Annotated in this window: 52 protein-coding genes and 1 pseudogene (1 of these 53 cut by a window edge); 21 read left to right on the forward strand and 32 right to left on the reverse strand. The window is 73.2% G+C overall.

Annotated elements, in window-relative coordinates:
- Nucleotides 1-138 precede the first annotated feature (138 nt).
- Nucleotides 139-606 carry a VOC family protein gene (locus IF55_RS17425; RefSeq protein WP_030882537.1) on the reverse strand — a complete coding sequence of 156 codons (468 nt, stop codon included), beginning with the start codon at nt 604-606 and terminating at the stop codon, nt 139-141.
- A gap of 113 nt (nt 607-719) precedes the next feature.
- On the opposite strand from IF55_RS17425, the gene IF55_RS17430 reads away from it, so the two are divergent.
- Nucleotides 720-1709 (forward strand): helix-turn-helix transcriptional regulator, encoded by a 990-nt coding sequence (locus tag IF55_RS17430; RefSeq protein WP_030882538.1) that lies wholly within the window; start codon nt 720-722, stop codon nt 1707-1709.
- A 205-nt stretch (nt 1710-1914) separates the two neighbouring features.
- Here IF55_RS17430 and adh read toward each other — a convergent pair whose 3' ends face one another.
- Both adh and IF55_RS17440 read right to left on the reverse strand, forming a co-directional pair.
- The gene (gene adh, locus IF55_RS17435; RefSeq protein ID WP_030882540.1) at nt 1915-3438 is read right to left on the reverse strand and encodes an aldehyde dehydrogenase; all 1524 of its coding nucleotides are present in this window, start codon (nt 3436-3438) and stop codon (nt 1915-1917) included.
- Between the two features lie 373 nt (nt 3439-3811).
- Nucleotides 3812-5074 (reverse strand): GAF domain-containing protein, encoded by a 1263-nt coding sequence (locus tag IF55_RS17440; RefSeq protein ID WP_037964842.1) that lies wholly within the window; start codon nt 5072-5074, stop codon nt 3812-3814.
- 910 nt (nt 5075-5984) lie between these two features.
- Between IF55_RS17440 and IF55_RS17445 the strand changes: the two genes are divergently transcribed.
- On the forward strand, nt 5985-6713 hold the full coding sequence (locus tag IF55_RS17445) for a hypothetical protein (protein WP_030882544.1): 729 nt from the start codon (nt 5985-5987) through the stop codon (nt 6711-6713).
- A gap of 374 nt (nt 6714-7087) precedes the next feature.
- Here the strand turns inward: IF55_RS17445 and IF55_RS17450 are convergent, their stop codons facing one another.
- Nucleotides 7088-7276 (reverse strand): zf-HC2 domain-containing protein, encoded by a 189-nt coding sequence (locus tag IF55_RS17450; RefSeq protein ID WP_030883116.1) that lies wholly within the window; start codon nt 7274-7276, stop codon nt 7088-7090.
- Nucleotides 7277-7328: 52 nt separating this feature from the next.
- On the opposite strand from IF55_RS17450, the gene IF55_RS17455 reads away from it, so the two are divergent.
- Nucleotides 7329-7904 carry a sigma-70 family RNA polymerase sigma factor gene (locus tag IF55_RS17455; protein WP_037964845.1) on the forward strand — a complete coding sequence of 192 codons (576 nt, stop codon included), beginning with the start codon at nt 7329-7331 and terminating at the stop codon, nt 7902-7904.
- 137 nt (nt 7905-8041) lie between these two features.
- Here the strand turns inward: IF55_RS17455 and IF55_RS17460 are convergent, their stop codons facing one another.
- The 3 genes from IF55_RS17460 to IF55_RS17475 form a co-directional block, all read right to left on the reverse strand.
- Nucleotides 8042-8620 carry a copper chaperone PCu(A)C gene (locus IF55_RS17460; RefSeq protein WP_245661238.1) on the reverse strand — a complete coding sequence of 193 codons (579 nt, stop codon included), beginning with the start codon at nt 8618-8620 and terminating at the stop codon, nt 8042-8044.
- The gene (locus IF55_RS40675) at nt 8617-11463 is read right to left on the reverse strand and encodes a heavy metal translocating P-type ATPase (protein ID WP_245661247.1); all 2847 of its coding nucleotides are present in this window, start codon (nt 11461-11463) and stop codon (nt 8617-8619) included. Before IF55_RS40675 ends, IF55_RS17460 begins: the two co-directional genes overlap by 4 nt.
- A 194-nt stretch (nt 11464-11657) precedes the next feature.
- Nucleotides 11658-11882 (reverse strand): hypothetical protein, encoded by a 225-nt coding sequence (locus IF55_RS17475; protein WP_037964852.1) that lies wholly within the window; start codon nt 11880-11882, stop codon nt 11658-11660.
- Nucleotides 11883-12137: 255 nt separating this feature from the next.
- On the opposite strand from IF55_RS17475, the gene IF55_RS17480 reads away from it, so the two are divergent.
- The gene (locus IF55_RS17480; protein ID WP_030882558.1) at nt 12138-13421 is read left to right on the forward strand and encodes a cytochrome P450 family protein; all 1284 of its coding nucleotides are present in this window, start codon (nt 12138-12140) and stop codon (nt 13419-13421) included.
- A gap of 7 nt (nt 13422-13428) precedes the next feature.
- The gene (locus IF55_RS17485) at nt 13429-14382 is read left to right on the forward strand and encodes an L-tyrosine/L-tryptophan isonitrile synthase family protein (protein ID WP_030882561.1); all 954 of its coding nucleotides are present in this window, start codon (nt 13429-13431) and stop codon (nt 14380-14382) included.
- A gap of 184 nt (nt 14383-14566) precedes the next feature.
- On the opposite strand, the gene IF55_RS17490 is transcribed toward IF55_RS17485, so the two are convergent.
- The 3 genes from IF55_RS17490 to IF55_RS17500 all read right to left on the reverse strand — a co-directional run bounded on the left by IF55_RS17490 (nt 14567) and on the right by IF55_RS17500 (nt 17600).
- The gene (locus IF55_RS17490; RefSeq protein WP_030882564.1) at nt 14567-15352 is read right to left on the reverse strand and encodes an ABC transporter ATP-binding protein; all 786 of its coding nucleotides are present in this window, start codon (nt 15350-15352) and stop codon (nt 14567-14569) included.
- A gap of 61 nt (nt 15353-15413) precedes the next feature.
- Entirely contained in the window at nt 15414-16526 is a 1113-nt protein-coding gene (locus IF55_RS17495; protein ID WP_078644590.1) for a FecCD family ABC transporter permease, read from the reverse strand.
- On the reverse strand, nt 16527-17600 hold the full coding sequence (locus tag IF55_RS17500) for an ABC transporter substrate-binding protein (protein ID WP_030882569.1): 1074 nt from the start codon (nt 17598-17600) through the stop codon (nt 16527-16529). It abuts the gene before it with no gap.
- A 165-nt stretch (nt 17601-17765) separates the two neighbouring features.
- Between IF55_RS17500 and IF55_RS17505 the strand changes: the two genes are divergently transcribed.
- Nucleotides 17766-18521, forward strand: coding sequence for a PIG-L deacetylase family protein (locus IF55_RS17505; RefSeq protein WP_048832116.1), 756 nt, complete (start codon nt 17766-17768; stop codon nt 18519-18521).
- A 68-nt stretch (nt 18522-18589) separates the two neighbouring features.
- Here IF55_RS17505 and IF55_RS40680 read toward each other — a convergent pair whose 3' ends face one another.
- The 4 genes and pseudogenes from IF55_RS40680 to IF55_RS17520 all read right to left on the reverse strand — a co-directional run bounded on the left by IF55_RS40680 (nt 18590) and on the right by IF55_RS17520 (nt 21652).
- Entirely contained in the window at nt 18590-18979 is a 390-nt protein-coding gene (locus IF55_RS40680) for a PTS-dependent dihydroxyacetone kinase phosphotransferase subunit DhaM (protein ID WP_398245346.1), read from the reverse strand.
- Nucleotides 18980-19138: 159 nt separating this feature from the next.
- Nucleotides 19139-19771: pseudogene (gene dhaL, locus IF55_RS40685) on the reverse strand (dihydroxyacetone kinase subunit DhaL); the annotation flags it as partial.
- 232 nt (nt 19772-20003) lie between these two features.
- Entirely contained in the window at nt 20004-21047 is a 1044-nt protein-coding gene (locus IF55_RS17515) for a DUF6114 domain-containing protein (protein WP_211270002.1), read from the reverse strand.
- Nucleotides 21038-21652: a DUF6230 family protein gene (locus IF55_RS17520; protein ID WP_030882581.1), complete on the reverse strand. Its 615-nt coding sequence runs from the start codon at nt 21650-21652 to the stop codon at nt 21038-21040. The genes IF55_RS17515 and IF55_RS17520 overlap by 10 nt, the downstream gene beginning before the upstream one ends.
- Nucleotides 21653-21816: 164 nt before the next feature.
- Between IF55_RS17520 and IF55_RS17525 the strand changes: the two genes are divergently transcribed.
- Nucleotides 21817-22470 carry a TetR/AcrR family transcriptional regulator gene (locus tag IF55_RS17525; RefSeq protein ID WP_030882584.1) on the forward strand — a complete coding sequence of 218 codons (654 nt, stop codon included), beginning with the start codon at nt 21817-21819 and terminating at the stop codon, nt 22468-22470.
- A 162-nt stretch (nt 22471-22632) separates the two neighbouring features.
- Here the strand turns inward: IF55_RS17525 and IF55_RS17530 are convergent, their stop codons facing one another.
- Nucleotides 22633-23967, reverse strand: a complete 1335-nt coding sequence (locus tag IF55_RS17530; RefSeq protein ID WP_030882588.1) for a glycoside hydrolase family 18 protein — start codon at nt 23965-23967, stop codon at nt 22633-22635.
- Between the two features lie 317 nt (nt 23968-24284).
- Between IF55_RS17530 and IF55_RS17535 the strand changes: the two genes are divergently transcribed.
- Both IF55_RS17535 and IF55_RS17540 read left to right on the forward strand, forming a co-directional pair.
- Complete coding sequence (locus IF55_RS17535; RefSeq protein WP_030882593.1) at nt 24285-25457, forward strand: acyl-CoA dehydrogenase family protein; 1173 nt, start codon at nt 24285-24287, stop codon at nt 25455-25457.
- A 175-nt stretch (nt 25458-25632) separates the two neighbouring features.
- Nucleotides 25633-26208 carry an AAA family ATPase gene (locus IF55_RS17540; RefSeq protein WP_030882596.1) on the forward strand — a complete coding sequence of 192 codons (576 nt, stop codon included), beginning with the start codon at nt 25633-25635 and terminating at the stop codon, nt 26206-26208.
- A gap of 39 nt (nt 26209-26247) precedes the next feature.
- On the opposite strand, the gene IF55_RS17545 is transcribed toward IF55_RS17540, so the two are convergent.
- Both IF55_RS17545 and IF55_RS17550 read right to left on the reverse strand, forming a co-directional pair.
- Nucleotides 26248-27432, reverse strand: coding sequence for a threonine synthase (locus IF55_RS17545; protein WP_048832117.1), 1185 nt, complete (start codon nt 27430-27432; stop codon nt 26248-26250).
- 184 nt (nt 27433-27616) lie between these two features.
- Nucleotides 27617-28003 (reverse strand): hypothetical protein, encoded by a 387-nt coding sequence (locus IF55_RS17550; RefSeq protein ID WP_030882600.1) that lies wholly within the window; start codon nt 28001-28003, stop codon nt 27617-27619.
- Nucleotides 28004-28200: 197 nt separating this feature from the next.
- On the opposite strand from IF55_RS17550, the gene IF55_RS17555 reads away from it, so the two are divergent.
- From IF55_RS17555 to fxsA, 6 genes are all read left to right on the forward strand, one after another.
- Nucleotides 28201-28641 (forward strand): Lrp/AsnC family transcriptional regulator, encoded by a 441-nt coding sequence (locus IF55_RS17555; RefSeq protein ID WP_030882603.1) that lies wholly within the window; start codon nt 28201-28203, stop codon nt 28639-28641.
- 187 nt (nt 28642-28828) lie between these two features.
- Nucleotides 28829-30469: an amidohydrolase gene (locus tag IF55_RS17560; RefSeq protein ID WP_030882606.1), complete on the forward strand. Its 1641-nt coding sequence runs from the start codon at nt 28829-28831 to the stop codon at nt 30467-30469.
- 592 nt (nt 30470-31061) lie between these two features.
- Nucleotides 31062-32774, forward strand: a complete 1713-nt coding sequence (gene lnt / locus IF55_RS17565; RefSeq protein ID WP_030882609.1) for an apolipoprotein N-acyltransferase — start codon at nt 31062-31064, stop codon at nt 32772-32774.
- Nucleotides 32771-33538: a polyprenol monophosphomannose synthase gene (locus tag IF55_RS17570; protein ID WP_030882611.1), complete on the forward strand. Its 768-nt coding sequence runs from the start codon at nt 32771-32773 to the stop codon at nt 33536-33538. Before lnt ends, IF55_RS17570 begins: the two co-directional genes overlap by 4 nt.
- Nucleotides 33539-33660: 122 nt before the next feature.
- A complete protein-coding gene (locus tag IF55_RS17575; protein WP_030882614.1) occupies nt 33661-34626 on the forward strand; it encodes an LLM class F420-dependent oxidoreductase in 966 nt (321 codons plus the stop codon).
- A gap of 149 nt (nt 34627-34775) precedes the next feature.
- Nucleotides 34776-35345, forward strand: coding sequence for an FxsA family membrane protein (fxsA, locus tag IF55_RS17580; protein WP_030882616.1), 570 nt, complete (start codon nt 34776-34778; stop codon nt 35343-35345).
- Between the two features lie 199 nt (nt 35346-35544).
- Here fxsA and IF55_RS17585 read toward each other — a convergent pair whose 3' ends face one another.
- Together IF55_RS17585 and yczE are read right to left on the reverse strand one after the other, a co-directional pair.
- Nucleotides 35545-35919 carry an RNA polymerase-binding protein RbpA gene (locus IF55_RS17585; protein WP_030882619.1) on the reverse strand — a complete coding sequence of 125 codons (375 nt, stop codon included), beginning with the start codon at nt 35917-35919 and terminating at the stop codon, nt 35545-35547.
- 289 nt (nt 35920-36208) lie between these two features.
- Entirely contained in the window at nt 36209-36907 is a 699-nt protein-coding gene (gene yczE, locus IF55_RS17590; RefSeq protein ID WP_398245272.1) for a membrane protein YczE, read from the reverse strand.
- A gap of 209 nt (nt 36908-37116) precedes the next feature.
- On the opposite strand from yczE, the gene IF55_RS17595 reads away from it, so the two are divergent.
- Nucleotides 37117-38619 carry an SCO1417 family PLP biosynthesis transcription factor gene (locus IF55_RS17595; protein ID WP_030882628.1) on the forward strand — a complete coding sequence of 501 codons (1503 nt, stop codon included), beginning with the start codon at nt 37117-37119 and terminating at the stop codon, nt 38617-38619.
- 38 nt (nt 38620-38657) lie between these two features.
- Here IF55_RS17595 and IF55_RS17600 read toward each other — a convergent pair whose 3' ends face one another.
- Together IF55_RS17600 and IF55_RS17605 are read right to left on the reverse strand one after the other, a co-directional pair.
- Complete coding sequence (locus IF55_RS17600; protein ID WP_048832118.1) at nt 38658-40223, reverse strand: membrane protein; 1566 nt, start codon at nt 40221-40223, stop codon at nt 38658-38660.
- Between the two features lie 73 nt (nt 40224-40296).
- Entirely contained in the window at nt 40297-40491 is a 195-nt protein-coding gene (locus IF55_RS17605; protein ID WP_030882634.1) for a hypothetical protein, read from the reverse strand.
- Between the two features lie 433 nt (nt 40492-40924).
- On the opposite strand from IF55_RS17605, the gene IF55_RS17610 reads away from it, so the two are divergent.
- Nucleotides 40925-41338, forward strand: coding sequence for an ankyrin repeat domain-containing protein (locus IF55_RS17610; protein ID WP_030882636.1), 414 nt, complete (start codon nt 40925-40927; stop codon nt 41336-41338).
- A 46-nt stretch (nt 41339-41384) separates the two neighbouring features.
- On the opposite strand, the gene IF55_RS17615 is transcribed toward IF55_RS17610, so the two are convergent.
- From IF55_RS17615 to IF55_RS17650, 8 genes are read right to left on the reverse strand one after another with little or no spacing between them, the layout of a single operon-like run.
- Nucleotides 41385-42389, reverse strand: a complete 1005-nt coding sequence (locus IF55_RS17615) for an amidohydrolase family protein (protein WP_030882639.1) — start codon at nt 42387-42389, stop codon at nt 41385-41387.
- A 4-nt stretch (nt 42390-42393) separates the two neighbouring features.
- Nucleotides 42394-42918: a 3-hydroxyanthranilate 3,4-dioxygenase gene (locus tag IF55_RS17620; protein ID WP_030882642.1), complete on the reverse strand. Its 525-nt coding sequence runs from the start codon at nt 42916-42918 to the stop codon at nt 42394-42396.
- Nucleotides 42915-43352 carry a RidA family protein gene (locus IF55_RS17625; protein ID WP_030882645.1) on the reverse strand — a complete coding sequence of 146 codons (438 nt, stop codon included), beginning with the start codon at nt 43350-43352 and terminating at the stop codon, nt 42915-42917. Before IF55_RS17625 ends, IF55_RS17620 begins: the two co-directional genes overlap by 4 nt.
- Nucleotides 43345-44166, reverse strand: coding sequence for a 2-keto-4-pentenoate hydratase (locus tag IF55_RS17630; protein WP_037964859.1), 822 nt, complete (start codon nt 44164-44166; stop codon nt 43345-43347). The genes IF55_RS17625 and IF55_RS17630 overlap by 8 nt, the downstream gene beginning before the upstream one ends.
- Nucleotides 44163-45215 (reverse strand): 4-hydroxy-2-oxovalerate aldolase, encoded by a 1053-nt coding sequence (gene dmpG, locus IF55_RS17635; protein WP_030882650.1) that lies wholly within the window; start codon nt 45213-45215, stop codon nt 44163-44165. The genes IF55_RS17630 and dmpG overlap by 4 nt, the downstream gene beginning before the upstream one ends.
- Nucleotides 45212-46147 (reverse strand): acetaldehyde dehydrogenase (acetylating), encoded by a 936-nt coding sequence (locus tag IF55_RS17640; RefSeq protein ID WP_030882652.1) that lies wholly within the window; start codon nt 46145-46147, stop codon nt 45212-45214. Before IF55_RS17640 ends, dmpG begins: the two co-directional genes overlap by 4 nt.
- Nucleotides 46144-47049, reverse strand: a complete 906-nt coding sequence (locus IF55_RS17645; RefSeq protein WP_425428522.1) for a 2-keto-4-pentenoate hydratase — start codon at nt 47047-47049, stop codon at nt 46144-46146. The genes IF55_RS17640 and IF55_RS17645 overlap by 4 nt, the downstream gene beginning before the upstream one ends.
- Nucleotides 47050-47108: 59 nt before the next feature.
- Nucleotides 47109-48596: a 2-hydroxymuconic semialdehyde dehydrogenase gene (locus tag IF55_RS17650; protein ID WP_037964862.1), complete on the reverse strand. Its 1488-nt coding sequence runs from the start codon at nt 48594-48596 to the stop codon at nt 47109-47111.
- Nucleotides 48597-48680: 84 nt separating this feature from the next.
- On the opposite strand from IF55_RS17650, the gene IF55_RS17655 reads away from it, so the two are divergent.
- The gene (locus IF55_RS17655) at nt 48681-49616 is read left to right on the forward strand and encodes a LysR substrate-binding domain-containing protein (protein ID WP_030882661.1); all 936 of its coding nucleotides are present in this window, start codon (nt 48681-48683) and stop codon (nt 49614-49616) included.
- A 160-nt stretch (nt 49617-49776) separates the two neighbouring features.
- Here IF55_RS17655 and IF55_RS17660 read toward each other — a convergent pair whose 3' ends face one another.
- Complete coding sequence (locus tag IF55_RS17660) at nt 49777-50205, reverse strand: PPOX class F420-dependent oxidoreductase (protein ID WP_030882664.1); 429 nt, start codon at nt 50203-50205, stop codon at nt 49777-49779.
- A gap of 174 nt (nt 50206-50379) precedes the next feature.
- Here IF55_RS17660 and IF55_RS17665 point away from each other — a divergent pair, with 174 nt between their 5' ends.
- Both IF55_RS17665 and IF55_RS17670 read left to right on the forward strand, forming a co-directional pair.
- Complete coding sequence (locus tag IF55_RS17665) at nt 50380-50787, forward strand: roadblock/LC7 domain-containing protein (protein ID WP_030882667.1); 408 nt, start codon at nt 50380-50382, stop codon at nt 50785-50787.
- Nucleotides 50788-50995: 208 nt separating this feature from the next.
- Entirely contained in the window at nt 50996-52030 is a 1035-nt protein-coding gene (locus tag IF55_RS17670) for a DUF6397 family protein (protein WP_051776160.1), read from the forward strand.
- A 410-nt stretch (nt 52031-52440) separates the two neighbouring features.
- On the opposite strand, the gene IF55_RS17675 is transcribed toward IF55_RS17670, so the two are convergent.
- Both IF55_RS17675 and IF55_RS17680 read right to left on the reverse strand, forming a co-directional pair.
- Nucleotides 52441-53382 (reverse strand): acyl-CoA thioesterase, encoded by a 942-nt coding sequence (locus IF55_RS17675; RefSeq protein WP_048832119.1) that lies wholly within the window; start codon nt 53380-53382, stop codon nt 52441-52443.
- 52 nt (nt 53383-53434) lie between these two features.
- Entirely contained in the window at nt 53435-55948 is a 2514-nt protein-coding gene (locus IF55_RS17680; protein WP_030882672.1) for a DEAD/DEAH box helicase, read from the reverse strand.
- A 133-nt stretch (nt 55949-56081) separates the two neighbouring features.
- Between IF55_RS17680 and IF55_RS17685 the strand changes: the two genes are divergently transcribed.
- Nucleotides 56082-56614, forward strand: partial view of a metal-dependent hydrolase gene (locus IF55_RS17685; RefSeq protein WP_030882675.1) — the 5' portion only. It continues 259 nt past the right edge of the window; 533 of the gene's 792 nt are visible here — the first part of the coding sequence; its start codon is at nt 56082-56084; its stop codon lies beyond the right edge, outside the window.

Consider the following 56614-nt stretch of genomic DNA (forward strand, 5'->3'; position numbering starts at 1 on the left):
GGTGACACCACCCCCCAGGTCATCCCTTCGACAGGGGGCAACAGTCATGCCGGACCCGGAGGCCAGCGGCCCCATTGCGGAGCCGCGGAAAACATAACGAGGGGTGCGGCCGGTGCGGCCGCACCCCTCGCGGAACGGTCAGGACTGGGTGTACTCGGCCGCGACGTCGACGATCCAGGTGACGCCGAAGCGGTCGGCCAGCATCCCGAACGCAGGGGCCCACTGGGCGGGGCCGAACGCCTCGATCACGGTCGCGCCCTTGGCGAGGCCCTCCCACACGGGGGTGACCTCGTCGACGCTGTCGCCGCGGACGGACAGGAAGAACGGCTCCTGGGTGATCGTGGTGCCGTTCTCCCGACGGGTGGTGGGCGCGCCAGGGGTGGCAGGCGCGTGGTCGCCGGGCACGTCGTAGGCCATGACCCGGAAGCCGCTGTCGGCGACGACCTGGCCGAAAACGACGTTCGTCGCGCCGGGCAGTTCGGCGGGCATCCCGAAGTCGGCGTAGGTGGCGACGGTGAGCCGGCCGCCGAAGACCGACTGGTAGAACTCCAGGGCTTCGCGGGCCTGGCCGTGGAAGTTCAGGTGCGCGACAGCGTTGAGCGACATGGTGTTCCGGTCCTTCACGAGTGTTTTCAGGTGCCGGAGGTTTCCGGCGACAGGACCGACGTTGTCAGCAGTACAGGTCAGAGAACGTCCGCTTCTCTTGGCAGGGTGAAAACATGCCGATCGCCTCCTCGACGACGACCTCCAGCCGGCTGCTGGCGCTGTTGTCCATGCTGCAGGCCCGCCGCGACTGGTCCGGCGGCCTGCTCGCCGAGCGGCTGAGCGTCAGCGAGCGAACCGTGCGCCGCGACATCGACCGGCTGCGCGAGCTGGGCTACCGCGTGCAGGAGATCAAGGGCCCCGACGGCGGCTACCGACTCGAAGCGGGCAGCCAGATGCCGCCACTGCTGTTCGACGAGGAGCAGGCGGTCGCGCTGGCCGTGGCGCTGCGGATCGCCGTCGGGACGGGCGCGGGCATCGAGGAGGCGGCCGCGCGGGCGCTCGCCACCGTGCGGCAGGTGCTGCCGTCGCGGTTGCGGCAGCGGGTCGACACCCTCAAGATCAGCGCGGCCGGGCACGGCGCCGAGGCGCAGGTCGATACCGAGATCCTGCTGACGCTGAGCGCCGCGGCCCGCGCGGGGGAGGAGCTGCGGTTCGACTACCGCCCACCGGGGCGCACCGAGGACGCCGAGCCGCGCCCGACTCGCCGGGTGCAGCCGCATCACCTGGTGGTACGTGCCGGGCGCTGGTACGTCGCCGGCTGGGACCCCGACCGCGGCGACTGGCGGACCTTCCGTGTCGACGGGATGACACCGCGGGTCCCGACCGGGCCGCAGGTCGCTCCCCGTGAAGTGCCGGGTGGCGACGTGACCGCCTTCCTCTCGGCCCGGTTCAAGGGCTCCGAGGGCGCGGACGCCTGGCCCTGCCGCGGCGAGGTGATCCTCGGCCTGCCGGTGGCGGAGGTGGCCCCGTTCGCCGACGAAGACGGCGTCGAGGCACTCGGCACCGACCGGACCAGGCTGACGACGGGCTCCTGGTCCTGGGCCGCCCTCGCGGCGGCGTTGGCCCGCTTCGACACCGAGATCGAGGTGATCGCGCCACCGGAACTGCGTACGGCGTTCGCGGAGCTCTCCCGCCGCGCCGGCCGCGCCGCGGGAACCGGGTAGGGCGCAGGCCCCATGCCGGCGGACGCCATGGCCGTGGGAGCCTGCGGGCGGGCCCGCGCCCGCCCCGCTTCCCTCTATGCGTTCAAGGAACCCCGGGAGGGGAGCGGTGGCGGCGCACCTCCGGCCTGGACAAGCGCCCGTACGACCTTCGGCAGTGGGAGAAAGTGGAAGCGGGAGTTACCGCGCTGGGCCTTTGGCTGTGCCTCTAGAAGAAGCCCAGCTTCTTCGGCGAGTACGACACGAGAAGGTTCTTGGTCTGCTGGTAGTGGTCCAGCATCATCTTGTGGTTCTCGCGGCCGATGCCTGACTGCTTGTAGCCGCCGAAGGCGGCGTGGGCCGGGTAGGCGTGGTAGCAGTTGGTCCAGACGCGGCCGGCCTGGATGGCGCGGCCGGCGCGGTAGGCGAGGTTGCCGTCGCGGGTCCAGACGCCGGCGCCGAGGCCGTAGAGGGTGTCGTTGGCGATCTTGATGGCGTCGTCGAAGTCGGAGAAGGGGGCGACGGCGACCACGGGGCCGAAGATCTCCTCCTGGAAGACGCGCATGCGGTTGTCGCCCTCGAAGACGGTGGGCTGGACGTAGTAGCCGCCCGCCAGTTCGCCGCCGAGGTCGGCGCGGGCGCCGCCGGTGAGGATGCGGGCGCCCTCCTGCTTTCCGATGTCGAGGTAGGAGAGGATCTTCTCCAGTTGGTCGTTGGACGCCTGGGCGCCGATCATCGTGTCCGTGTCCAGCGGGTGCCCCGGCACGATCGCCTCGGTACGGGCGATCGCCGCATCCATGAAGGCGCGGTAGTGGCCCTGCTGGATCAGCGCCCGGGAGGGGCACGTACAGACCTCGCCCTGGTTCAGGGCGAACATCGTGAAGCCTTCCAGCGCCTTGTCCAGGAAGTCGTCGTCGGCGGACGACACGTCGTCGAAGAAGATGTTCGGGCTCTTGCCGCCGAGCTCCAGCGTGACGGGTTTGAGGTTCTCCGACGCGTACTGCATGATCAGGCGGCCCGTCGTGGTCTCCCCGGTGAAGGCGACCTTCGCGATCCGCGGGCTGGACGCGAGCGGCTTGCCCGCCTCGACGCCGAAGCCGTTCACGATGTTGACGACGCCCGGCGGCAGCAGATCCGCCACCAGGCTCATCCAGTAGTGCAGCGAGGCCGGCGTCTGCTCGGCCGGCTTGAGCACCACCGCGTTGCCCGCGGCCAGCGCCGGCGCGAGCTTCCACGCCGCCATCAGGATCGGGAAGTTCCACGGGATGATCTGCGCCACCACCCCCAGCGGCTCGTGGAAGTGGTACGCGACCGTGTCCTCGTCGAGCTCCGACAGGCTGCCCTCCTGGGCCCGGATCGCCCCCGCGAAGTACCGGAAGTGGTCGATCGCCAGCGGGATGTCCGCCGCCAGCGCCTCCCGTACGGGCTTGCCGTTCTCCCAGCTCTCCGCGACCGCGAGCGCTTCGAGGTTCGCCTCCATCCGGTCCGCGATCCGGTTCAGCACCGTCGCCCGCTCGGCCGGCGGGGTACGGCCCCAGGCCGGGGCGGCGGCGTGGGCCGCGTCCAGCGCGTGCTCGACGTCCTCCGCCGTGCCCCGCGCGATCTCGGTGAACGCCTGGCCGTTGACGGGCGTCGGGTTCTCGAAGTACCGGCCCTGCTTGGGCGGCACGTACTCGCCGCCGATCCAGTGGTCGTACCGCGAGCTGTAGGAGACGATCGCGTCGGCGGAACCAGGGCTGGCATAACGAGTCATCTAGGGCGGCCTTCCGTCCGTCTGCCGCCCGCTCCGTCGCGAACGGCGGTGTGGGCAGGAGGCTAGGGCGCGGGACGTTGCACGGACGTTGCGCTCTGCGCCGCAGGGCGTTGTGCGGGTGGCGCGCCTTGTGTCGCGGGTCGTAGTGCGGTGGCGCGCCCTGGGCCGTGGGCCGTCGTGCGGCGTTGCGCCTTGTGCCCGCGGGGCGTTGTGCGGGCGTTGCGCTCTGCGTCGCAGGTCGTCGCGCTGAGGTTGCCCCTGCGCCGCGGGTCGTCGCGCGGACGTTGCCCCTACGCCGCGCCAGTGGCCTCGGCCGGGCGGCGGGGCGGGCGTTCGGCGCGCGCCTTCGCCCAGGGTTACCCTTCGCCCAGGGCTACCCGCCGCCCCTCGCCACGCCGTACGCCTCCCGCAGTCTCCCCGTTCGCGACGCCACCGCCTCCCGGCCCGGCGCCCGCGCCGCCAGTACGCCCAACAGCGCCTCGCTCACCTCCAGATCGTCCTCGCCCCACGACGACTGCGCCCACCACCGCAGCAGATACGGGTCGCGCGCCGCCAGCAGCGCCCGGCGCACCCCGTCCTCCAGTACGTACCGCGCCCGGCGCACGCCCGGCGCCTCCGAGGAGGGGAGGAGTGGGCCCCGGTACGTGCGCGAGACGGCGTGCAGCGCTCCGGCCGCCAGTTCCTCGGTCGCCGTCGCCACGTCCGTACGCAAGGGGGCGCGGAGCCGGTACGGGCGCGAGACGAGCAGCGGGCCCACCAGGCGGCGCAGCCGGGAGAGTTCGGCGCGCAGCGTCACCGGGTCGACCGGCCGCTCCCCGTACAGCTCCAGCGCCAACTGATCGCCCGTCAGGCCCTCGGGGTGACAGGCCAGCAGCACCATGATCTCGCTGTGCCGCCGGCCCAGCCGCAGCCGCCGCCCGCCGACCGACAGCAGCGCCTCGTCGCGCCCCAGCGCCGTCAGGAAGTCCCGCTCCGCCCGGGGCACGGCCGACAACCGCGCCTCCGCCGCGCGGGCCGTCGCCTGGACCAGCGCCAGGCTGTACGGGCCCGCCAGATGGTCGCCGCCGGAGATGTCCACCGCGCCCAACAGCCGCCCGCTGCACGGGTCGTGCACCGGGGCGGCGGCGCACGTCCACGGCTGCACCACGCGGTTGTAGTGCTCCGTGGTGAAGATCTGCACCGCGTGGTCCGTCGCGAGCGCCGTGCCCGGGCCGTTGGTGCCCGCGTGACGTTCGTCCCAGCGGCCGCCCGCCACCAGGTTCATCGTCTCCGCCCGGCTCCGCGCGCCCGCGTGCCCTTCCACCCACAGCATGCGCCCGTACTCGTCGCACACCGCCAGCAGATACGCCCCCTCGTCGGCCACGGACCCCAGCAACTCCCTGACCAGCGGCATCGCCCCCGCCAGCGGATGCGCCCGGCGGTACTCCGCCAACTCGCCGTCGCTCAGATCGATCGGCGCGACGGCCTCCGTCGCCGATCGCGAACGCGCGCAGCGCCGCCAGGAGTCGGCGACCACCCGCCGCACCTGCGGGCCGACCGCACCCCCGGTCAGGAACTCCTCATGTGCGCGGCGGACCGCACGGCGGCTTTCGACGGGGTCCGCGTCCGCCGCCAGCGCGAGCCATGGGTTGACCACGTGGACCCTCCGGAACGTTCGGCAGCCTCGATTTCGACGATACTGCCGATGTCCCCGCCGGTGGTGCCGCGCGGAGGGGGCGCGTAGCCGGGCGGTGAGGCGTATCCGCAGCCGTGGCAGATCTTCCAGCCGTCCTGGTTCACGGCGAGCTGCCCACCGCAGTTGGGGCACTGCTCCGCACGGGGCCGCCGCCCACGGGCCGGCGCGCCCGCGCCGGAGTCGTGCGGCGCGCACATGGTCGCGGTCATGATCCCTCCTTGCCGCCCACATTCCCTGCCGGGCGACTGCCCCGCAAGAGGAAGAACAAGCCCCGCCCGGCGGCCGCCCCGGCCCCGGATTCCGGCGTCCGTGCTGCGCGTACGCTCGACTCCGCCGTGGGCAACGGGACCAGTGGGGCCGGTCGGCTACCGGGCCCACGGTGCCGCTCGCCACCGGACCAACGGTGCGCCGTCGACTGGACGCGATGCCATCGGTGACTGGACGCGACGCCGGCGTCGACTGGACGCGATGCCATCGGCGGCTGGACACGACGTCGGCGGCAACCGGACCGCCGCACTCCGGCCCAACGTGTTCACACGGGGTGTGCGCACCGCACCCGAGCGCATTCGACGCACACGCTCCCGTCCGGCGGCGGGCAGCGGTTCACTCACTGAGGCGAGTCCCACATGGCGCGACGGGACCCCGGACCGCCGGTCACTTCCCCCGAGCCGCCGGTCCGCCGCCTCGCACCGCCGGGCGGACGGTGTGAGGCGGAGCCGCGCCCCTCTTTCCCGCCTTCCTCCCCACTCTCCTCATCACTCTCCTCATCCCTCGCGCGGCACCGCTTCAGCGCCTTGGCGGACGGCCCCTGTGCGCCCCCGGTGTGCGCCCCCGGCGTCGGGCTGTCAGACCCGGGTGCAACGATGAGGTCATGGAAGCGGGGCACGGTCTTCGGGCGCTGCGGGCCACAGTGTTCGCGGCGGTCTGCGTGCTGCTCGCGGCCCTGGGACACGCGGTCATGTCCGGCACGGCCGTCCCCTGGTGGGCGATCGGCGGCGCGCTCAGCGGTACGGGCGGCGCGGCCTGGTTCATGGCCGGCCGCGAGCGCGGTCCGCTGCTGGTCACGCTCGCCACCGTGGGGGCCCAGTCCGGCCTGCACTCCTTCTTCGAGATCGCGCAGAACGTGGCCCGTACGAGCGCGGCCGCCGGCCTCCAGCACGCCGCGGGCATGGGGCACTCCATGGCCGCCGGCGATGGAGGCATGGCGGCGATGAACGCCGCGGGTATGCCGGGCATGTCAGGCATGGCAGGCACGTCCGGTGGGATGTCCGTCCAGGCGGGCGCCCACAACATGGGGCATATGGCGCACATGGGGCATGGTGCGCTCGGGATGTGGTCCGCGCACGTCCTGGTCGCCCTCGTGTCCGCCATGTGGCTGTGCGGCGGCGAGCAGGCGGCCTTCCGGCTCGGACGCGCCCTCACGGCGCGGCTGTTCGCGCCGCTCTTCATCCTCTTCCACGACGCCCCGGCGACCCGCCCCGCGCCCCGAATACGCCGCGCCGACGGCGAACGCGCCCGCGCGGCGCAGCGGCTGCGGCAACTGCTCTACGCCCATGTCCTCGCCACCCGTGGCCCGCCGGCCCGCGCCGCCGTCGTCTGACGGCACGCACCACGCGACCGGAACACCACGTCACCGGCGCGCCCCGCCCGACGGGCCGGGCGCCCGGATTCCAGGAAGGACCCAGGGCGATGACCCCTGCCCTGACACGGGCCGTTCAGCGGCCCGGCGCACTCCCGACGGCCGTTTGCCGACCCGGCTCAGCCCTTACGGCCGTTGTCCGACCCGGCTCAGCTTTTACGGCCGTTTGCCGACCCGACTCAGCCCATACGGCCGTTCAGCAGTCCGACCCGCCCCCCATGGCCGTTCGCCGGCCCGGCGCCTCGCTCGTGGCCGTACGACGGTCCGCCGCGACAGCCCTCGTGGCCGTGCGGCAGCCCAACCCGCCCCGCACCGCCGTGCAACGGCAGCCCCGCTCAGCCCACGCCCCACGCCCCGTCGAGCCCGGCGGCGAGTTCCTTCAGCCGCCGCACTCCTTCGTCGAAGCGGCGGCACGCCTCACAGCCCCGTACGTGTGCGTCGAGGGCGTACCCCGGCACGTTCGGGGGCAGCGCCTCGCCGTCGGCGCGGGCGGATATGGCGGTACGGGCGTCACAGCAGTCCACCCCCTCATCGTCGCCGGTACGAGCCGGGCCGTGTCCAGCGGGGGAGGCGGCCGTGCGTGACGACGAGGCGGTGACCGCGTGGGCGCTCGCGGCGCGCGGCGGGGACGCGGAGGCGGTGGACCGCTTCATCCGGGCCACCCAGAGCGACGTCCGGCGGTATGTGGCCAGGCTCAGCGGCGACCCGCAGGGCGCCGACGACCTGGTCCAGGAGACGTATCTGCGGGCGCTGCGCGGTCTGCCGCGTTTCGAGGGCCGCTCCTCCGCGCGCACCTGGCTGCTGTCCATCGCCCGCCGTACGGTCGTCGACCGGCTCCGGTGCAACGCGGCCCGGCCCCGGCTCTCCGACACCGACGACTGGCAGACGGCGGCCGAACGGACCCAGTCCCCGGCGCTGCCCGGCTTCGACGAAGGGGTGGCGCTCTCGCAGCTCCTGGACCGGCTGCCGTACGAGAGGCGTGAGGCGTTCGTCCTGACACAGTTGCTGGGGCTGCCGTACGCCGAGGCCGCCGCCGTGGCGGGCTGCCCCGTCGGCACCGTGCGCTCGCGCGTGGCGCGGGCCCGCGAGGCGCTCATCGGCCAGTTGGCGACCGCGGAAGCGGCGGCGGCGCGGGTCCCGGCGCTGGCCTAGCCGACTGATCGACGGCCCAAGTCGGGGGTTACGGGCCCCGCCCGTAACCCCCGACCCGGTGCTGTCCTTTGACATCCACCACCGAGTCGTACGGCCTCGGCGGCGGCCCGGACCGCGCCGCGCTCTTGCGTCGTCCCTCAGCTACCGGGCCGTACGACCTCGGCGACGGCTTCGACCGCGCCGCTCTCGCGGAAGTGCAGCACGAACGGCACCCGGTCGCCGACGCGCGCCTTCGGCGGGCCCTGCACCATGATGTCCATGCCGCGGTGCGACATCGCCAGCTCGCCGCCGGCGGGTACGGGCATCGAGCCGAGCATCTCCATCGTGCCGGCGCCATCCCGTTCGACGTTCCGGCTGAGCATCGCCTCACGCGCGGAGGGGACCTCCACCCGCAGCAGTTCGTCGTCCGCGCCGCCGGTGTTGCGGACCTGGAAGAACGCGGCGGTCTCGCCGCCGTCGAACGGCAGGAGCATCCGGCCGCCCGTCACCTCCAGTTCGGCCGGGCTGCCGGCCGCCCCGGACGCCGCCCACGCCCCGAGCCCGCCGAGCGCGACGACGAAGGCCGCCACCGGGACCAGCGCGGCACGGACGGCCGGGGCGACGGCCCGCCACAGGGGAGCGGGGGCGGCCCCCACCGCTTCGTCGCCGACGCTCGTACTCGTACTTGTGCTCGTGCTCGTGCTCCTGCTCCTGCTCCTGCTCGTGTTCGCGTTCACCGGGAGCCTCCTCGGGTGTTCGTACGGGCGCGATCTGAGCCGCCCTTGCCGCCGGGACCGCCGGGGCCGCCCGTACCGTGCGGGCTGCGGCCCGCCGTGCCGCCCTTGGCCATGCCACGGCCCGCCGTACCGCGGGAAGCCGTCGGCTGCCAGCCGCGCAGCCGGAGGCTGTTGCCGACGACGAGCAGCGAGCTGACGGACATCGCCGCCGCCGCGACCATCGGGTTCAGCAGCCCGACCGCGGCCAGCGGGACGGTGACGAGGTTGTAGCCGAACGCCCAGGCCAGATTGGCGCGTACGGTCCCGAGCGTGCGGCGCGCCAGCCGTACCGCGTCGGCGAGGGCCCGCATGTCCTCGCGGACCAGCGTCACATCGGCCGCCCCGATGGCGGCGTCCGTGCCGCCGCCCATCGCGATCCCCAGATCCGCGCCGGCCAGCGCCGCCGCGTCGTTGACCCCGTCGCCGACCACGGCGACGCGGCGCCCGCTCGCGCGCAGCGTCCGTACCAGCTCGGCCTTGCTCTCGGGCGTGGAACGCGGGTGGACTTCGTCGATCCCCAGCTCGGCGGCGACGGCGTGCGCGGTGGCGTCGCTGTCGCCGGTGGCGAGAACGGGCCGCAGCCCGAGCCGCTTGAGGTGGTCCACGGCGCGGTAGCTGCCGGGCCGCAGCCGGTCGCCGAGCGCGATGACCGCCTCGTCGCGCCCGTCCACCCGCACGAGTACGGCCGTACGCCCGGCCGCCTCCGCGATCCGCACGGCCTCGGCCAGATCGGCGGGGAGGTCTCTGGACCGTTCGTGATCGTCGGGGAGGTCCCCGGGCCGGTCGTGATCGTGGGGGAGTGCGCCGAGCCGTTCGTGATCGTCGGGGAGGTCCCCGGGCCGGTCGTGATCATCGGGGAGTGCGCCGGGCCGGCGGGGGTTTGCCGCGGCGGGCGGTGGGGCAACCGATGACGTGGTGTCGGGCCCCGCCCCTTGGCCATGGGCGGACCGGGCCTCCGCCTCCGGACCTTGTCCGACCGGGGCCGCCGCTTTCGGGCCTTGCCCGGCTGAGGTCGCAGCCCCCTGAGCGTGCCCGGCCCGGAGCCCCGCTTCTCCCGACGGCGTGTCGGCCTCACTCTTGCCCGATGGCGGACACGCCGCCACCCCGCCCGATGGCCGACACGCCGCCACCGCCCCGGCGTCCGGGCGCACCGTCCGTTCGTCAGGACGCACCGTCCCCTCGTCCGGGCGCACTATCCCACCGCCCGGGCGCACCGTCCCACCGCCCGGACGCATCGCAGCGCCGTCCGGGCGCAGTACCTCCACGCGGTGCCCGGCCACCAGGCCCGTGACCCCGAGGCCCGCCGTGGCGGTGAACCCTTCGACACGCGGGGGCGGTTCGGGCAGGGTGTGGCGGGCGTGAGCGGCGATGGCGCGGCCCACGGGGTGCTCCGAGCCCTCCTCGACCGCGCCCGCGAGGCGCAGCGCCGCCGCCTCGCCCAGCCCGTCGGCACGGGCCGTCACCTCCGTCACGGACATCGCGCCGACCGTCAGCGTGCCGGTCTTGTCCAGTACGACCGTGTCCACCCGCCGCAGCCCCTCCAGGGCCTGCGGGCCGCTGACGAGGATGCCCAGCGCCGCTCCCCGGCCGGTGGCCGCGAGCAGGGCGGTGGGGGTGGCGAGGCCGAGGGCGCAGGGGCAGGCGACGACGAGCACGGCCACCGCCGCCGTGACGGCGGCCTGCGGGTCGGCGCCGGCGCCCAGCCAGAAGCCCAGCACGGTGACGGCGACGGCGAGGACGGCGGGGACGAAGACTCCGGCGACGGCGTCGGCCAGCCGCTGTACGCGCGCCTTGCCGCTCTGCGCGTCCTCCACCAGCCGCGCGATGCGCGCGAGCCGGGTGTCGGCGCCCACGGCCTCGGCGCATACCTCCAGCAGGCCGCCGGAGTTGACGGCGCCGCCGACGACCGCCGAGCCGGGCCCGACCTCCACCGGCGCGCTCTCGCCCGTGACCAGGGACATGTCCAGCGCCGAACCGCCCTCGGTGATCACCCCGTCGGTCGCGACCCGTTCGCCTGGCCGGACGACGAAACGGTCGCCGACCCGCAACTCCTCGATGGGAACGCTGCGTTCCGTGCCGCCGGCCCGTACGACGACCTCCTTGACGGTGAGCGAGGCGAGCGCCCGCAGCGCGGAGCCGGTGGCCCGCCGGGCGCGCCCCTCCAGCAGCCGGCCGGTCAGCACGAACAGCGGGACGCCGACGACGGCTTCCAGGTACACGTCGGCCACGCCGCCCGTCGCCGATGGTACGAGCGTGAACGGCATGCGCATCCCGGGCTCCCCGGCGCCGCCGAGGAAGAGCGCGTACGCCGACCACAGGAACGACGCCAGTACGCCCAGCGACACCAGCGTGTCCATGGTCGCGCCGCCGTGCCGCAGGCCGCGCAGCGCCTTGGCGTGGAAGGGCCACGCGCTCCACGCCGCGACCGGCGCGGCCAGCACGAAGCAGAGCCATTGCCAGTTGTCGAACTGGCAGGACGGGACCATGGACAGCACCAGGACCGGCACCGCCAGCACGGCCGTGACCAGCAGCCGGGTCCGCTCGGCGGCACTCCCGGCCGCGGCGTCGGCCGCACCGTCCTCGTACTCCCCGTACGGGCCGCCCGCCGCGTCCCGCCGCCGCTCCGCCTCCACGTGCCGGGCGGTGAACCCCGCCGCCTCCACGACGGCGACGAGTTCCGCCGCGCTCACCGTGGCCGGGTGGCTGACCCGGGCCCGGCCCGTCGCGAGGTTGACGGTGGCGCTGACGCCTTCGACCCGCCCGAGCTTCTTCTCCACGCGGCCGACGCAGGCGGCGCAGGTCATGCCGCCGACCGCCAGTTCCGTCGTGCGACCCGCCGCCGGACTCACGGTATTCACCGCGGTACCCACCGACGCACCTACCGACGCACCCGCCGTCGTGTCCGTGCCCACCGACGCGCCCGCCGTCGTGTCCGTGCCCACCGACGCGCCCGCCGTCGTGTCCGTGCCCACCGACGCGCCCGCCGTCGTCTCCGCGCTCATCGGACGGTCTCCGGCGCGGGGGCGCCCATGTCCATGCCGCCCATGCCGCCTCCGGAGGAGCCGCCGGAGCCGCCCGAAGAGCCGCCGGGACCGGAGCCGTGCATGCCGGGAGCCACGGGGCCGATGGCCGACCCGACCGCGTAGGCGATGCCGAACATCGCGGCGAGCAGCAGGGCGAAGCCGGCGAGGAGTGCGTACGGGCTGTTTTGACGTGCTGTCATCGCGGCATCGTGGCACGGCGCGAGGGTCGCCGGAGCCGCCGAACGCCCTTCCCGGCGCGTGAGGATTGTCCCTTTCGCCCCCGGGAACCAGCGGGTCCCCGCAGCCGACTACCTGGAGATCGAAGGCGCGCGGCCGACGCCCGTACGCACGTCCCGGCCGCGAATCCCGGGAACTCGCGCCCGTCGCCGTACGACTTCTCAGGGGCCCACCCCGACCCGGCGGCCGCGAGGCGACCGCCGCGCCGCAGCGAGGAGATCACCACCGTGTCCCTGCCCGACCCCTTCCCGCTCCACGGCCGCGCCTACAAGCGCGACCCCTACCCGCTCTACGAGGAGCTGCGCGCCGCCGGCCCCGTCCACCGGGTGCGCTTCCCGAGCGGCGTCACCGCCTGGCTCGTCACGGGGCACAGCGCGGCCCAGCAGACCCTGTCCGACAGCCGTCTCGGCAAGAACCACGACCTGGGCAACGACGGCTGGCGGGCCCGTGCCTCGATCATGCCCGAGCCCCAGCACTCGCAGCTCCAGGTCCACCTCCTGCACCAGGACCCGCCCACGCACACCCGGATGAGACGGCTGGTCCTCGACGCGTTCTCGGCCCGCCGCGCGGAGGCGCTGCGCCCCCGCATCCAGGAGATCGCGGACGCCCTCCTCGACGAACTGCCTGGCGACGCGGACGCCGACGCGGACCCCGACGCGGACGGCGCGGACCTCGTGGCGTGCTTCGCGGCCCGCTTCCCCTTCCTGGTGCTCGCCGAGGTCATCGGGCTGCCGCCGGTTCTCGCGGCCCGTTTCCGCCGCGAGTGGGGCAAGGCCGTGCAGCCCGTGGGGCCGGACGATCCGGGCCGGGGCGCGTACGAGGAACTGCTGCGCGGGCTCCAGGGATATATCGCCGACATCGTCGCGTACAAGCGGGTCCTGCCGGGGCACGACCTGCTCAGTCGGCTCGTCGCCGCCCAAGGCGCGGGCGAGCTGACGGGGGAGGAGCTGGACTCGATGGTTTTCCAGCTCCTCGTCGCGGGCCAGGAGCCCGTCACCAACCAGCTCACCACCGCCGTCATGGCCCTGCTCCGCAATCCGCGGGCCCTCGACCGGCTGCGCGCCGAACGCGAGAACCCGGAGCTGCTGGCCCGTGCCGTCGAGGAGCTGACGCGGTACGACTCGGCGTTCGAGCTCACGACCTGGCGATTCCCCGCCGAGGACGCCGAGTTGCACGGGACGCGCGTACCGGCCGGCGACTCCGTGATCGTCTCCCTCAGCGCCGCCAATCGCGACCCCGAGCGCTTCCCCGACCCCGACACCCTGGACTTCGACCGCACGCAGGGCCCTCACCTGGCCTTCGGCCACGGCATCCACTTCTGCCCGGCGGCCGCCCTCGCGCGCGTCGAACTCCAGGTGGCCCTCGGCACTTTGCTCGAACGGCTGCCGGGGCTGCGGCTCGCCGTGCCCGACGAGGAGATCGAGTGGATACCGGCGGTGCTCGGACGCGGCGTGGACCGGCTGCCCGTCGCCTTCGACCGGCCCGTGTGCCCCCGAGGGTGACCTGCCGATGCACGACGAACCGAACCCGCGCCACGCGGACGCCCCCGCGACGGCGACGGCCTCGCCGGAGGCCCGCGTCCTCGGCCTCCTCCTCCCGTACCACCGCACCACGGCCCCGGCCCCGCCAGGAGATCCGGTGGAGCGCCACCCCGAACAGCTCGCCCAGATACGGCGGTTCACCTCGGCCGGTGAGCCGGTCCTCTTCACCCTCCCCGGCTTCCCGTGCAAGTCGCCCAACCCGGCCAAGGTCCTCGGTCACCTCCCAGACGAGGGCGAACGGCTCTCCCTGGCCTTCCTCGACCGGCTCTGCGCCCGCGTCGGCGAGGTCTACGCGCCCGGCGCGCGGATGCTCATCTGCTCCGACGGCCATATCTTCGGCGACCTCATCAACGTGCCCGACGCGCACATCGACGCGTACGGGGACGCCCTGCGCACCATGATCCGCCGCGCGGGCCTGCGTCACCTCGACACCTTCGACCTGCGCGAGGTCTACGGCGACCTCCCGTACGACGAGAAGCGGGCGCGCGCGACCACGGCGTACGCGCCGGCGCTCGCCACCCTGCGCGCCCTGACCCGCACCGACGAGGAGACGACGCGCCTCTACCGGGGCATCACGCGCTTCCTCGTCGAGGACGCCACCGGCCACACCGGCAGCCGCTCCGCGCTCCAACGCGAGAGCCGCGCCCGCGCGTACGGCGTCATCGCCCGCAGCCGCGCCTGGGGCGACCTCATCGCCGACCGCCACCCCCGGTCCGTACGGCTGTCGATCCATCCGCAGCGGCCGGGCGCCGCCAAGTTCGGCATCCGCCTCCTGGAGTCCGCGGACGCCTGGGCCACGCCCTGGCACTCCACCGTCCTGCGCCGGCGGGACGGGAGCGCCGAACTGATGCGCCGGGCGGACGCGGAGCGGCTGGGGCGCCTCGTCCTCCGGGACGGGCGCCCCAGCCACTACGCGGAATGAGCCGCGGGAGCCATAGCCCCCGGCCCGTACGGGCAGCAGCGCCCGCATGGGACCGTCCCCGGCTCCTGAGCGGAGCGAGCCACAGCCGCCGCGCCGTACGGGCAGCAGCACTGCCCGTACGCAAGCGTCTCCGGGTCCTGCGCGGAGCCGCCCGCGAGGGCGGCAGGCGGGAGCGGCGGCCCCGTCACAGTTCCGCCCCCGCCACCGAACGGTGGTCGAAGGCGATCAGCGGGTCCCCGGTCAGCGGGTGGTCCACCACCGCCGCCCGTACCCCGAACACCTCGGCCAGCAGCGCCGGCGTGAGGACGTCGCGCGGCCGGCCGGAGGCCAGCAGCCTCCCGCCGTGCAGGACGTGCAGCCGATCGCACACGGACGCCGCCGCGTTGAGGTCGTGCAGCGCGATCAGCGTCGTACGGCGTTGGTCGCGCAGCAGCGTCAGCAGCTCCACCTGGTGCCGTACGTCGAGGTGGTTGGTGGGCTCGTCCAGCACCAGCACCCGGGGGTCCTGGGCGAGGGCCCGCGCCAGCAGCACCCGCTGCCGCTCGCCGCCCGAGAGCGCCGAGAACCGGCGCCGCGCGGCCTTGGCCATCCCCACCCGTTCGAGCGCGCCGGCCACGGCGTCCGCGTCGGCGCGGTCCTCCGCCGCGAAGGCCCGCTTGTAGGGCGTACGGCCCATGGCGACCACTTCGCGGACCGTCAGCTCGAAGTCGCCGCCGCGCTCCTGGGGGAGCGCGGCGATCCGGCGCGCCGACTCCACCGCCGACAGCGAGCGGAGGTCCGTATCGCCCAGCAGCACCCGCCCGGCGTGCGGTGCCAGATGCCGGTACACGGTGCGCAGCACGGTCGACTTGCCGCTCCCGTTCGGGCCGACCAGCCCCGCGATCTCGCCCTCGGCGGCGAGGAGGTTCACGCCGGAGACCACCTCGCGCCCGGACAGCGACACGGCCAGGTCCTCGACCGCGATCCTCATGACGGCACCAACCCCGATCCCGACCCCAATCCGAAGCCCGACCCTGTGACCCGTCGGTCTCTCACGACCGCTCCAATCGCCGGTCCAGCAGATACAGCAGCGTGGGCGCGCCGACCATCGCGGTCACCACGCCCACCGGCAGCTCCTGATCGGACAGGGCGGTCCTGGCCACCAGATCGACCACCACCAGCAGGACCGCCCCGAACAGCGCGGAGACCGGGAGCAGCCGCCGGTGGTCGCCGCCCACCACCATCCGGCAGGCGTGCGGCACCATCAGCCCCACGAAGCCGATCGCCCCCGACACCGACACGAGCACGCCCGTCAGGACGCTCGTCACCACGAACAGCTCGCGCCGCAGCCGGGTCACGTCCACGCCCAGGCCCGCCGCCGTCTCGTCGCCCATCAGCAGGGCGTTGAGCGCGCGGGCCCGGCCCAGCAGCGCCGCGAGCCCCAGCGGCACGGCTATGGCGGGCAGCGCGAGGGTGGCCCACTGGGCGCCGCCCAACGAGCCCATCAGCCAGAACAGGACTCCGCGGGTCTGCTGTTCGTCCCCGGCCTGGAGCACCAGATAGCTGGTGAACCCGGACAGGAACTGCCCGATGCCCACCCCCGCCAGCACCAGCCGCAGCGGCGAGAACCCGCCGCCGCGCCGCGCCATCGCCCACACCAGCGCGAACGCCGCCAGAGCCCCGACGAACGCCGCCGAGGACAGCCCCAGCCCGAGCGCGCCGCCCGCGCCCGCACCGAGCACGATCGCCGCCACCGCGCCCAGCGACGCGCCGCTGGAGATGCCCAGCAGATACGGGTCGGCCAGCGGATTGCGCACGAGCGCCTGCACGGCCGTGCCCACCACGCCCAGCCCCGCGCCGACCAGCGCCGCCAACAGCGCCCGCGGCAGCCGGAGCTGCCACACGATCAGGTCCTGGGTGCCCGGCGCGGGCTCCCGCCCGGCGACCCCGCGCGCGACCGCCGACCATACGCCGGCCAGCGGCACCGGGGTCGACCCCAGGGCCACCGAGGCGACCAGCGCGACGAGCAGCGCCGCGCCCAGCGCCGCGGCGACCCAGCCGGCGCGTATGGTCCGTACGCCGTCCTCCCGCTCCTCTTCCCGCCGGTCAGGCGTCCCTTCCCGCTCCTCTTCCCGTTTCTCGGTGAGCGCGGCCGTCGGCGTCATCTACTTCACCCGGTCCGGGTGGATCGTGTGGGCGATCTCCCGCACCGTGTCCGCGCTGCGCACCCCGCCGATCGTGGTGCGCTCCGCGCCGATCCGCAGGAAGCGGTTCTCCTTGACGGCGGTCAGGCCCTTGGTCGCCGGGAAGGTGCGCAGGAACCCCGCGGCCTGGTCGAACGCCTTGGCGTTCGCCGCCTCGCTCCCTCGGTTGTGCACGCCGAGCTGGATCCAGTCCGGGTTCTTCGCCACCACGTCCTCCCAGCCGACCGGTTTGAAGTCCCCGTCGCAGCCGCCGAAGACGTTGCGCGCGCCGGCCAGCGTGATCACGGCGTTGGCCACCTGCTTGTCGCACACGGCCAGCGGCTGCTTGGTGCCGGCGTCGAAGTCGAAGTAGAAGTACGACGGCCGCTTGTCGGCCGGTACGTCCTTGAGCGCGTCCCGCACCGCGTCCGTCTTCTTCCGCGCGCCGTCCACGAGCTGGGCCGCGCGCCGCGACGTCCCCGTGATCCTGCCCAGCTCCTCGATGTCCGCCAGCACCCCGGACAGGTCCGTACGCGGCCCCTTCTGCTGGGCGGCACACGCCGACGAGCGCAGGAACACGTGCTTGATGCCCGCGGCCGCGAACTCCCGCGGCGTCGGCGCGTCGCCCGCGCCGCTCATGTTCTTCATCGACGAGAACGAGTCGATATAGAGATCCGCGCCGGAGCCGAGCAGCTTCTCCTTGGGGATCACCGTCTTGCCCAGCACCGGCACCTTCGCCGCCCGCTCCGCCAGCTCGGCGGGCATCGTGCCCTTGCCGGGCGGGAACCCCGTCCCGGCGATCCGGTCGCCCGCGCCGAGCCACAGCAGCGTCTCCAGGGCCGACGCGTTGCTCGTCACGATCCGCCGCGGCGCGGAGTCGAACGTCGTCTTCGCCCCCTCGCAGTCGGCGACGCTCACGGGGAAGCCCGCGGCGGACGCCGACGCCTTCGCACCGTCCGCCGCCGCGCCGTCCGACTCCGCGGCCCCACCGCCTCCGCAGGCCGTCGCCGACAGGGCCAGCAGACCCAGCACACCGCACCACACACGAGGGCGCATCACAAACACTCCAGGAACTCGGCGTACGCGCGGGCCCGCCGCTGCGGGCCCGGACCAGGTAGTCGGCCGCCGGCGCCCGCCAGTTCCCGTGCGCCGCGAAGAAGCCGGACATAGCCTGCAACCCACGCGCACCGCGGAGCCGAGGGAAACGAAGGGGAGACAGAGATGGCCGCCACGGACCCGGACCGGAACGACGGACCGCTCACCGAGATGCCCACCGACTGGCAGCGCGCCCTGGCGATCGTCGCCCACCCCGACGATCTCGAATACGGGGCGTCCGCGGCCATCGCCACCTGGATCGACGGCGGCCGCGAGTTCTCCTACCTGCTGGCCACCGTCGGCGAGGCGGGCATCGACGGCCTGGACCCGGCCGAGGCCGGGCCGCTGCGCGAGCGGGAACAGCGCGCGAGCGCGGCCGCCGTGGGGGTGCGGAGCGTGGAGTTCCTCGGCCACCGCGACGGCGTCATCGAATACGGCACCGCGCTGCGCCGCGACTTCGCCGCCGCCATCCGCGCCCACCGGCCGGAACTGGTGCTGACCCTCAACCACCACGACACCTGGGGCGGCGTCGCCTGGAACACCCCCGACCACCGGGCCGTGGGCCGGGCCGTCCTCGACGCCGTCGCCGACGCCGGGAACCGCTGGATCTTCCCCGAGCTCGTCGCGGACGGCCTCGCGCCGTGGAACGGCGTCCGTTATGTCGCCGTCGCCGGCTCGCCCCGGCCCACCCACGCCGTGGACGCCGGCGCGGGCGTCGACCGGGCCGTCGCGTCGCTCCTGGCCCACCGTACGTACATCGAGGCGCTCACCGACGAGGAGCCGGAGCGCTACTGCCGCTCCTTCCTGGAGGGGAACATGGCGGCCGCGGCGCCGCGCTTCGGCGGGCGGCCCGCGGTGACGTTCGAACTCTTCGGCCGCTGAGGGAGTGCGAAGAGACAGTGGTAAGGGGCGGGGCCCAATGGGCCCCGCCCCTTACCGGTTACCGGCGCTCACACCTTGCGGTAGCCCCTGGCGTCGTCCGTGGCGGCGGTGACCATGTCCGCGTCGCCCCCGACCGAGGCCGTCACCAGAGCCGCCACCGCGCCCTCCACGAACGGCGCGTCCGCGATGCGCAGGTCCTCGGGGACGCCGTTCCCGGCCGGGTCGGCCAGGATCTCCTTGACCGTGAGGACGGCGCTGCCCATGTCGCAGAGGACCACCACGCCCTTGCCCTCGTCCACGTCCGCGATGGCCCGCCGGATCAGCTCGGCGCTGGTGCCGATGCCGCCGTCGGGCAGGCCGCCCGCCGCGGCCACCGGGGCCGGGTCGCCGGTGCCCACGAGGGCCTTGGCGAGGTCGGCCGTCGAGGCGGCGACATCGCGGCTGTGCGAGACGAGCACGACACCGACGCGGCCGTTCTCCTTCGGCTCCTTCTTTACATCTGCCTTTTCTCCTGCCGCCGGCTGGGGGCTCTGCGTCGCGGGCGCGGCCGCCGTCTCCCCCTCGGACGTCGCCTCCTCTTCGGCCTCCGCGCCCTCGAAGACCTCCGGCAGCCCGGTGTCCGTGGCCTCGTACAGCGCCGTGATCAGCATCGCCGACGACGCGGCCCCGGGGTCCTGGTGCCCGATGCTGCGCTCGCCGAGGTAGCTGGCCCGGCCGCGCCGCGCCTGGAGCGGCACGGTGGCCTCGGCGCCCTGGTGCGCGGCGCGCGCGGCGGCGTCCAGCGCGGCCACGACGTCGCCGCCGTCCGCCAGGGCCGACGTGTACGCCTCGGCCGCCGGCGCCAGGGCGTCGACCATCGTGGCGTCGCCGGGCGCGGAGTCGCCGAGCCGCCGCACGCTGGCGACCGCCGCGGTCAGGGCCTTGCCCAGCGCCGGGGGCTCGACGACCGGGTCCTCGCCGAGCACCTTGCCCATGCGGCGCAGCACCGTCCCGTACAGCGGCCCGGACGCGCCGCCGACCGTGTTGGTCAGGTGCATGCCGACGGCGGTCAGGAGCGCCCCCGGCGTGGCGGGCGCCTCGTCCGCGATGACCCGCCCGGCGGAGGTGAAGCCCCGCTTGAGGTTGGCGCCGTGGTCGGCGTCGCCGATGGCCGCGTCGAGGTCGGTCAGGTGCGCGGCCTCGGCCACGAAGACCTGCGTGGCGCGGGCGAGGAAGCGGCGGAAGAAGGCCGTATCGAGGGTGACGGACATGGGCGGCGGCTCCTCTTCGCGCGGGTGCGGCTCGTACGGGCGTACGGGCCTTTGCCCTGCTCAGCGTAGCGCCGTCACCGATCCGAGGGGCGCCGCGACCGCGCGCCGGGCCCCGTCCGGCGGCCCGGCGGGCCGTGCCGCCGCCGCGCGGGGGAGCGGTGGGGCATGCGCGGAGCGCCCGCCGCGGAATGGTGCGGTCCGGATCTGTCGCCGAGCCGCGGCCAACGGATGATCACGGCTCGGCGCGGTCCCCGTCGGCGGGCGCGCGCAGCGTCAGCCCGTCGGCGACGATCAGGTCCGAGGTGACCAGCGCCTGCTCGGCGTCCACGTTCGTCATGAACACGAAGGGCGGTACGACCGGCGGCACGGGCAACTGGTCGGGGGTGAAGGTGAGGCAGAGGAGGCCCTCCAGACACCCGCTGAACTTGGTGAGGTAGAGGGTGACGTCCCCGCTGAGGTCCAGCTTCCGCGCGCCGAGGGCCAGTTCGGGGCCGCCGTCGCGGGTGGTGAGCCGGTAGTCGGTGAGGGAGGCGGCCCGCATCTTGAGGACCATCGCCTTCACCGGGCCGTCGGCGGTGGGCACGTGGGTGACCCCGGCGAGCAGGAAGCCGTTCGGCGCGAACAGCGAGGTGCTGACGGTCGGCGCGCGCGCTGCCGCCGGCACGGGCACCGCCGCCGGGCCAGGCTCCGCCGCCTCGGCGGCCCGGCCCGGCGGCGGCACGACGGCGGCCAGCAGCACCACGGGCAGCACGGCCGCCAGCCTCCTGGGCCCCGGATCGTCCCGGACGGAGGGCAGCCGCGCGGTCGGCTCGTCGCCGCCCTCTTCCCGCGAGGCCGCGGGCGGGTCGTCGCCGTCCCCTTCCCGCGAGGCCGCGGGCGGCTTCCCGGGCGTCCAGCCGAACCCCATCGCGCTCCCCGCGATGCCCAGCCCCATTCCGATGAGGAACCCGCCCAGGTTCGTCGCGGCGAAGGACAGCACCGACAGGATCAGCGCGTTGACGCTCACGTAGTGCCGCGCGCCGGGCGCGTACCACAGGAAGAGCCCGGCGACGATCAGCGCCAGCCCGATGCCGATCGCCGCGAGCCCGCCCAGGCCCAGGCTCACCAGGACCGTGACCGGCGACAGCGGTACGAGCAGCAGCTCCGCCCCGCCGAGGACCAGCAGCAGCCCGGCCCAGAAGGGGCGGGTCCGCCGCCAGCCGCGGAAGGCCCGCCGCGCGTCCGGCAGCGGCAGCCGCTCGTCGAGGCGCCGGGCGAGCCGGGCGCTCAGAAGCACTTCTTGCCGTCCAGGCTCACATTGAGCCTGAGGCCCCGGAGCCGGAAGTTGCCGCCGGTCGCGGACCAGGCGTGCGAGCGGACCCCGGCCACGGTGATGTCACCGGCCTGGAGGCCGAATTTGCCCTTCTCGCCCTGGACGCCCGGCACCCGGTCCAGCGTGGAGGCGTCGCGGCCGATCTCGGCGGTGCCGAACCGGGCGTCGCCGACCAGGTCCTCGCCGTCGATGACGAGGCTGCTGGCCGTCACATCGCCCGCGTCGCCGCCCGCCGTCAGCTTGAACGTCACGGTCCCCAGCGGCGTGGAGACCGAGGCGGACTGGCAGATGTCGCTGAGCGTGGCGTCGCCGATGCCGAGCAGGGCGACCGGGTGGCCCTTGCCGTCCACGGACCGGTCGGTCTGCACATACGAGGAGAGGCCCTTGCTCGTCAGCTTCCCGGAGGAGACCTGGAAACTCGTGCCGGAGACGGCGAAGGACGCGGCCAGCGCCCCCTCGGCCATCACCGCCGCCATCGCGCCGACCGCGAGCACGGCGGGCACGGCGACGACCGCCGTCTTCTTCCAGGCCGTTCTGCCCTCCGGCAGTCGCCGGTTGGATCCGCTCACTGCTTCCTCCCCGGGGCAGCGATCATCGGACGGCTGCGGCGCAGCCGCGAACACGTGCAGACGCGCAGGGAAGTGCGGGGTGGCTCAGCCGCCGGGAGAAGTCCGCGGGGCGTGGCTCTGCCATACTGCGGAAATCCGGTGGCAGTTGGAGACTAGGGCTGAAATTGAATAATAGTCAACAGCGCGGTACGCGCGCTGCCCCAGCCGCTCGCGGCACCGAGCGCTCCCAGGCGCGCCGCGCCGAACTGATCGCGATCGGAAGGAGACTGTTCGCGGACACGTCCTACGACGCGCTGTCCATGGACGACATAGCCCGGCACGCGGGCGTCGCCAAGGGGCTCATCTACTACTACTTCAAGAACAAGCGCGGCTATTACCTGGCGATCGTCCAGGACTCCGTCGCCGAACTCGTCGTACGGGCCGCCTCCACCCACGATCTGCCGCCCGCCGAGCGCGTCCACCACACCATCGACGGCTACCTCCGCTACGCCCAGCACCACCAGGCCGCCTACCGCGCCATCGTCACCGGCGGCGTCGGCTTCGACGCCGAGGTGCTCGCGATCCGGGCCGAGGTGCGCGAGCAACTGCTGCTGGCGATCGCCCGGGGCGCGTGGGGGCGCGCCGACATCCCGCTCATCGCCCGGACCGCGCTGATCGGCTGGCTGTCGTCGGTGGAGGGCGTCACCCTCGACTGGCTGAGCCACCAGGGGCTGGAGCGCGACATGGTGCGCTCGCTGCTCGTCCGGGGCCTCGGCGACACGCTCCGTACGATCGAGGACTACGAGCCGGCGTTCCCGGCGCCGCCGCCCCTGCGCTGAACGGCGCGGGGCGGGCGGCCTGTCACGGCCGCCCGCCCCGGTACTTCCCCGCCGGTCTCTCTGTCCAACGTGTCGGACCTGTCGAACCCGTCAGTCCTGCCGGACCTGTCGGACCTGTCTGCCGGACCTGCCGGACCCGTCGGACCTGTCGGACCAGGACCCCTAGCTGATGGCCTTGATCAGTTCGCCGTTCGACGTGTCGCCGCTCAGCTCCCAGAAGAAGGTGCCGCCGAGGCCCTGCTGCTGCTTGTACTTCATCTTCCCGCCGATCGTGGCCGGGGTGTCGTAGCTCCACCAGTCGCTGCCGCACTTGGCGTAGGCGGTGCCGGCCACCGTGCCGTTCGCCGGGCACTTGGTCTTGAGGACCTTGTAGTCCTCGATGCCCTGCTCGTAGGTGCCGCCCGCCGGTCCGGTGGCGGTGCCGCCCGGCGCGGCCTGCGTGACGCCGGTCCAGCCGCGCCCGTAGAAGCCGATGCCCAGCAGCAGCTTCGAGGACGGGATGCCCATCTTCTTCAGCTTGGTGATGGTGGCGTCCGAGTTGAAGCCGTCCTTCGGGATGCCCTGGTACGCCGTGAGCGGCGAGTGCGGGGCGGTCGGGCCCTTCGCGTCCCAGGCGCCGAAGTAGTCGTACGTCATGGGGTTGTACCAGTCGACGTAATTCGCGGCGCCCGCGTAGTCGGCCTTGTCCAGCTTGCCGCCGCTGGAGGCGTCGGCGCTGATCGCGGCGGTGACGAGGTTGCCCGTGCCGAACTTCGAACGCAGCGCGGAGAGCACCTTCTTGAGGGCGTCCTTGCCACTGCTGTCGCAGGTCAGGCCACAGTCGTTGGGGTACTCCCAGTCGATGTCGATGCCGTCGAAGACATCGGCCCAGCGCTTGTCCTTGACCAGGCTGTAGCAGGAGTCGGCGAAGGCCGCGGGGTTCTTGGCCGCCTCGCCGAACCCGCCGGACCAGGTCCAGCCGCCGAAGGACCAGAGCACCTTGAGGTTCGGGTGCAGCTTCTTGAGCTTGCGCAGTTGGTTGAAGTTGCCGCGCAGCGCGCCGTTGTCCCAGGTGTCGGCCTTGCCGTCGACGCTGCTGGAGGCGTCGTACGCGCGGTCGTAGTCGGCGTAGGAGTCGCCGATGGCGCACTTGCCGCCGGTGACGTTGCCGAACGCGTAATTGATATGGGTGAGCTTGGCGGCGGAACCGGACGTCTCGATGTTCTTGACGTGGTAATTGCGCTGGTAGACGCCCCAGTTGGTGAAGTATCCGACGACCTTGCCGCCGGCGGCGGCCGTGTCCTGCCCGGCCTGCCGATCCTGCTGGAGGGCGCTCACCGGAGCGCTCGCGTCGCTCTGCGCGGCGGCGGCCGGCTCGGCCTTGGGGGCGACGGCCGTGGGGACCGTGCCCGCCGCGGCGGTGCCGGCGAAGAGCGTGGTGGCGAGCAGCGCGGCGCCGGCGGCGGTGGCCGCGAAGAGGCCGCGGGGGCGGGGGCGGTTTCCGTGCGGTCTGAGCATGGTTCTCCTCGGTGGGAAGGGGAGATGGGGGGTGGGCTGCTCAACTTGACATGAACGCGAACCTTGTTGCCCGATGAACCGTAGATGGACTAGACCAGTGCGTCAATGGTTCGGACCAATTCCGTTCATCCGCAGGCCATGACCGGTGAACCCGTGACGCGGGGCCTCCGATCGGGCATACTCCAACCCGCCACAGCCGCAGGTCACCCCCCTCCGAGACCCGGAGCGAGACCATCGGCGAGGCAGCACCAACCGGCAGCACCGCCACACCCCGCGCGCCCGCTGCCGTCGCGCCCGACAGGGAGGAGAGCACCGCCATGTCCCACCCCGGCCCGCAGCCGGTGGAGCGTCAACTGCCCACCGAGGAGGCCCGCGACCTGCTCGCGCTCGTCCGCGAGATGGCCCAGCGGGAGATCCAGCCCAAGGCCGCCGAGGAGGAGGACGCCGGGCACTTCCCGCGCGACGTGTTCGCCCTGCTCTCCCGGTCCGGACTGCTCGCGCTCCCGTACGCCGAGGAGTTCGGCGGCGGGGGCCAGCCCTACGAGGTCTACCTCCAGATCCTCGAAGAACTCGCCGCCGCCCGGCTCACCGTCGGCCTCGGCGTCAGCGTCCACAGCCTCGCCTGCCACGCGCTCGCCGGCTTCGGCACCAAGGAGCAACAGGCCGCGCACCTGCCCGCGATGCTCGGCGGCGGCCTGCTCGGCGCGTACTGCCTCTCCGAGCCCGCGGCCGGCTCCGACGCCGCCTCCCTGCGCACCCGCGCCGCCCGCGACGGCGACACCTGGACCATCGACGGCAGCAAGGCGTGGATCACCCACGGCGGTGTCGCCGACTTCTACACCGTCCTGGCCCGCACCGGCGGTGAGGGCCCGCGCGGCATCTCCGCCTTCCTCGTGCCCGGCGACGCCGAGGGCCTCACGGCCGCGCCGCCCGAGCGCAAGATGGGCATGAAGGGATCGCCCACCGCCGGCGTCCACTTCGACGGCGTGCGGGTCGGCGACGACCGCCGGATCGGGGAGGAGGGCCAGGGCTTCGCCATCGCCCTCTCCGCCCTCGACTCCGGCCGCCTCGGCATCGCCGCCTGCGCCATCGGAGTCGCCCAGGCCGCCCTCGACGAGGCCCTCGCGTACACTGGCGGCCGTCGGCAATTCGGACGTCCCATCGCCGACTTCCAGGGCCTGCGCTTCATGCTCGTCGACATGGCCACCCAGATCGAGGCCGGTCGCGCCCTGTACCTCACCGCCGCCCGGCTGCGCGACGCCGGGCTGGCCTTCTCCAAGCAAGCCGCCATGGCGAAGCTCTTCTGCACCGACACCGCGATGCGCGTGACCACGGACGCCGTCCAACTCCTCGGGGGCTACGGCTACACCGTCGACTTCCCCACGGAGCGCTACATGCGCGAGGCCAAGGTCCTGCAGATCGTCGAAGGCACCAACCAGATCCAGCGCATGGTCGTCGCCCGCCATCTCGTGGGCCCCGAATCACGCTGAACAGCCCCGGCGACGGGGCGGAAAGCAGCCCCGTATGCCAGCAATGGAAACGCCGGGATCACCGGCATCACCCGGATCACCGGCATCACTCGGATCGGCGGGCCCGGCAGGATCAGCCGACCCCGCCGGCTCGACCGGATCAGCCGGCCCGACCGGATCAGCCGGCCCGACCGCGGTGCGGCCGTCCCCAGCCGTCCAGCCGGACACGGAACGGTTCATCGTCGTCACCGGAGGCCCCGGCTCCGGCAAGAGCACCCTGATCGACCGCCTGGAGCAGGCGGGCCACGCGCGGACGCACGAGGCCGGCCGCTCCATCATCCAGGACCAAGTGGCCATCGGCGGCCGGGCGCTGCCCTGGCACGACCGGCGCCTCTTCGCCGAGCTGATGCTCGACCGCGACCTGTGCGGCCACCGCCGGAGCGCCGCCGAACAGGCCCATGTCTTCTTCGACCGCGGCATCCCCGACATCGTCGGCTACCTGCGGCTCGAAGGGCTCCCCGTGCCGCCCCACCTGCACGCCGCCGCCCAGCGCTTCCGGTACCGCCGCCGGGTGTTCATCGCCCCGCCGTGGCCGGATATCTACACCCAGGACGCCGAGCGCAGACAGTCCTACGAGACCGCGCGCCGCACGCACGACGCGATGGCGGCGGCCTATACCGCGTACGGCTACGAATTGGTACCCCTGCCCCGCGCGAGCGTCGAGGAACGCGTGCGCTTCGTGACACGGGAACTCGCCCGGCAGGGTGCCTGACCGGCTCGCGGTTCGGGGCCCGGCGGCGCCGGGCCCCCGTCAGGCCGTCAGCCGGGTCACTTCCGGGACCCGCTCCTCGGCCTTGCCCGCGGGGACGCTGGCGATGTCCTTGAGGCCCGTGGCCGTGCCGATCACCACCACCGGCTCCCCGTGCTCGTACGCCCAGCGCCGCCCGGCCGCCACGCCCACCGCCGAGGAGGGCTCGACGAACAGCCCCTGCGCGCCCAGCGCCCGGTGCTCCGCCATGAACTCCTCGGTGGGGACGGCGACCGCGTGGCCCGCCGAGCGCCACAGCGCGTCCAGCCCCTGCCATACGGGCCGCGACTCGCCGAGCGAGAAGGCGGGGGAGGGGCCCCGCTCCACCGTCGTGTGTTCCTGCGCCGACCGGCCCGTACGGGCCAGGGCAGCGGTGTAGGGCGCCCCCGTCGCGGGTTCGGCCGCGACCAGCCGGGGCGTGCGCGACACCAGTCCGGCGGCCCGCAGTTCACGGAAGCCCCGGCCGATGCCCGCGAGCAGGTCGGCGCGGCAGGTGGGCACCACGACCGCGCCGATCCGCTCGCCGAAGTCCCGCGCGATCTCGTACGCGACGCTCTTGTAGCCCTCGTTGGCATAGGCGTTGCCGCCGGCCGGCGGCTGGGCGAACGTCGTCAGCGGATACCAGCCGAGCCGTTCGACGCCCTCGCGCATGGCGGCGTTGCGCGCCACGTGGTCGTCGCGCTCGACCCGCGCCGCGCCGAGCGCGTCGATCTGGGCGCGCAGCGGATCGGGCACCCCGCGGGCGGTGAGGACCACGCACCGCAGCCCGGCCCGCGCGGCGTACGCGGCGGCGGCCGTGCCCGCGTTGCCGGACGAGGCGGCCACGACGGTGTCCGCCCCGGCGTCCAGCGCGGCGGCGACCCCGACGCTCATCGCGCGGTCCTTGTGCGACCCGGTGGGGTTGGCCCCCTCGGTCTTCACCCACAGCTCGCCGGCGCCCGCGTCCGCGAGCGGGATACGGACGTTGGGCGTGCCGCCCTCGCCGAGCGTCACCGGGCCGGCCGAGACGGGCAGTGCCCCGGGCCAGCCCCACGGCCCGCCCGGGTAGCGCTCCAGGGACAGCCCGGACAGATCGGCGAGGGGCGGGGCCGCGTTGACCCCGAGCCCCTCGGCGGCGCACTCGGGACAGCCGGTGAAGCCCGTTACGAGAACGCCGCAGCGCAGGCAGTGCAGTGGTGGTGACGTCACAGGAGGCTCCCGGGTACGTACGGGGAAGGACCGGACGCCTCGTGCGGCTCGTACGCCTCGTGCGTCGCAGAAGAATCGTACGGCTGCGAGGCGAGGGGTCGAAAAGTGGTCAGGAACGCTCGGGGACGGGCAGGAACGGGCCGCCGGGTGCCGACAGGGGCTCCGCGGTCCCCGGGGCGGTGGCTCAGAGCCGGCGCCGCATCCGGGGGACCCGGAGCGGACGGGAGGCGGGGCCGCCGATGTGCGAGAACGGCTGCCGCCGCCAGTCCAGGCTCTCCGGGAGCGTCAACAGCAGCGTGGCATCGCGCTCTTGGGCTCCCGGGGCGTCGTCGGCCGGGGAGGCGTCCGCGACGCCGCGCCCCGCGCCCGGGCAGACCGTGAGCCCGAACGGATTCCATGGGGAGGGGCAGAGCGCGTGCTCGGGCAGCACGTCCTCGTCCGCCAGCAGCGCGATCGGCGCCGCGCAGTCCGGGCAGATCACCCGGAACATCTCGTAGGTCTCGTAGGTGTCGTCAGCGCTGTCGGCGGTGTTGCCGGTGTCGCCCTCATCGAGGCGTTCAGGGCTGGGCATAGTGGGATCTCCCCCTCAGATGGGCCGGTCAGGCGACGTGGCCTCGACCACAGCAAGGATTTCCCTGGCGACCGCGCGGATAATCGCAGCGCGCCGACGGACACGGGTGAAGGGATGTGGCGTTCGTCACATGCCGCGCGCAGTTGCGCCGCCGCCGACTGTGCCCGATCGCCCCCGACCCCATAAGGTGATCCGCTGTGGAGGAGCTGGACAGACAAATCGTGGAGCTGCTCGTCAAGGACGGGCGGATGAGCTACACCGACCTGGGCAAGGCCACCGGCCTGTCCACCTCGGCGGTGCACCAGCGCGTGCGCCGCCTCGAACAGCGCGGCGTCATCCGCGGCTACGCGGCCGTCGTCGACCCCGAGGCCGTGGGGCTCCCCCTCACCGCGTTCATCTCGGTCAAACCCTTCGACCCGAGCGCGCCCGACGACATCGCCGACCGGCTCGCCGACATCCCCGAGATCGAGGCGTGCCACAGCGTCGCGGGCGACGAGAACTACATCCTCAAGGTGCGCGTCGCCACCCCCCTCGAACTCGAACACCTCCTCACCCGCATCCGCTCGCTCGCCGGCACCTCCACCCGCACCACCGTCGTCCTGTCCACCCCCTACGAGGCCCGGCCGCCCCGCATCTGACCGGCGGGCGTCCCGCGTTCCCGTGGGAGCGCGACCCCGGTGCGGGAACCGTGCCCCCAGGGACGAGACTGGACGGGTCCGTACGCCGCTCCGCACGGCGCGCACGCCCGCGCGCGAGCCCCACCGCGAGGTGGACGGCAGCACCGAGCGCGGCCCGGCCCGAACGACACCACGAGGCGAAGAACCAGTGACCGAACCCACCCCCGCCGAGGCCCCGAGCCGCACCGTTCTGCTCCGCGGCGGCACCGTCCACAGCCCCGCCGACCCCTTCGCGACCGCCATGGTCGTCGAGCGCGGCAGCGTCGCCTGGGTCGGCTCCGAGGGCGCGGCGGACTCCTTCGCCGACGGCGTCGACGAGACCGTCGACCTCAACGGAGCGCTCGTCACGGCGGCGTTCACGGACGCACACGTGCATACGACCGCCACCGGGCTCACGCTCACCGGCCTCGACCTCTCGGACGCCCGTACCCTCACCGACGCGCTCGACCGGGTACGGGCCCACGCGGCCGCGCACCCGGCGGACCGCGTCCTCCTCGGCCACGGCTGGGACGCCACCCGCTGGCCCGAGGCGCGCCCGCCCTCCCGGGCCGAACTCGACGCGGCGACGGGCGGCCGACCGCTCTATCTCACCCGCGTCGACGTCCACTCCGCCGTCGTCACCAGCGCCCTCCTCGACCTGGTGCCCGGCGTCACCGGGCGCTCCGGGTACGCCGCCGACGCGCCGCTGACCGGGGACGCGCACCACGCCGTGCGCGCCGCCGCGCACGAGAGCGTCACCCCGGCCCAGCGCACGGCCGCCCAGCGCGCCGCCCGCGCCCACGCCGCCGCCCAGGGCATCGGCTCGCTCCACGAGTGCGCCGGACCCGACATCTCCAGCCCCGAGGACCTGACCGGCCTGCTGGCCCTCGCCGCCGAGGAGCCGGGCCCCCGCGTCTTCGGCTACTGGGCCGAAGCCATCACAGAAGCAAAGGAAGCCGACCGCATCCGCGAGCTCGGCGCGATCGGCGCGGCCGGCGACCTCTTCGTCGACGGCTCCCTCGGCTCACACACCGCCTGCCTGCACGAGCCCTACGCCGACGCCACCCACACCGGCGTCGCGCACCACGACGCGGCGGCCATCGCGGCCCACGTCGCCGCCTGCACCGAGGCGGGCCTCCAGGCCGGCTTCCACGCCATCGGGGACGCCGCCGTCGCCGCCGTCGTGGAGGGGGTGCGCGCCGCCGCAGACCGGGTCGGCCTCGCCCGTATCCGCGCCGCCCGGCACCGCGTCGAGCACGCCGAGATGCTCACCCCCGAGACCATCGCCGCCTTCGCCGAACTGGGCCTCACCGCCTCCGTACAGCCCGCCTTCGACGCGGCCTGGGGCGGCGAGGACGGCATGTACGCGCAGCGACTGGGCAGGGAGCGGGCCCGTACGCTCAATCCGTACGCCGCCCTGCTGCGCGCCGGCGTGCCGCTCGCGCTCGGGTCCGACAGCCCGGTCACCCCCCTGGACCCCTGGGGCACGGTGCGGGCCGCCGCCTTCCACCGCACTCCCGAGCACCGCGTCTCCGTACGCGCCGCCTTCACCGCCCATACGCGCGGCGGCTGGCGCGCGGTGGGCCGCGACGACGCCGGGGTGCTCGTCCCCGGAGCCCCGGCGGACTACGCGGTCTGGGAGACCGGCGACCTCGTCGTGCAGGTGCCGGACAGCCGGGTCGCCGACTGGTCCACCGACCCCCGCTCCGGCACTCCGGGCCTGCCCGATCTGACCCCCGGCCGCCAACTGCCGGTCTGCGTCCGCACGGTGGTCGGCGGCCGGACCGTCCACGAGCGGCCGAACGAGTGATGTACGGTCGCCCCGTACCGCCGAACGACGTGCCGTCGGCCTGTCGCCCCCTGCCCGCGCTCTCCGTACTGACCTGCTGATTTGAGACAACGACGCAGGTCATGTGAGTGTTGACAGGGTGCGGGCGACGGCGGGTAGGTTCGGCGGAGTCCACCACAGGACGCCCGGTCGGGAATCCTCCGCCTAGTCATCGAACGCCGCTGGGCCAGGGGGCGGTGAGCCGCGAAGGCACACCGCCACTGGGAGCCAGGTCCAGCGCACGGGGGCGAGGGAAGGTTTCTCCAGGCCGGCAGGTGGGACCCGGGTGGGGCCCGGGCGTTCAGTAGACAACGGCTTTCGGTCGACCCGCAGCCAGCGGGCCCCAGGTCGGCCCGAAGGACTCTGGGCCCCCATCCGCAGTCCCCCTCCGCGGGGCCGCGCGCCGCCGCCCCTCCCGGCCCGCGAGGCCGCCCGGAACATCTCCGTTCCCGCGCCCGCCGGCCCTCCCGCGCCCTTCTTGGCGCACCTTCCTTTACCCACCCTGGGGCCGCACCGCAATCTCGTCGGTATACCGTCTGCTCACCACCGCACGACCTGCAAGGAAGGCCGTCACGTGCCCTCGGGTTCCGACACCACCGCCGCATCCGCCCCCGGCGGTCCGGCAGCCACGCCACAGGCGGACGACCCGGCGCCGGACGACGCCGGGGAGGAGCCCGTGCCCGCCGACACCGAAGAGAAGCCCGCCGCCCGCCCCGGCCGCGCCCGGCGCTTCGCGCTGCTCGTGCGCCGGGAGGCGCCGCGCACCGGGCTCGCCGTCCTCGGCGGCCTCGCCCTGACCGCGGCGTTCCCGCCGTACGATCTGTGGCCGCTGTCGCTCGTCGCCGTCGCCGCCCTGAGCCTGCTCACCCGGGGCCGTACCGCCCGCCAGGGCGCGTGGACCGGCTTCGCCTTCGGCCTGCCGTTCTTCTTCTTCCTGCTGCGCTGGCTGCGCGTGGTCGGCTACGACGCCGTCGTCGGACTGTCGGTCGCCGAGGCGCTCTTCGTCGCCCTGCTCGGCGCGGGCCTCGCCCGCGTCTCCCGGCTGCGCGGCTGGCCGCTGTGGACCGCCTGCCTGTGGGTCGCCCAGGAGTGGGCCCGCGACCGCGTCCCGTTCGGCGGCTTCCCCTGGGGGCGGCTCGCCTTCGCCAACACCGGCTCGTCCTTCACGCCCTTCGCGGCCCTCGGCGGCGCCCCCTTGGTGACCTTCGCGGTCGCCCTCGCGGGCGCCCTGCTGGCCGATGCCGTCGCCGCCGCGTGGCGGCTGCGGGCGACGGGGCCCCGGACCGTACGGGCCGCGCTGCCGGCCGTCGAGGCGCTCGCGCTGGCCGCCGCGGTCACGGTCGGCGCGTACGCCGTGCCCGTGCCGACCAAGGCCGACGACACGGCGGACATCGCCATCGTCCAGGGCAACGTCCAGCAGGCGGGCATGGACTTCCTCGGCCGCCCGATGATGATCCTCAACAACCACGTGGACGCCACCCTCAAGCTGGCGAAGGACGTGAAGGCGGGCCGGGTGAAGAAGCCCGACCTGGTGATCTGGCCGGAGAACTCCTCCGACCTCGACCCGTTCAAGTACCCCGAGGCGTACGACCGCATCCAGGAGGCCGTGCAGGCCGTCGGCGTGCCGATCCTCGTCGGCGCCCTCGTCGACCACCCCTCCAAGAAGGGGTACGTCTACAACGAGGGCATCGTCTGGGACCCCGAGAAGGGCCCCGGCGCCTCCTATACGAAGCAGCACCCCGTGCCCTTCGGCGAGTACGTGCCCTTCCGCGCCGAACTGAGCAAGCTGATCACCCGGTTCCAGCGGGTACCCCGCGACTTCTACCCGGGCGACCACACCGGCGTCCTCCAGGTCGGCCCGGCCCGCCTCGGCGACGTCATCTGCTTCGAGGTCGCCTACGACGAGATCGTCCACGACACGGTGCGGGCGGGGGCGCGGGCCCTGGTCGTCCAGACCAACAACGCCACCTACGGCCGCACCGGCCAGCCCGAGCAGCAGCTCGCGATGTCCAAGCTGCGCGCCGTCGAACACGGCCGCGCCGTCGTCACCGCGGCCACCAGCGGCATCAGCGCGGTCGTCGCGCCCGACGGCACGGTGGAGCGGCGCAGCGCGGAATTCACCCAAGAGGTCCTGAACGCCCGCATCCCATTGCGTGACGGGACCACCGTCGCCGACCGCGTCGGTGCGGCGCCCGAGTGGGTGATCGCTATGGTGGGCCTCCTGTCCTGCGCGGTCGCGATCATGCTCGGCCGCTGGGGACGTTCGGACAAGAAGGGACAGCAGTGAACGACGGCGCTCAGCGGAAGTACGGTCCGCTCGGCAGGACTTTGGTGATCATCCCGACCTTCAACGAGGCGGAGAACATCAAGCCCATCGTCGCCCGGGTGCGGTCCGCCGTCCCCGAGGCGCACATCCTCGTCGCCGACGACAACAGCCCCGACGGCACCGGGAAGCTCGCCGATGAGCTCGCCGCCGAGGACGACCACGTCAAGGTCATGCACCGCAAGGGCAAGGAAGGGCTCGGCGCGGCCTACCTCGCCGGCTTCCGCTGGGGTCTCGACAACGACTACGGCGTCCTCGTGGAGATGGACGCCGACGGCTCCCACCAGCCCGAGGAACTGCCCCGGCTGCTGACCGCGCTCAAGAGCGCCGACCTCGTCCTCGGTTCCCGCTGGGTGCCCGGCGGGCGCGTCGTGAACTGGCCCAAGCACCGCGAGTACCTCTCCCGCGGCGGCTCCACCTACTCCCGGCTGCTGCTCGACGTCCCCATGCGCGATGTCACGGGCGGCTACCGGGCCTTCCGCAGGGAGACGCTGGAAGGGCTGGGCATGGACCAAGTGGCCTCCCAGGGCTACTGCTTCCAGGTCGACCTGGCCTGGCGCGCGGTCAAGGCCGGGTTCCATGTCGTGGAGGTCCCCATCACCTTCGTCGAGCGCGAGCTGGGCGACAGCAAGATGTCCAAGGACATCCTGGCCGAGGCGCTGTGGCGGGTCACGACCTGGGGCGTCGGCTCGCGGGTCAACAAGGTGCTCGGCCGCCGGAACGGCTGACGCCTCGACACGCCGTTCCTCCTGTTCACGCACCATTCCGCCTGTTCACGCGCCGTCGCGCCGGGTAACCGGTTCGGCGGCGCGTGATGTTTTGGGCAATGCGACTCGGGAACCCGCACAATATGGTGCAAATCGGCTACACAATGATGACCGAGCAGGCGGGGCCCCGAGACCTCGTGAACCATGTGGTCCGGGCCGAGCAGGCCGGATTCGACTTCTCCGTCACCTCCGACCACTACTCCCCGTGGCTCGCCTCCCAGGGGCACTCCCCGTACGCCTGGTCCGTCCTGGGCGCCGCGGCCCAGGCCACCTCCCGCATCCCGCTCATGTCGTACGTCACCTGCCCCACCACCCGCTACCACCCCGCGATCGTCGCCCAGAAGGCCGCCACCGTGCAGTTGCTCTCCGAGGGCCGCTTCCGGCTCGGCCTCGGCGCCGGCGAGAACCTCAACGAGCACGTCGTGGGCGGCGGCTGGCCCGGCGCCGGCGAGCGGCACGAGAAGCTCGCCGAGGCGATCGGGATCATCCGCGCCCTGTTCGAGGGGCAGACCCTCAACCACCACGGCGCGCATTACGACGTGGAGTCCGCCAAGCTCTGGGACCTGCCCGAACAGGCACCGCCGATCGGCGTCGCCGTCTCCGGGGAGGACTCCTGCGCGCTCGCCGGCCGCCTCGCGGACCTCGTCATCGGCACCGAGCCCAAGGCCGAGCTGCTGGAGGCTTTCGACCGACACGGGGGAGCGGGCAAGCCCCGGGTCGGGCAGTTGCCCATCTCCTACGACCCCGACCGGGACGCCGCCCTGCGCCGCGCCCACGACCAGTTCCGCTGGTTCGCCGGCGGCTGGAAGGTCAACTCCGAGCTGCCCGGCCCCGAGGCCTTCGCCGGGGCCACCCAGTTCGTACGGCCCGAGGACGTCGCGGAGACGATCCCGTGCGGCGACCGCCTCGACGACTTCGTCGAGGCCGTACGCCCGTACGCGGACGCGGGCTTCACCGAGATCGCCCTGGTCCAGATCGGCGGGGAGACCCAGCCCGGCTTCCTCGACTGGGCCGAACGCTCCCTGCTGCCCGCGCTGCGCACCCTGTGAGCGCTGTGAGGGCGTCTGTGAGTGCCGGAAGCGCTGGGAGCGGCGGCCGGGACGGATTCGTACCCGTTCCGGCCGCTTCCGCGCGGACCGTGCGCGGGCGGCGCGCCACCGGCGACGCGGCAGCGCACGGGTGCAGGCACACTTGAGGCATGACCTTCGGATCGCCGCCGCCGACAGCCGCCCGCCCGCCCCAGCGCTCACGGGCCCGCAAGCTCGTCCCGCTGGCCGTCGCCGCCTGGGCGGTGCTGGAGATCTGGCTGCTGATCCTGGTCGGCGAGGCCGCGGGCGGGCTCACCGTGCTGGCGCTGCTGGCCGCGGGCGTGCTGCTGGGCTCCGTGGTGATCAAGCGGGCGGGGCGGCGCGCCTGGGAGCGGCTGGCCCGTACGGTCCAGGCGGCCGAGAACCCCGCGACGGCCCCCGCCGGGCGGGAGAGCTCCGGCAATGGGCTGATGATGCTCGGCGGCCTGCTGATCATGATCCCCGGGCTGCTCTCCGACGCCGCCGGCCTGCTGTGCCTCTTCCCGCCGACGCGGGCGCTGCTGCGCAAGACCTTCGAACGGCGGCTGACGCGCCGGGCCGGCTACGCGCCGGGTTCCCTGGGTGACGCCTTCGAGCAGGCCCGTATGCACCGCCCGGACGGCAAGGTCGTCCCCGGAGAGGTGATCCGGGACGACGAGCCGCCCGCGCCGCGCCACGACGGCCCGCAGCTCCCGCACTGAAGCGAGCCCTGGGAGCCCGGCTCTCCCGGGCGCCCGTACGCCCAGGAGGGCCGCGGCCCGTACGCGATACGAACCGCGGCCCCGTATGGGCGCACAGCGGCCCTGTACGTGGCAGAGGCCCCGTACGCGCGCACAAGAGGGCCGGGCCCACCGCTCAGCGCGGTGGGCCCGGCCCTCTTGATCAATCGGTATGCCGCCCTCAGGCGGACTTGCGGTTGTCCCGCGGATGCACCGCAATGTTCATGGCACCCGAGCGGAGCACGGCCAGCCTCTCGGCCAGCACCTCCTCCAGCTCTTCGCGGGTGCGCCGCTCCATGAGCATGTCCCAGTGCGTACGCGCGGGCTTGCCCTTCTTCTCTTCCGGCCCTTCGCCGTCCACCAGGAGCGCCATGGCGCCGCACGCCTTGCACTCCCACTCCGGCGGAATTTCCGCCTCTACCGAGAACGGCATCTCAAATCGATGTCCGTTCGGGCATGCGTACTCCACCGCCTGGCGCGGGGCCAGATCGATGCCGCGGTCGGTCTCGTAGCTGGTAACCACGAGTCGCGTACCGCGGAGAGCTCGCTCACTCATGAATCGTGCCTCCCGGGCTTGTCGCCCACAGGACAGGTGTCGCTGTCGTCGTCATCCGGTCAACGTCCGGTCGGCGGTGAAGATTCCCGTTTCGGGACATGCGTCGCCCGTCGTGCCGCCCCTTGTTGTACCCACCTGCGCCCGGTTTGTCACATCTGGCAGCAGATGTCACCCTGTGTTTGCACCGTTTCAGCGCGCAGTAACGGTCCGCCCGGTGGGCCAAAGGCGTACACTACCGGCCCCGCGGCCCCAGCCGTAAATCAGGTCCGGAATCAAAGGCTCCTCCTCGCTACGCGCCCCCGCCGCGCGCGACCACCGTGGACGGTCCGGCCGGCGCCCCGGAGCCCCCGAAGCGGCGCAGGAAGAACTGCGCCAGCGGGCCGATCGCCAGCGCGTACACCACCGTGCCCGCCCCGGCCGAGCCGCCCAGCGCGAACCCCGTGACCAGCACGGCCACCTCGATGGCCGTCCGCACCAGGCGGATGGAGCGGCCCGTGCGCAGGTGCAGCCCGGTCATCAGACCGTCGCGCGGACCGGCGCCGAACCGCGCCGAGAGGTAGAGCCCGGTGGCCGCGCCGCACAGCGCGATGGCGAACACCAGCAGCGGGATCCGCGCCCACAGCGTGTGCGGCGACGGCATCAGGCTCAAGGTCGCGTCCATCGTCAGGCCCACCAGCAGGACGTTCGAGACCGTCCCGAGGCCGGGGCGCTGCCGCAGCGGCACCCACAGCAGCAGCACCAGCGCGCCGACGGTGATCGACGCCGTCCCGATCGAGATGCCGGTATGCCGCGCTATGCCCTGGTTGAGCACGTCCCACGGCGCCAGACCGAGCCCGGCGCGGAGCTGAAGCCCCGAGCTCGCCCCGTACAGCGCCAGCCCGACGTACAGCCGCACGAGCCGACTCGGCACCCGCCTCCCGCCGCTGCCCTTTCTCCTTCCCTCGCTCGGTCCGGCGGTCGTCTCGGATGCGGTGAACGCGGTGGGCAACGGAGGCTCCTCGATGGCGGTGGGCGACGGACGCGGGCCGGGCGGTGCCGACAGTGCTGACAGGGTTGACAGTGCTGACAGGGCGGGCTGGCAGTGCTGACAGCACCGGTCGGCGCTGGACAGTGGTGGAAGTGGCCTGCTTCGTGACACCCTGTGGCCTGGGAGATCGCAAGATCCATGGCCAATCCTCGGAAGGTGGATCGCAACTGATGGGGCAGTGGACATCGGCGGTGGGCTCCCCGCAGCTCGCCCGCCTCCTCGGATCGCAGCACGCACGCGCCGCCACGACGCCGGGCGGCCGGCGCGTACCCGCCTACCGCTCACTGGCCGACGGCGTCCGGCTGCTCGTCCTCGAAGGGCGGGTGCCCGTCGCCGCCCGCCTCCCCGCCGAGCGCGAACTCGCCGCCGCCCTCGCCGTCAGCCGCACCACCGTCGCCGCCGCCTACGAGGCGCTGCGCGGCGAGGGGTTCCTCGAATCCCGCCGCGGCGCGGGGAGCTGGACCTCCGTGCCCGCCGGGAAGCCGCTGCCGACCCGCGGCCTCGACCCGCTGCCGCCGGAGACCGCCGCCTCCGTCATCGACCTCGGCTGCGCGGCCCTGCCCGCCCCCGAACCCTGGCTCACCCGCGCCTTCCAGGGCGCCCTCGAAGAGCTGCCGCCCTACGCCCACACCCACGGCGACTTCCCGGCCGGGCTCCCCGTGCTGCGCGAGGCCATCGCCGACCGCTACACCGCCCGCGGCATACCGACCATGCCCGAGCAGATCATGGTCACCACCGGCGCCATGGGCGCCGTCGCCGCCATCTGCCGCCTCATCGCGGGCCACGGCGAGCGCGTCGCCGTCGAGTCGCCCTCGTACGCCAACGTCCTGCAGCTCATGCGCGAGACCGGCGCCCGCCTCGTGCCCGTCGCGATGGCCGACGCCCTCGCCGGCTGGGACCTCCCCGCCTGGCGCCAGGTCCTGCGCGACGCCGCCCCCCGAATGGCCTACGTCGTCGCCGACTTCCACAACCCCACCGGGGCGCTCGCCCCCGAGGAGCAGCGCCGCCGGCTCGTCGAGGCCGCCCGGTCCGCCGGTACGGTCCTGGTGGCCGACGAGACCATGTCGGAGCTCTGTCTGGACCCCGGCATCGAACGGCCCCGCCCCGTCTGCGCCTTCGATCCGGCGGGCAGCGCCGTCATCACCGTCGGCTCGGTCAGCAAGTCGTTCTGGGCCGGGCTGCGCATCGGCTGGGTCCGCGCCGCCCCCGATGTCATCCGCAGCCTGGTGGCTGCCCGCGCCTACGCCGACCTCGGCACGCCCGTACTCGAACAGCTCGCGGTCACCTGGCTGCTCACCACCGAGGGCTGGGACGAGTCCGCCGACCTGCGCCGCGCGCAGGCCCGCGAGAACCGCGACGCGCTCGTGGCCGCGGTCCGGCGCCACCTGCCCGACTGGGAGTTCGCCGTCCCGCACGGCGGCCTCACGCTGTGGACCCGCACCGGCGGCCTCTCCGGCTCGCGCATCGCCGAGGCGGGGGAGCGGCTCGGCGTGCGCGTCCCCTCCGGGCCCCGCTTCGGCGTCGACGGGGCCTTCGAGGGGTACGTGCGGCTGCCGTTCACCGTCGCGGGGCCGGTCGCCGAGGAGGCCGCCGTCCGACTGGCCGCCGCGACCCGGCTCGTGGCCACCGGGGCGACGGCTGAGGCCGAGACCCCGCGCAGCTACGTGGCCTGAGCGCCCTAGGGGACCGGGCGCGGCCTCCGGACGTGCCGCTACGTCGCCCGGACGGGCAGCGGTCCCTCGCCGTCGGGGCACGCCTCGGCGGCGGGTGCCGCGGCCGTGTGCCGCGGCAGCAGCTCCAGTACGGCCGTACGCCGCGCCTCGCCCGCCTCCTCGTCGTACGGGTCGGGGGTGTCCGGCACCTGGAGCCGGTGGACGGGGCCGGCGCCGAGCCGGGCGTAGCCGCGGCCGGGCGGCACCTCGCGGGCGGGCGTCGTGTGCGGCGGAGCGCCGAGCACGGCCCGTACCTGGTCGACCGTGGCCGGGCCGAGCACCACCCGGGCGCGGGTGTGGGTGCGTACGGGGGCGCGCAGCGTCTCCAGCGCGTCGAACTGCTCGGCCACCGCGACCGTGACATTGGCCGTGCGCCCGTGCCGCAGCGGTACGTGCAGCAGGTTCTGCGGCTCGCTCCGGCCGTCCGCCGCCGCGAGATGGCTCAGCGCGCTCGGCCGGTCCACGATGATCCACAGCGGCCGGCGCGCGTCCGGCGGCACAGGTCTGCCCGACTGGCGGGCCCGATTGGCGGCGATCAGCCGCCGCTCGGTCTCGTGCGCCGCCCACTCCAGCGCGGCGAGGGCGCCCGCCAGGCCCGACTCGACGGCCAGTACGCCCTCCCGCCCGGCCAGGCACGCGTACTCGCCCGTACCGCCGCCGTCGACCACGAGCGCGTCGCCGCCGTGCAGGGCCTGGAGCACGATCGAGCGCAGCAGCGTCGTGGTGCCGCTGCCGGGCTGGCCGACCGCCAGCAGATGCGGCTCCGTGGAGCGCGTGCCGGTGCGCCAGACCACCGGGGGCGCGTCGCGCGTCTCCTCGCCGTCGGTCACCGGCAGGGTCCGCGGCACGCCGGAGGGATCGGTGAAACCGAGCACGGTCTCACCCGGCGCGGTCACGAACCGCTGGGCGCGGATGCCGGTGGGAAGGGCCGCGAGGACGCTCAGCCGCAGAGTGTTGCCCTCCTCGTCCCAGTCGAAGAGGTATTCCCGGCCACGGCCGGACTTGGCGTGCAGCAACTGCTCGATCCTGGCGCGGGGTTCGGCCTCGCCGTCGGGGAAGTAGGCCGGGTAGCGCAGTTCGAGGCCGGTCAGCCGCCCGTCGTCGTCGAACGCGTACGCGCTGAACGCCTCCTGCCAGTCGCCGCCGTGCGCGTAGAGCGGATCGGGGTCCTCCGCCATCGAGAAGTACGGCACGAGGGCGTCGTACAGCGATTGGAGCCGCCCCGCCTCGGCCTCGCCCGGGCCGGTGTCGGCGGGGGTGCGGTCGCGCCCCGTCCACGCCGCCGCGGCCATCAGCGCGACCAGGGCGAGCAGCGGCCCGTACGGCAGCAGCGCGACGGCGAACACGCAGCCGGCCAGCCCGAACAGCGTGGCGCCGCGCCGTTCCCCGGGCGTCGCCGACCACCTGCGCCGTCCGGCGGCGGCCAGGCCGCGCAGGCCCCGCACGACGACGATCAGCGGGTACAGGACATCGGTCGCGGTGTCGGCGGCGGTGCGCGCGTACGCGCGGCCGCGGGCGATCGGCGCGCTGGCGGTGAGGATGCGGGGGAGGGGTCGCCGGCCCACGTCGGTCTCCAGTTGGTCGTGGTGCGGTCACGGGCGGCATGGGGACGCGCCCTGCTTTTTTCCCGGGGCCCGGTCAGAACTTGAGGCCGCCCAGCAGGCTGGCGAGGCTCGCGCCGCCGGCCTTGATGCTGGGGGCGATCGCGGTGCCCGCGAGGTAGAAGCCGAAGAGGGCGCAGACGAGGGCGTGGGACGCCTTGAGCCCGTCCTTGCGGAAGAAGAGGAACACGATGACACCGAGCAGCACGACGCCCGAGATGGTCAGGATCATGAGGTTTTCTCCTGGGAGGTGGGGGACGGTCACCATGGGTGCTCCCAGCCTCACAGAAGGTGCCTAAGTAGCAAAAGGGGCGAATGGGTGATTCATCATCAAAGCCATTCCAATGGCGGTCATGAAGCGCCGGCGGAAGCCCCGGCGGCCATGGGCGCCGCATCGGGCCCGTGCGCTGCGGCGATCCCGCCGGGCCCGCCGCCTCCCGCGCGGCACCGGCCCCGCATGTCAAGGAATCACCCATACGGCTTCACCGGCCGGATGCGCCCGCCGGGCCGGCCGGTGGCCCCGGGCCGGGGCCGCGGACCGGACGGTGGCCCCCGGGCCGGCTGACGCGGGAGCCGCGCGGATCGGACCGGGCTCCCCGCCGGTCTCCGGCCGTAGGGTGGGACGGAGCCCACGCCGAGGAGCAGCAGCCGGAGGATGACCAGCGATGAGTGAACAGCCCCCAGCGTCCGAGCCCGCCCACGACCCCGAGGTGCTCCAACTCGCCGCGAAGGTCTTCGACCTGGCCCGGCACGGCGACACCGACACGCTCGCGGCCTACGTGGACGCCGGAGTCCCCGTGAACCTCACCAACGACTCCGGCGACTCCCTCATCATGCTCGCCGCCTACCACGGCCACCCCGGCACCGTAGCGGCGCTCCTCCAGCGCTCCGCCGACCCCGACGCGGCCAACGACCGCGGCCAGACGCCGCTGGCCGGGGCCGTCTTCAAGGGCGAGGCCGAGGTGGTCCGGCTGCTCGTGGAGGGCGGCGCGGACCCGGCGGCCGGCTCGCCGTCGGCCATCGAAGCGGCGAAGGTCTTCGAACGGAGCGACTTCCTCGCCCTGTTCGAAGACCGTTGACCATCGGCCGGGACCCGGGGCATCGATCCCCGGGTCCCGGCCTACCTCACCGCGCCGCCCCCAGGTTCAGGAACCGCCGCGCGTTGCCGCCGAGGACGGCGGCCTTCGCGTCGGCGTCGAGGAACTCGGCGCGCTGGACCACCGCCCCCGCGGGCCGCTCGCCCAGCGGGTACGGGTAGTCGCTGCCGACCATCACCCGGTCGCTGCCCAGCGTGTCCACCAGCAGCCGCAGCGGCTCCGGCGCGAACACCACCGAATCCACGCTGAACCGGTCGAGATAGTGCGACGGGGGGAACTCCGACGTGGCGATGACGTCGCTCCGCCCGTGCCAGGCGTTCTCCATTCGGCCCAGCCAGAACGCGAACGACCCGCCGCCGTGCGCGAAGCACACCCGGAGCGTGTCCGGGACCTTGTCGAAGACACCGCCGAGGATCATCGCGAGGATCGACAGATGGGTCTCGGCGGGCATCCCGGTCAGCCACTGCGCCATCCAGCGGTCCAGGCGCGGCGAGTTCGCCATGTCCCAGGGGTGGATGAACACCGGGGCGCCGACGTCCGCGCAGTGCTGGAGGAACATCACCACGCCCGCCGAGTCCAGGTCCTGGTCGCCGACGTGGTTGCCGATCTCGACGCCCACATGGCCGGCCGCCAGGCACCGGTCGAGTTCGCGGCAGGCCGCCTCCGGGTCCTGGAGCGGCACCTGGGCGAACGGCAGCAGCCGGCCGGGCGCCGGGGAGCAGATCTCCAGGGCCAGGTCGTTGAAGACGCGGGAGACCTTCAGCGCCTCGGGGCCGGGGCGGCCGTAGGAGAAGAACACCGGCGTGGGGGAGACCACCTGGATGTCGATCCCGTCGGCGGCCATGTCCTTCAGCCGCACCTCGGCGTCCCAGCAGTCGGAGCCGATCCGGCGGAACTCCTTCGAGCCCACCATGATCATCGCGTCCCGCTCGCTCTCGATCCGCAGCGAGGGCCAGTCCGCGCCGCCCGCCAGGGCCCCGAGATCGGGCCAGCCGCGCGGCACGTAGTGGGTGTGGATGTCGATGACGCTCATCGGGTCAGCCCCTGCCTGGGTGGTACGTCCCGCACGCCCGGCAGGAGCGCTCGTCCCGGCTCTCGTAGAACTCGGCGAAGACCGGCGGCATGTCCTTGACGATGTCCCGTACCTGCAACTCCACCTCGTGCACCAGCGCCAGGCAGTTCGGGCAGTACCACTGGAACTTCTCCAGCGTGCCCTCCTCACGGATGCGCTCGATGACCACACCGATCGAGCCCGGCTCGGGGCGCTGCGGCGAGTGCGGGACGTTCCTCGGCAGCATCCACATCTCGCCCTCGCGGATGTCGACGCGCTCGATGCCCGCGTCGGTACGCAGGTTGACGTGGATATCGCCCTTGACCTGGTAGAACCACTCTTCGTACGGGTCTACATGGAAGTCGGTCCGCTCGTTCGGCCCGCCGACGACCTGCACGATGAAGTCGCCCATGGGCTCCCACACCTGCCGGTTGTTGACCGGGGGCTTGAGCAGGTGCTCGTGCTCCTCGATCCAGCGCGGGAAATTGATGACGGGCGGGATGGTGCTCATCGTCCCTCCTCGGGACGGCGGTCGCGGCTGAGGTGCGCGACCGCCTGGATCTCGATCAGCAGGTGCGGGTGGGGCAGTTGGTGCACGGCGACGGTCGTCCGGGTGGGGCCGTGCTCGTCGAAGTACTCCGCGTAAACCTCGTTGTAGCCCGCGAAGTCGTTCATGTTGACCAGGTAGCAGGTCACTTGGGCGAGGTCGGACAGGTCCGCGCCGACCGCGGCCAGTACGTCGCGGATGTTCTCGATCACCGCGCGGGTCTGCTGCCGGATGTCGAGCCGGGTCGCGCCCATCTCGTCGGCCTCGGCGCCCACGATCGAGTTGTCGGGCAGCCGGCTGCTCGTACCGGACACGAAGACCAGCTCGCCGACGACCTTTACGTGCGGGAACCGCCCCCGGGGCGTGGCCTTTCCCGCCACCACCAGCGACTCAGGCATCGGCGCCACCGCCGACCCGCAGCCCGACGCTGCCCAGGCCCGTCACCGTGGCCTCCACGCACCGGCCGGGCCGCAGCGGCACGGCCGCCGTCGCCGCGCCGGCCAGGATCACCGTGCCCGCCGGCATGGAAAGCCCGTACGTACGCGCCATGCGCTGCGCGGCGTGCACGGCGCGCAGCGGGTGCCCCAGGATCGCCGCGGTGGAACCGGTCTCCGCGACCTCCCCGTCCACCTCCAGCGTCACGCCCCGGTTGGCCAGGTCGCCGGCGCGCCCGTACGCGGTCCAGGGGCCGGTGACATACGCGGCGGCGGAGGTGTTGTCCGCCACCACGTCCTCCAGGGTGAACCGGAAATCGCGGTACCGGGAGTCGATGACCTCCAGCGCGGGCGCGACGGCCTCGACGACGGTCTCCACGTCCAGCGTCTCGTCCTGGGGGTCCACCTCGACGCCGAGCCGGAAGGCGACCTCGGGCTCGATCCGGGGGTGGCAGTAGCGCGCGAGGTCCAGCTCGCCGCCGTCCACGATCCGCATGCCGTGCGTGATCCGGCCGACGATCACGTCGTCCACGCCCATCTGCTGCGCCTTGGCCCGGCTGGTGAACCCCAGCTTGACGCCGGAGAGGGAGTCGCCCCGGGCGCACCGCCGGGCGACCAGCTCGCGCTGGATCTCGTACGCGTCCTCCAGGGAGAACGTGTACTCGGAGGTGAGCTGCGCGATGGGGACCGCGGCCTCGGCGGCGGCGTCCAGGAGCATGGCGAGCTCGGCGATGCCGGCTGTACTGGCGGTACTGGAAGTGCTGGAGGAGCTGGTCATGAGGGGTCTCCGGCCGGGACGGTCGCGGACTTGGCGCGGGCCAGGTCGAGCGCGACGTCGATGATCATGTCTTCCTGCCCGCCGACCATGTGACGACGGCCGAGTTCGAGCAGGATCTGGCGCGTGTCGAGCCCGTACCGCTCGGCGGCGCGCTCCGCGTGCAGCAGGAAGCTGGAGTAGACCCCCGCATAACCGAGCGTCAGGGTCTCCCGGTCCACGCGCACCGGCCGCTTCTGGAGCGGGCGGATGAGGTCGTCGGCCGCGTCCTGGAGGGCGAACACATCGCAGCCGTGCTGCCAGCCCATGAGGTTGGCGACGGCGACGAACGCCTCGATGGGGCAGTTGCCGGCGCCCGCGCCCTGTCCGGCGAGCGAGGCGTCCACCCGGGACACGCCGTTCTCCACGGCCACCACGCTGTTGGCGACGCTGAGCGAGAGGTTCTCGTGCGCGTGGATACCGATCTGCGTGGCGTCGTCGAGCACGTCGCGGTACGCCCGTACCCGCTCGGCCGTGTCCGTCATCGTCAGCCGGCCGCCGGAGTCGGTGACGTACACGCAGTGCGCCCCGTAGGACTCCATCAGCTTCGCCTGGGCGGCCAGGGCGGAGGGCGGGCTGAGGTGGCTCATCATCAAGAAGCCCGCCACGTCCATGCCGTTCTCGCGCGCCCAGCCGATGTGCTGCGCGGCGACGTCGGCCTCGGTGCAGTGGGTGGCCACCCGCACGCTGGTGACGCCGAGGGAGTGGGCGCGCTTGAGGTCGTCCACGGTCCCGATGCCGGGGATCAGCAGCGTGGTGAGCCTGGCGTTCTCGACGACCTCGGCGGCCGCGGAGATCCACTCGTCGTCGGTGTGGGAGCCGTGCCCGTAGGTGACGCTGTGGCCGGAGAGGCCGTCGCCGTGCGAGACCTCGATCGCGTCGACGCCCGCGGCGTCCAGCGCCCCGGCGATGGCCGCGACCTGGTCGGTGGTGTAGCGGTGGCCCACGGCGTGCATGCCGTCGCGCAGGGTGACGTCCTGCACGTACACCTCGTGGGGTGCGGTGGTCGTCATACGGTGATCGCTCCTCGGCGCAGTTCGACCAGTCGTTCCGCGGTGCGCAGTGCGGCCGACGTCATGATGTCGAGGTTTCCGGCGTAATCGGGCAGATAGTGCCCGGCCCCGGTCACCTCCAGGAAGACCGAGACCCTGGTGCCGCGGAACGCCCGGCCCAGCACCGGCAGGTGGGCCTCCTCGACCGGGTCGAACTGGACGTCCTGCTTGATCCGGTAACCCGGTACGTACTCGTTGACCTGGGCCGCCATCGCGGCCACGGAGGCGCGGATCGCCGCCTCGTCGGGATCGGCGTCCTCGATCAGGCAGAAGACGGTGTCCCGCATGACCCGCGGCGGCTCGGCCGGGTTCAGCACGATGATCGCCTTGCCCCGCTCGGCCCCGCCGACCCGCTCGATCGCGGTCGACGTGGTCTCGGTGAACTCGTCGATGTTGGCGCGCGTGCCGGGCCCCGCCGACTTCGAGGCGATGGACGCCACGATCTCCGCGTACGCCACCGGCACGACCCGCGAGACCGCCGCGACGATCGGCACGGTGGCCTGCCCGCCACACGTGACCATGTTGACGTTGGTGGCGTCCGGGTGGGCGTCGAGGTTGACAGGCGGCACCACGTACGGGCCGATGGCCGCCGGGGTCATGTCCACCATCAGCTTCCCGTGCGCGCGCACCAGCGCGTCGTTACGGGCGTGGGCGCCGGCCGACGTCGCGTCGAAGACCACCTCGACGTCCTTGAACTCGGCCATCTTGAGCAGCCCGTCCACGCCCTCGTGCGTGGTCGCCACACCCATCCGCCGGGCGCGCGCCAGGCCGTCGGAGTCCGGATCGATGCCGACCATGACCGCGAGGCGCAGCTCCGCGGACAACCGCTTGATCTTGAACATCAGATCGGTGCCGATATTGCCCGAACCGATGATCGCGACGGGGACCGTCATGGGCGTGTTCCTTCCTGGGGGGAGTCAGAGGCGGCGGTGGAGCCGTCCGGTCCGGAGAAGACGGCGTGCACCGCTCCCAGGCTGTCCAGCCGGGCCCGGTAGCCGCCGGGGCCGCGTACGGGGACCATCGGGCCGAGCGCGCCCGAGAGGATCACCTCGCCGGCGCGCAGCGGGTGGCCGTGCCGGGCGACGGCGCGGGCGAGCCAGGCGACGGCCGCGGCGGGCGTGCCCAGGCAGGCCGCCCCGGAGCCGACGGAGACGACGTCGCCGCGGTGTTCGAGGACCATGCCCATGCCCGGCAGATCGACCGCGTCCACCCGGCGCGGCGTCGAGCCCAGCACGAGGGCCGCGCTGGAGGCGTTGTCGGCGATGGTGTCGGTGATCTTGATGTCCCAGTCCGCGATCCGCGAATCGACGATCTCCAGGGCGGGGAGCACGAAGTCGGTCGCGCGCAGCACATCGGCCACATGGGCCGTCGGCGAGTCGAGATCGGCCCCGAGCACGAACGCCACCTCGGCCTCGACGCGAGGCTGGAGGAAGCGGTCCAGCGGGATCGGCTCGCGGTCCGCGTACACCATGTCGTCCAGCAGCACCCCGAAGTCGGGGGAGAAGACCCCGAACTGGGACTGCACGGCCTTCGAGGTCAGCCCGATCTTGCGGCCTACCCGGCGGGCCCCGGCGGCTGTCCGCGCCTGGATGCCGGCGGCCTGCACGGCGTACGCGGCGTCCTGGTCCGTCACGCCCAGCAGGTCCCGTACGGGCGCACACGGCCGCCTGGAGGACTCGGCGGCGCGCAGCCGCTCCACGGCGCGGGCGGTGTCGGCGGCGCTCAGCGGGCTTGTGGCGCGGGCGGGGTCGGCGGAGGACCGTGCCGCGGCGCGCGAGGCGTCGGTGTCGCTCAGCGGTCCCGTGGCGCGGGCGGCGTTCAGCGGGTCTGTTGCGTGGGCGGGGTCGGCGGCGCTCACAGTTGCACGCACACGTTGGTGGGCTGGGTGTAGAAGTGCAGCGAGTGCGCGCCGCCCTCGCGGCCGATCCCGGACAGACCCGAGCCGCCGAACGGCGAACGCAGATCGCGCAAATACCACGTATTCACCCAGGACATGCCGACCCGCATGCGCTGGGCGACGCGGTGGCCGCGCTCCAGGTTCGAGGTCCATACGCACGAGGCGAGGCCGTAGTCCGTGTCGTTGGCGAGCGCGACCGCCTCCTCCTCGGTGTCGAAGGGCACGAGGGCGGCGACGGGGCCGAAGACCTCCTCGCGCAGCGTCCGCGCGGAGTTGTCGAGCCCGGTCCACAGCGTCGGCTGCATCCAGGCGCCGCCGTCCAGATCCCCGCCCATGGCCGGTATCCCGCCGCCGGTCAGCTCCGTGGCCCCCTCCTGCCGCGCGAGCGCCGCATAGGAGAGCACCTTCTCGCGGTGCGCCTGGGAGATCAGCGGGCCCGTGGTCGTCGCGGGGTCCTCGGGGCGGCCGAGCCGCAGCGCCTCGGCACGCTCCGTCAGGCCCGCCGCCACGTCGTCGAAGACCTCCCGCTGGATATACACCCGCTCGGTGCACAGACAGACCTGGCCGGTGTTGGTGAACACCGAACGGGCCAGCCCGTCGACCGTGCGCTCCAGGTCGGCGTCGGAGAAGACCACGGCCGCGTTCTTGCCGCCCAGCTCGAAGGAGACCGGCCGCACCAGCGGCGCGACGGCGCGCATGATCGCCGAACCCGTCTTGGACTCCCCGGTGAAGGTGACGCCGTCGATGCCCGGGTGGGTGGTCAGGCACTCGCCCGCCGAGTCCGGCCCGAAGCCGTGCACCACGTTGTAGACCCCATCGGGCACACCCGCCTCGGCCATCACCTCGCCGAGCAGCGTCGCCGTCGCCGGAGTCTCCTCCGACGGCTTGACGACCACGGCGTTGCCGCAGGCCAGCGCCGGGGCCACCTTCCAGGTGAGCAGCAGCAGCGGCAGGTTCCACGGGACGATGACGGCCACCACGCCGAGCGGCCCGCGCACGGCGTAGTTCAGGGCCCGCCCGCCGTCCGCCGTCTCGGTGAGGAACGAATCGAGCCCGGTGGCCGAAATGGTGTCCGCGAAGGACCGGAAGTTGGCGTGCGCGCGAGCTACATCGAGCGCCCGGGCCATCGCCTCCGGCTTGCCCGTGTCCGCGACCTCGGCCGCCACGAAGTCGTCGAACCGCTCCTCGATCCGGTCCGCCACCCGGCGCAGCAGCCGGGCCCGGTCCGCCACGGACATCCGGCCCCAGCCGCCGTCAAGGGCGCGGCGGGCGGCCTTGACGGCCTCGTCCACGGTCTCCCTGCCCGCCTCCTGCACCTGGGAGACCAAGGAGCCGTCGACCGGGCTCACCTTGTCGAAGGTGCGCACGCCGGCCACGTACGAGCCGTTGATGAAGTTGTGTACGGACGGGGTGCTCGCTGGGGCATTCGCTGCTGAGCTCGACATGCCACGACCCTAGAAATGGGCCCCCATGCTCCACCAATGCTCTTTGCGTCCACTGCCATGCCCATACGGACATACCATGAGGTCATGACGGTCGACCGACTCCTCGACGGGCGGCTCAAGCTGCGCCATCTGACCCTGGTCGCGGCCATCGCCGACCAGGGCAGCATCATGCGTGCCGCCGAGGCGCTGCACATCACCCAGCCCGTCGTCACCCGGGGACTGCACGAACTGGAGGCGATCCTGGGCGTGCCGCTCTTCGACCGCGGCCCGCGCGGCGTGACCCCGACCGTCTACGGCGAGTCCTTCATCGAGCACGCCTACGCGATGCTGGCCCAGTTGCGCCAGGCCGGCCGCCAGATCGAACTGCTCGCCCAGGGCGAGATCGGCTCGGTGACCGTGGGCACCCACCTGGCGGGCTCCAACCTCCTGCTGCCCCGGGCCATCGCGGCCCTCAAGACCGAACACCCGCGCCTGACGGTCGTCGTACGGGAAGCGACCCCCGACGTCCTGCACACCGCCCTGCTCGCCGGAGAGGTCGACCTGACGGTCGGCCGGCTGACCTCGGCCACCCCGCCGCCCCGGCTGACACAGGAACAGCTCTACCTCGAACCGATCCAGCTCGTCGCGCGCGTCGGCCACCCGGTCCACCGGCGCGCCGAAACCTCGCTGGAACAACTCCTCGGCTACCCCTGGGTCTTCCCCGTCGAACAGACCGCGCTACGGGCGGAACTGGAGGAATCCTTCCTCTACGAGGGCGTGCCGATCCCCGACAACCGCATCGAGTGCACCTCCATCCTCACCCTGCGGCACCTGCTCGTGTCGACCGACGCGATCGCGGCCCTGCCCATGCTGATCGCCGAGCACGACGACAAGCTGGCCTTCATCGAGACACCGCTGAAGTCCATCCGCCGCAGCGTGGGCGTGCTGCGCCCGGCCGACCGGCCCTGCTCACCGGCGGCCCGTGCGCTGCTGGAGCACCTGCGGAGGCAGGCGCACGGGCTGCGGTTCGAGGAGTCCTGACGGCTCCGTGTGCGGCATCTCGCGGGGTGGTGGTCGGCTTGAGGCGTTCGGTTTGAGGTGGGTCGGCTTGGGGCGGCCGGTTTGAGGTGGGTCGGTTTGGGTGGGCGGTTTGAGATGGGTCGGCTTGGGGCGGCCGACCGTCGGCCGGCGGCGGTCCCGGTCAGTCGGCGAGGTCCGCCAGCGCCACGACCTTGTCGATACGGACGCGCACCAGCAGTTCACCGGGGACCCCATTGCGCGCGCCGAACTCCTCGCCGCGCTCCTCGCCCATATAACGGGCCCCGATCCGCGTCGCCCAGGCCCGCACCTGCGCGAGGTCGTCGATCAGCTCGGCGCGGCCCTGGAGCGTGACGAAGGAGAACGGCGGCCGGTCGTCGTCCACGCAGATCGAGATCCGGCCGTCCCGCGCCAGATTGCGCCCCTTGACCGTGTCCGCACCGGTGTTGAAGACCAGATCGTCACCGTCCAGCAGGAACCAGACCGGAGCGGTGTGCGGAGCGCCGTCGGCCCGTACGGTCGATACCTTCGCGGTGCGGGTGGACTCCGAGAGGAACGCCTGCCACTGCTGCTTATTCATTTTCTCTGCCATGTCCCCATCCTGTGCCAACCCCTGAACAGAGGCGCGCAGGCGGGCCTGGCGGGTTGCCCGGACGGCGTAGGTGAGCAAGGCTGGCACGGCAGTTACGGGGGAGCAACGGTAGATAGCGGTAAATAGCGGGGAACGACGGGGAATAGCGGGGAACATTCGCATGGGGAGGCGGATATGGCAGTGAACAAGGGGCTCGACTGGTTGCTCGACGATCTGACCAGTCGGATCGAGGAGATACGGCACGCACTGGTGCTGTCCAACGACGGGCTCGTGACGGGGGCGAGTTCGGGCCTGGCGCGGGAGGACGCCGAGCACCTGGCGGCCGTCTCCGCCGGGCTGAACAGCCTCGCGAAAGGCTCCGGCGCCCACTTCAAGGCGGGCCGGGTGCGGCAGACGATGATCGAATTCGATGACGGCATGCTGTTCGTCACGGCGGCGGGGGACGGGAGCTGCCTGTGCGTCTTCAGCGGCGCGGAGGCGGACGTCGGGCAGGTCGCGTATGAGATGACGCTGCTCGTGAACCGGGTGGGCGAGCACTTGAGTGTGGGAGCCCGCAGGCGGGACGGAGCGGCGGGTTCGTAGCTCCTGCCGCTTCGAACTTGCCGCTGCGGATTGGATGCCTCGGATTTGAGGCTTCGGGCTTGGCGCTTCGGTCTTGATGGTTCGGGCTTGACGCTTCTGACCAGGCAGTATCGAGCGATTTCGAGGTTATCCACAGGGGGAGGCGCGCTGTCGACGACCGCGGTAGATTCGTCACTGTCAGTGATCGAAGTCTGCGGGGGAGGGCGTCATGACAGTGCGGGTACGCGAGTCCGTAGGGTCCGTACGGTCCGTACGGGACGAGGAACGGGGCGAGGGGCCGGACGGCGGGCGGAGCGAGACGCGGAGCGTCTCGCTCGTCGCGGCGGCGAGGGAACTGCGGCTCAAGCCGCGGGAGTTCGAGCTGGCGGTGCGGCTGGGGGTCGTCCGAACCCTCCCCGCCGCGCCGCAGGGCCGGCGCCGAGTGGCCCGCGAGGAGATCGAGCGGCATACGGCGGACCCCGGGTTCCCGGAGACGCTGCGCGCCCGGGTATGGACGCTCGGCACCACGGAGGGGGCGGCGCTGATGGGTATCAGCGCCTCCCGCTTCGGCCGTCTCGCCCGTGCCGGCCGCTTCGCCCCGGTGAGTTTCTACGTGAACCGCTACCGCGCCGTGGTCTGGCTCTACCTCGCCGCCGAACTGGCCGAGTTCGCCGACCGCGAGCCCGACCTGCTGACCGGCAGCGTCCCACGCGCCATGCGCGAAGCCCTCGACGCCGGCGAGGACCGACGAGCGCGCGAGTGGCGCCACCGCCGCCGCGAAGAACTGACCGAACAGACCGCGGACCCCTGGGCCCGAGCAGCCGTCACAGCCGCCCTGCTCGACCCCGACCAACTCTCCGCAGCCGTCCCCGACCTCTGCGAACGCACCCACCTGAGCACCCTCCGCCCCGCCCTCACATCGGCGCCCCCGGACGCCGCGGCGGCGCGCGACGTGATCGAGGATCTGACCGTCGCCGACGACCCCGAAGAGATCGCCTGGCTCCGCTTCCGGCTCACCGTCCAACTGGAGGAGGCAAGGGACGCCTGCCCCGCGCCGCGTGTGGAAACGCGAGCGGGGGAGGGCCGGGAGACAGTGCCGGTGCTTGAGTCGGTGTCGGAATCGGATGCGGACACGGACTTGCACTTGGACTCGGAGCGTGAGCCTGTGCCGAACGCGGGGCCGGTGCCCGTCGCGGTCCAAGGCCCTGGGCTCGCGCTGAGTCCGGAGCGGGAGGGGGGCCGGTTCCAGTGTCGGGGCCCGTAGCGAATCCCGTGCCGGGGTCGATGCCGGAGCCGGTGCCGCTGCGGGCGCCGGAGCGGCAGCCTCAACCGGAGCAGGTGTCGACGGTGCGGGCCGGCAGGGAGTGGGAGCTTCAGGTCCGGCCGGGGCTTTGCTACGAGCGCGAGCAGCGGTCCGATGCGGAGCGTCGGCTCGAACCCGGGCACCGTGGGCAGCGGTGCGACGCCGTGGCCCGGAGGGAACCCGCGCCGAGGGCGGGGCGTGGACTATGGGCGCGTCTGCGCGGCCGAAAGCACCGCGGTGCCGGCCGGGCAGCTCTCGGCGGCGACGGCACCGTACGGGCAGGCCACGGGAAGCCGGCCCGTACCAGGCGCATCTTGTAGCGGCTGGGGCGGTCGAACGGCGAGCCGTGCCAAGGGCTCGCCGGGGGGGCGCTAGGAGCGGCCGCGGCCGGCCGCGTCGACCTCCGTGCCGCCGGTCGTCGCGTCGGCGTCCGTGGCGCCGTCGGGCGCCGGCGCCACGGTCCGGAAGAGCCCTTCCTGCATGACCGAAACGAGGAGCTTGCCCTCGCGGTCGAAGATCTGGCCGCGGGCCAGCCCGCGGCCGCCCGTCGCGATGGGCGACTCCTGCTGGTAGAGGAACCACTCATCGGCCCGGAAAGGGTGGTGGAACCACATGGCGTGGTCGAGGCTTGCCATGTCGAAGCCGCGTGGCCCCCACAGCGGCTCGATCGGGATGCGCACCGCGTCGAGCAGCGTCATATCGCTGGCGTAGGTCACGGCGCAGGTATGGACGAGCGGGTCGTCGCCGAGCGGCCCCACGGCGCGCATCCATACCGCGCTGCGCGGCTCGGCGCCCCGCAGTTCCTCGGGCGTCCAGCGCAGCCGGTCCACGTACCGGATGTCGAAGGCCTGGCGGCGCTCCATGCGCTGCAAGGTGTTGGGCAGTTCGCCGAGGTGAGAGCGGATCTCCGTGATGAGCGTCGGCAGTTCCTCCGGCCCGGGCACGTCCGGCATCGGTACCTGATGCTCGAAGCCCGGTTCGGGATGATGGAAGGAGGCAGTCAAGTTGAAGATCGTCCGACCTTGCTGGACCGCCACCACCCGGCGGGTGGTGAAGGAGCGCCCGTCCCGTACGCGCTCCACCTGGTACACGATCGGCACCCCCGGCCGGCCGGGGCGCAGGAAGTACGCGTGCAGGGAGTGCACCGGGCGCAGCCCGTCGGTGGTGCGGCCCGCCGCGACCAGCGCCTGTCCGGCCACCTGCCCGCCGAAGACCCGCTGCAGCGATTCGTGCGGGCTGCGGCCGCGGAAGATGTCCTGCTCGATCCGTTCGAGGTCGAGCAGGCCGACGAGCTGGTCGGCGGGCGTCGTCATCGGTGGTGCTCCTCTGCTGGTCGGGCGCGCCGGGTGGGCGGCGAGTCGGAGACTACAGTTGGCCGACGTCCATGACCCGCACCACCGCACGCCCCTCCTCGTCGGAGGCGGCGAGGTCCACCTCGGCCGAGATGCCCCAGTCGTGGTCGCCGTTCGGGTCGGCGAAGGTCTGCCGCACCCGCCACAGCCGGTCCTCGGGCCGCTCCTCGATCCGCAGCAGCTTGGGGCCCCGCGCGTCCGGGCCGGTGCCCAGGTCCTCGTACTCGTCCCAGTAGGCGTCCATCGCCTCGCCCCACCGGTCCGCGTCCCATCCGGCGTCGGCGTCCATCTCGCCGAGTTCCTCCACCTTGTCGAGCGCGGCGAGCTCGACGCGGCGGAACATGGCGTTGCGCACCAGCACCCGGAAGGCGCGGCCGTTCGCCGTGACCGGCTTGACCTGGTCGGCGCGCTCCTGGGCCTCCTCGGCGGTCTCGTCCTCCGGGTTGGCGAGCTGTTCCCACTCGTCGAGGAGGCTGGAGTCGACCTGCCGCACCATCTCGCCGAGCCAGGCGATGAGGTCCTGGAAGTCATCGGACTTCAGGTCGTCCGGGACGGTGTGGTCCAGCGCCTTGTACGCGCTGGCGAGGTAGCGCAGCACGATGCCCTCGGTGCGCGCGAGGTCGTAGAAGGCGGTGAACTCCGTGAACGTCATGGCCCGCTCGTACATGTCGCGGATGACGGACTTCGGCGACAGCGGGTGGTCGCCGACCCACGGGTGGCTCTTGCGGTAGAGCCCGTAGGCGTGGAAGAGCAGTTCCTCCAGCGGCTTGGGGTACGTCACGTCCTGGAGCCGCTCCATGCGGTCCTCGTACTCGACGCCGTCCGCCTTCATCAGCGCGATCGCCTCGCCGCGCGCCTTGTTCTGCTGCGCCGCGAGGATCTGCCGCGGATCGTCGAGCGTGGACTCGACCACGGAAACCATGTCCAGGGCGTAGGAGGGGGATTCGGGGTCCAGGAGCTCGAAGGCCGCGAGCGCGAAGGTGGACAGCGGCTGGTTGAGCGCGAAGTTCTGCTGGAGGTCGACCGTCAGCCGGACGATCCGGCCCTCCGCGTCGGGCTCGTCGAGCCGCTCGACGACGCCGCCGTCGACCAGCGAGCGGTAGATGGCGATGGCCCGCCGGATGTCCCGGAGCTGGTTCCGGCGCGGCTCGTGGTTGTCCTCCAGCAGGTGGCGCATGGCCTCGAAGGCGTTGCCGGGGCGGGCGATGACCGACAGGAGCATCGCGTGCGTGACACGGAAACGCGAGGTCAGCGGCTCGGGCTCGGAGGCGATCAGCTTCTCGAAGGTGTTCTCGCCCCAGTTGACGAAGCCTTCGGGCGCCTTCTTGCGGACCACCTTGCGGCGCTTCTTCGGGTCGTCACCCGCCTTGGCGAGTGCCTTCTCGTTCTCGACGACGTGCTCGGGGGCCTGCGCCACGACGAACCCGGCCGTGTCGAAGCCCGCCCGTCCGGCCCGCCCGGCGATCTGGTGGAACTCCCGCGCGCGCAGCGTCCGTACCCGCTGGCCGTCGTATTTCGTCAGCGCCGTGAACAGCACCGTGCGGATCGGCACATTGACGCCCACGCCGAGCGTGTCCGTACCGCAGATGACCTTCAGCAGCCCGGCCTGGGCCAGCCGCTCGACCAGCCGCCGGTACTTCGGCAGCATCCCCGCGTGGTGCACGCCGATGCCGTGCCGTACGTAGCGGGAGAGGTTCCGGCCGAACTTGGTGGTGAACCGGAAATTGCCGATCAGCTTGGCGATCTCGTCCTTCTCCGCGCGCGTGCACATATTGATGCTCATCAGCGCCTGTGCCCGTTCCACGGCCGCCGCCTGGGTGAAGTGCACGATGTAGACGGGCGCCTGGTGGGTGTCCAGCAGCTCGGTGAGCGTCTCCGTCAGCGGCGTCGTGCGGTATTCGTAGCTGAGCGGCACGGGCCGGGTCGCCGACCGCACGACCGCGGTGGGCCGGCCGGTGCGGCGGGTCAGGTCCTCCTCGAACCGCTGCACGTCGCCGAGGGTCGCCGACATCAGCACGAACTGCGCCTGCGGGAGTTCCAGCAGCGGGATCTGCCAGGCCCAGCCCCGGTCCGGCTCGGCGTAGAAGTGGAACTCGTCCATCACGACCTGGCCGATGTCGGCGTCCTTGCCGTCCCGCAGCGCGATCGAGGCGAGCACCTCGGCCGTGCAGCAGATGACGGGCGCGTCGGCGTTGACGGAGGCGTCGCCGGTGAGCATGCCGACGTTCTCGGTGCCGAAGAGCTTGCACAGGTCGAAGAACTTCTCCGAGACCAGCGCCTTGATCGGGGCGGTGTAGAAGGTCACCTGATCGTCGGCGAGCGCGGCGAAGTGGGCGCCGGCCGCGACCAGGCTCTTACCGGAGCCGGTCGGCGTCGACAAGATGACGTTGGCTCCGGAGACCACCTCGATCAGCGCTTCCTCTTGAGCGGGGTACAGCATGATGCCCCGCTCCTCGGCCCAGCCGGAGAAAGCTTCGAAGAGGGCATCGGGGTCGGCGGTGCTCGGCATCTGATCGATAAGGGTCACGCCCCCATACTGCCTGCCTCGGGGCCGTGCGCGGGAACCGGCCGGTTCTGCGGTGATCATCTGACGCTACGCTGTGTCGCCGACCGGGTGTCACCAATCCGAGGCGCCGGCTATCAAAGGGGTGGGAACGAGCATGATGGGACCGGCGCACTCGCTGTCCGGGGCGGCGGCCTGGCTGGGGGTGGGCGCGGCCACCGCGGGCGCGGGCCATCCGATGCCCTGGCCGGTGCTCGTCGTCGGCGCGCTGATCAGCGCCGGGGCGGCGCTCGCCCCCGACCTCGACCACAAGGCGGCGACGATATCGCGGGCCTTCGGCCCGATCTCCCGCACCCTGTGCGAGGTCGTCGACAAACTCTCGCACGCCGTCTACAAGGCCACCCGGATGCGCGGCGACGCACGGCGCTCCGGCGGCCACCGCACCCTGACCCACACCTGGCTGTGGGCGGTTCTCATCGGCGCGGGCGCCTCGGCGCTGGCGATGACCGGGGGCCGCTGGGCGGTGCTCGGCATCCTCTTCGTCCACCTGGTGCTGGCCGTCGAGGGCCTGCTGTGGCGGATGGCCCGGACCTCCAGCGACGTCCTGGTCTGGCTGCTCGGCGCAACCAGCGCCTGGCTGCTCGCCGACATCCTGAACAAACCGGGCAACGGCTCGGACTGGCTGTTCTC

The organism is Streptomyces varsoviensis (assembly GCF_000718635.1).
Classification (GTDB): Bacteria; Actinomycetota; Actinomycetes; order Streptomycetales; family Streptomycetaceae; genus Streptomyces; species Streptomyces varsoviensis.

Bases quoted from the DNA above. Each gene is read 5' to 3' on its own strand.
- IF55_RS17425 (WP_030882537.1), bottom strand. From the start codon at position 606: ATGTCGCTCAACGCTGTCGCGCACCTGAACTTCCACGGCCAGGCCCGC.
- IF55_RS17430 (WP_030882538.1), top strand. From the start codon at position 720: ATGCCGATCGCCTCCTCGACGACGACCTCCAGCCGGCTGCTGGCGCTG.
- adh (WP_030882540.1), bottom strand. From the start codon at position 3,438: ATGACTCGTTATGCCAGCCCTGGTTCCGCCGACGCGATCGTCTCCTAC.
- IF55_RS17445 (WP_030882544.1), top strand. From the start codon at position 5,985: ATGGAAGCGGGGCACGGTCTTCGGGCGCTGCGGGCCACAGTGTTCGCG.
- IF55_RS40675 (WP_245661247.1), bottom strand. From the start codon at position 11,463: ATGACCTGCGCCGCCTGCGTCGGCCGCGTGGAGAAGAAGCTCGGGCGG.
- IF55_RS17475 (WP_037964852.1), bottom strand. From the start codon at position 11,882: ATGACAGCACGTCAAAACAGCCCGTACGCACTCCTCGCCGGCTTCGCC.
- IF55_RS17485 (WP_030882561.1), top strand. From the start codon at position 13,429: ATGCACGACGAACCGAACCCGCGCCACGCGGACGCCCCCGCGACGGCG.
- IF55_RS17490 (WP_030882564.1), bottom strand. From the start codon at position 15,352: ATGAGGATCGCGGTCGAGGACCTGGCCGTGTCGCTGTCCGGGCGCGAG.
- IF55_RS17495 (WP_078644590.1), bottom strand. From the start codon at position 16,526: ATGACGCCGACGGCCGCGCTCACCGAGAAACGGGAAGAGGAGCGGGAA.
- IF55_RS17500 (WP_030882569.1), bottom strand. From the start codon at position 17,600: ATGCGCCCTCGTGTGTGGTGCGGTGTGCTGGGTCTGCTGGCCCTGTCG.
- IF55_RS17505 (WP_048832116.1), top strand. From the start codon at position 17,766: ATGGCCGCCACGGACCCGGACCGGAACGACGGACCGCTCACCGAGATG.
- IF55_RS17530 (WP_030882588.1), bottom strand. From the start codon at position 23,967: ATGCTCAGACCGCACGGAAACCGCCCCCGCCCCCGCGGCCTCTTCGCG.
- IF55_RS17535 (WP_030882593.1), top strand. From the start codon at position 24,285: ATGTCCCACCCCGGCCCGCAGCCGGTGGAGCGTCAACTGCCCACCGAG.
- IF55_RS17550 (WP_030882600.1), bottom strand. From the start codon at position 28,003: ATGCCCAGCCCTGAACGCCTCGATGAGGGCGACACCGGCAACACCGCC.
- IF55_RS17575 (WP_030882614.1), top strand. From the start codon at position 33,661: ATGGTGCAAATCGGCTACACAATGATGACCGAGCAGGCGGGGCCCCGA.
- fxsA (WP_030882616.1), top strand. From the start codon at position 34,776: ATGACCTTCGGATCGCCGCCGCCGACAGCCGCCCGCCCGCCCCAGCGC.
- IF55_RS17585 (WP_030882619.1), bottom strand. From the start codon at position 35,919: ATGAGTGAGCGAGCTCTCCGCGGTACGCGACTCGTGGTTACCAGCTAC.
- IF55_RS17595 (WP_030882628.1), top strand. From the start codon at position 37,117: ATGGGGCAGTGGACATCGGCGGTGGGCTCCCCGCAGCTCGCCCGCCTC.
- IF55_RS17605 (WP_030882634.1), bottom strand. From the start codon at position 40,491: ATGATCCTGACCATCTCGGGCGTCGTGCTGCTCGGTGTCATCGTGTTC.
- IF55_RS17610 (WP_030882636.1), top strand. From the start codon at position 40,925: ATGAGTGAACAGCCCCCAGCGTCCGAGCCCGCCCACGACCCCGAGGTG.
- IF55_RS17615 (WP_030882639.1), bottom strand. From the start codon at position 42,389: ATGAGCGTCATCGACATCCACACCCACTACGTGCCGCGCGGCTGGCCC.
- IF55_RS17620 (WP_030882642.1), bottom strand. From the start codon at position 42,918: ATGAGCACCATCCCGCCCGTCATCAATTTCCCGCGCTGGATCGAGGAG.
- IF55_RS17625 (WP_030882645.1), bottom strand. From the start codon at position 43,352: ATGCCTGAGTCGCTGGTGGTGGCGGGAAAGGCCACGCCCCGGGGGCGG.
- IF55_RS17630 (WP_037964859.1), bottom strand. From the start codon at position 44,166: ATGACCAGCTCCTCCAGCACTTCCAGTACCGCCAGTACAGCCGGCATC.
- dmpG (WP_030882650.1), bottom strand. From the start codon at position 45,215: ATGACGACCACCGCACCCCACGAGGTGTACGTGCAGGACGTCACCCTG.
- IF55_RS17640 (WP_030882652.1), bottom strand. From the start codon at position 46,147: ATGACGGTCCCCGTCGCGATCATCGGTTCGGGCAATATCGGCACCGAT.
- IF55_RS17650 (WP_037964862.1), bottom strand. From the start codon at position 48,596: ATGTCGAGCTCAGCAGCGAATGCCCCAGCGAGCACCCCGTCCGTACAC.
- IF55_RS17655 (WP_030882661.1), top strand. From the start codon at position 48,681: ATGACGGTCGACCGACTCCTCGACGGGCGGCTCAAGCTGCGCCATCTG.
- IF55_RS17660 (WP_030882664.1), bottom strand. From the start codon at position 50,205: ATGGCAGAGAAAATGAATAAGCAGCAGTGGCAGGCGTTCCTCTCGGAG.
- IF55_RS17665 (WP_030882667.1), top strand. From the start codon at position 50,380: ATGGCAGTGAACAAGGGGCTCGACTGGTTGCTCGACGATCTGACCAGT.
- IF55_RS17670 (WP_051776160.1), top strand. From the start codon at position 50,996: ATGACAGTGCGGGTACGCGAGTCCGTAGGGTCCGTACGGTCCGTACGG.
- IF55_RS17675 (WP_048832119.1), bottom strand. From the start codon at position 53,382: ATGACGACGCCCGCCGACCAGCTCGTCGGCCTGCTCGACCTCGAACGG.